Origin of the sequence: Tsuneonella suprasediminis, from assembly GCF_003605755.1 — a bacterium.
Classification (GTDB): domain Bacteria; phylum Pseudomonadota; class Alphaproteobacteria; order Sphingomonadales; family Sphingomonadaceae; genus Tsuneonella; species Tsuneonella suprasediminis.
On sequence record NZ_RAHJ01000003.1, the window covers coordinates 230,687 to 284,767 of the forward strand.

The window sequence follows — 54,081 nt, forward strand, 5'->3', positions numbered from 1 at the left end:
CAGGCCGGGAATGACACCAACGTGCTGCTTCTTATAGTAGACGTAGAGCGGGCGTGCGCCGGGATATTTGAAGCTGGAGATATTGTCGTAAGTGGCGTCGACGCCGTTCATCGGCAGATCCTGCAGCTTGCTCAGATTTTCCTCCAGATACGAATAGCCAAACACGCCGATCGCCTTGCGATTATTTTCGATTTTCTGAACGATGAGATTATCCTGCTCGCCGGAATCGACGTAAGCGCCATCGCTGCGTACTTCGGTGCAGACCTGAGCGAATTTGTCCTTGTCGCTTTCCTTTAACGCCTGCATTTCCGGGTTGCTTTCGCACCCTTTCTCCAGAATCAGTTCTTTTAACGCATCGCGCGTTCCGGAGGTCGAAGGCGGGCCATACATCAGGATCGGTTCGTTCGGCAGCGAAGGATCGACATCTTTCCAGGTCTTCGTCGTTTGCGCCTTGCCATAGGGTTTTGCTGCCAGCGCTTCATAAACGATCTTGGGAGTCAGGTTCATGGTGATGCCTCCCTTGCTCGACGCAAAAGCGATACCATCGAGACCGACCTGCAGTTCGATCACTTCGGTAACGCCGTTCTTCTGGCAATCTTCGAATTCCGCTTTCTTCATCCGGCGGCTGGCGTCTTCGATATCGGGCGTATTGGCGCCAAGGCCAGCGCAAAACAGCTTCATGCCGCCACCTGTTCCGGTGGATTCGATCAGCGGGCTCTTAAATTGCGGATGAGTGGCGGTGAAATCTTCGGCAACTTTCTTCGCGAATGGATAGACTGTCGAAGAGCCGACTGCGCGGATCGAGTCCCGCGTGCCGGTGCTACCGCCCGAACCGCAGGCTGTGAGTGCGAGTGCCGAGATAGCGGCGATTGCGAATGTACTGGTCGATTTCATAGCGTGAAGGCCTTTCGAAAGTCGGTCGCTTGCGCGATTAGGTCTGTAGTGTGACAGGAAAATGACGCGCGGCACGGCGCCTGCGAGTGGGGCGATCAAAAATCGATCTGGGCCCGCGCACCGATTGCATCAACGCTATAATCCCGGCTGGTGCCGGGTATAGCATGCAGGGCATCGGTGTAATCGAGCCGGGCGTAGTTGAGCAGGAACCGCACGTAGTCGATCGGTGCCCAAACCAACGATAGCTGATATCCGTTCTGTGTTCCGCCGACGATCCCCGCATCGGTGAGATCGAGGTAGTCGTAACGCAAGTTGACCTCGACTGATCCAAAGCCGCCGTTGCCAACTGGACTGGACGGTTTTGCCCGATCGAACACGCCTTTCTTGTATCGACGGGAATCACCAGGAGTCAGGAACATGCCGATTTCAGTATAGCCGCCGAAAAACGTCGGATCGCTGAGCGCGCCGGGACGGGTCAGATGCTGCCAATACCCCTCCGATGCGAAGTGGAATGGTCCGTGTATAGCCGCCGCTTCTAGTCCATATCCGATCTCGCTTTCAGCATCGAGCGCGCCGGTGTCGATGAATCTGTCTGAGGTGAAATGAACCAATGGGCGCTGGCGATAGCGAACAGTGCTCAGTTCCTGCAGGGCTGTGTAGTGCAGCGATCCGGCAAGATGCAGCTGGGTGGTGCCGATTTTGGGGAGAATAACGGCGCGACCGTCCAGCCCCCAGTTTTTATTGGACAGATCGTCGTAATTGTCGCTGAAGATTCCGCCCTGGAGCAATATGGAACCAGTTGCATATTGAAGTGCCAGCCCGACGCGCCGTTCGAAATTGAATGCATCGGTAAAGGCTGCGCGTTCCATCATCGAGGTGAAGCGACTGCTGGTGAGTTCTTCCAAACCCTGAAAATTGTTCTGCTGGCCGACTGTGACGCTTAGCCCTTTGTCCTGATAAGAGAGGATGGCATCGGTTACTTCTGTCGCTCCACCTGCAAAGTCGAGTTCCATTTTATAGCCGAACCCGCCAGGAATATCGCCTTCGACACCAAGGCGCGCGCGACGCAATTCACTGCCGAACCCATCTACTCTGCCGCTGGCAGCGGGAACGGAGGTGAAGCCAACATCGTATTGCAATCGCCCGCGCGGCTTGAAGGTCCAGCCATTGTTGTTTTCGACTTCCGGAGCCCCTTTCCATGCAATTGCGTCAGGCGGCTCGGCATTCTCGGGTGTAGATTGCGCAATGTTGCCAACAGCGGTGGTGGTCGCAGCACGCTGCTTTGCCATATCGAGCTGGGTTTCGAGGGAGTCGATACGCGCGGCCATGGCTTTTATTTGAGCCCGCATTTCCGCCAGTTCGGCACGGGTATCCTCTGATTCCTGCGCTTCGACCGGTGTGATCCATCCGATCGTGGCCGCTATAGCGAGCGCTGAAATCCCGTTCCGAATCTGCCTCACATTACAGTTCCATTGCCAGTTAATTACAATAACACGACGCCTTTATGTGCATTTTATGACGGTTACATGACTGTCTATTCGCGCGTTGAGCACCGTGTTTGAGGATCCGCCTTGCCGCCAAATTGTTACAACTGTAACGGGTGGCAACAAAGGAGAATGGTCCATGCGTATCGGCTGCCCCAAAGAGATCAAGGATCATGAGTATCGCGTTGGCTTGACCCCGGAAAGTGCGCGAGAGCTTGTCTCGCACGGACACGAGGTCTGGATCGAAACCGGTGCCGGTGCAGGGATCGGAGCTACCGATACAGAATATGTCGACGCAGGAGCGGTGATCAAAGACGGGCCGACACCTATTTTTGCCGAGTGCGAAATGGTTGTGAAGGTCAAAGAGCCGCAAGCTGTTGAGCGTAGCCAATTACGCAAGGGGCAGGTGTTATATACATATCTCCATCTCGCCCCCGATCCTGCCCAAACGGCTGATCTTCTCAAATCTGGCGTCACTGCAATCGCATATGAAACAGTCACGGGCGCGAACAATTCGCTCCCATTGCTCAAGCCGATGAGCCAGGTTGCGGGAAGAATGAGCATTCAGGCAGGGGCCAGCGCGCTGGAAAAGGCACATGGCGGGCGCGGGGTATTGTTGGGCGGGGTTCCTGGCGTGCTGCCCGGCAAAGTGGTTGTGATTGGTGGTGGTGTCGTGGGCTTCAATGCCGCTCAGATGGCGGTTGGGCTTGGTGCTGACACGACGATTCTGGATCGCGACCCGGAAGTGCTTGAACGTCTTGGAATTCATTTTGAGAGCCGGGCAAAAACGCGTTTTTCCAACACCGCTAATCTGCAGGAGGCCGTGAGCGAAGCCGATCTGGTAATCGGTGCAGTACTGGTGCCCGGAGCGGCGGCGCCGCGCCTGGTCACGCGCGAAATGCTCACTGAGATGAAGCCGGGTGCGGTGCTGGTGGATGTCGCGATTGATCAGGGTGGGTGTTTCGAAACCAGCCACCCCACCACCCATTCCGATCCCACATATATTGTTGATGGGATCGTCCATTACTGTGTTGCCAATATGCCCGGTGCAGTTGCCCGCACCAGCACTTACGCATTGAACAATGTGACCTTGCCACATGCACTGAAAATTGCCGATCTGGGCTGGCGGGAAGCCATGCGCCAGAATCCACATCTAGCTGCCGGACTAAACGTTCAGGCTGGGAACGTGATATATCGTGCCGTCGCTGAAGAACTCGGCTATGACTACGTGCCGGTATCTGAGGTAATCGAAAGTTAACCTCTAGTCTAATGAGCCTTTAAAGAGGATGGCGTTTAGATCATCCGCGTGAAAACGAGGGGGATCATTGTAGCTGTCGCAGCACTTGTGGCGTTTTGCGCTGCGCTCGCTGCTATGCATGTATCTTTTTCAAGCCAGTCTCGGGCTGGCGGATCGCAAGCACCTGATTGTTTTGCGCCCTCTTTGCCGGACGAACCTTTGGCGAAGGTGCTGGCCGATTCTGCCCGCTGGCGTTGCGATTTATCTGCTGCCAGTCTTGCGCCCAACCGCACAGTCATACGTATCCCAGTCGATCCTGACGGGACAGTACCGCGCTTTTTCTCCAGCGTGCCGATTGTCGCGGGCGATATCGTGGTGGCACTTGTCGATAAAGACAGCCGCATATTGACGGAAAAACGCTTTAGTCCCGTAGAAATCCTTGCTGCGCCGCTCGATAATCGTTTCCTGATTCCGTTGCCTGCAACGAAACGGCAAAGCAAGGCGGTGATTGTCGCTTTCGATTATCCGATCAATCCCTCTCTGTTCTTGCGTTCCCGGCTGTTGGACAGCAATCCAATAAACGAGCCCCAATCTGTTCGTCTCTTATTAGTGGTGGCCATTGTGTGTGGGCTGCTTGCGATGCCTATGGCTTACAATATCGCCTTTTATCCCGTGCTGCGGGAACGCTTTGTTGTATGGCATATAATCTTGTCTCTGGCCCTGTTGGCTCAATGCTTGCTATCCTCAGGTATTGCGATGCACTTTATCGATCTGTCGGTAGAACAGTTATTTCGCGGACAGGTGATTTCGTTCGGGATGGCTGTCGCAGCCATGTGCGCGTTTACAGAAGCATTTATCGAGCCGGGAAAATTAAACCCGGTGCTGCGTAAGATAATGCGATGGGTTCCGTTGTGGATGGTCTCAGTTGCAATGGGGCATGCTTTCTTTCCCACGGTTTTGCGCGCGATTCAGGTGAAGCTGTATTATGCCGCCTTTATTCCGGTTTTGGTGCTGTTGGTTATCTCTCTTATCAATGGTTTATATCGAGGGAGCCGTTCTGCTGAGTTGAAGCTCATCGGGCTGACGCCATTCTTTGCGATGGGCGGCATACGGCTCGTGACGATGCTATTCCCTGGCTTTAGCCCCGAAGAAGCAACGCCGATGCTCTACGTAGCAATTGTCGTCGAAGGGGCGGTCGCGACACTCGGCGTGGCGCACCGGCTTATGAATATAAAGCGCCAACGAGATGATGCCTTGGCAGAAACCCGTATCTTCGAAGACCTTGCAGAGCGTGATCCACTGACCGGCTTACTCAACCGGCGCGCTATAGAGCGCAATTTCGAACAATTGCGTGCGGAAGGGTTCAGGGTGTGTGCTCTTATCGATCTCGATTATTTCAAGTCTATCAATGACTCATATGGACATGCGAAGGGTGACGAAGTCCTTCGTTCGGTGGCAGGCGCCCTCAGGGAAGACGAAGATACCTTGGCTATACGCATGGGTGGAGAGGAATTTATGCTGCTTCTGCGAGGTTCCGATGCACGCAATCGAGCGGAAGCGCGCCGTCAGGCAATTACCCGGCATGTAGCAATCGATGTTGTTGGACTGGATCGGCCCGTTACCGCGAGCATGGGGCTGTTGGAAATGGCCGAACGGGGTCCGCAGCACGTAACATTCGAAACGCTCTATACGCGCGTTGATCGGCTACTTTACGATGCCAAGGCAGGTGGACGGAACCGCACATTTGGAGAGAAGATGGTCGTGTTTAGCGCGAGAGGCAAAGATCGCCGGACATTAAGGCGTGCCGCTTGATTATCGCTTCGTCTGACAGTTAGCTGGGTTTCCAGCCAATTTCCGCAATTCTGGCCGATTTGGGAACATCTGTCACCGCTTCGTTGATCGTCATCGTTTCGCCGGGGGCCAGTTTGGACTTGGGCGGGGCGACTTCCCAGCTATAAACGACCCGTTCCCGTGCATCGCGCAGAACGATCAGAATAGACGGGACGCGCATTGTTTCGCGACCGACATTTTTAACCGTTCCGCTGGCGCCGAAATATTCAGTGCCATTCGGCAATGTCCGCCGTTCCTGGCGGTCGGGTGGGAAGCTGAGCACAAGATCGGGCTGTCCGGCGGCGAACGTAGGCTGACTGATCGGAACCCAATCGGGTACGCCCCAATAACTCACCGCAACCACCGCCCCCAGCGCACAAGCCGCGAAAAAGGCGGCCGCGGCCGTCCATAATTTTAGCGTATTGCGTCGCGGCCTGAAGGGCGGCTCATAATCAAACTGCGACACGGCATCATCATCGTAAACTGCAACGGGTGGCGGTGGTGACGATTCGACACCCGTCGGTGCCGGTGCCACATTTTCTGGCGCAGGTGTGTCGTCTGCGTCAGATGCTGGCGGACCTTCTGCAGCAATGTCCCCGGATTTTTCGCGGGGTGAGTCGATATCCTGAGGTGTGGGCTGTTCGGTTTGTTGCGGTGCCGGTGCAGGGCGTGTTTCTGCCTGAGGCGGCGTTGTTGATTGTGATTGCGGTGTGGCCGGAGCACTCTGCGTTTCTGTTGCAATCGCAACGGCTTCCGCAGTCTGTCCTTCCTGAAACCAGCTATGTCTGCATTTCGCGCAGCGCACAGTGCGTCCTTCGACACCTATGGCGGTATCGGGCACGACATATCGCGTGGAACAAGCAGGGCAGGCGATAATCATCCTGCCTAATTCCTAGGCAAGCGTCTCGAATACAACAATAGTGACAACGGCTCAGGAACGTCGTTGATGGCTTTTTTCCACATCGAAGGGCCGCTATAGCCGCCGGGCCGATGTCCTGTGCGCTTAAATCTCCCCCGACCTGCCGGTACACCGGGCAGATACCGCGATGATCGAACGTGCGCGTGACATCGTGACGTTCGACAATGTCGGGCTGCGTTATGGGACCGACCGGGAGGTGCTGAGCGATGTCTCGTTCACGCTGCATCCGGGCAGTTTCTATTTCCTGACTGGGGCAAGTGGCGCAGGAAAAACATCGCTACTGAAATTGCTTTATCTCGCTCAGCGGCCTTCGCGCGGGGTAATCCGTCTGTTCGGTACGGATACGGTCACATTGCCGCGCAAGCGATTGCCTGCTTTCCGGCGCCGTCTGGGGGTTGTGTTTCAGGATTTCCGTCTGGTGCCGCACCTGTCGGCGTACGATAATGTCGCGCTGCCTTTGCGGGTATCCGGCGTGCGGGAGGGAGACATTGCCAAGCCAGTGAACGACATGCTTGAATGGGTGGGGCTGTCGCATCGCAGGGAAGCAAGGCCCGCGACGCTTTCGGGCGGCGAACGACAGAGGGTCGCTATCGCCCGCGCTGTGATTGGCCGCCCCGATATGCTGCTGGCTGACGAACCGACGGGTAACGTCGACCCCGAAATGGCGCTTAAGCTGTTGCGTCTGTTCGAAGCTCTCAATCGGCTTGGCACGACAGTCGTCGTTGCGACCCATGACGTACATCTGCTCCGCAAGGTTTCCGGATCGATGATTATGCGGCTCGATAAAGGGCGGCTTTCCGATCCCACCGGTGCGTTGCGTTATCCACCTCGCCGGGAGAATGCGGGATGAGTGTGGAGAAACCGCCGGTCGTCAAAGGTAGTACAGCGAAAGGGATCGCGCGTTTCGGTGGGAACCGGGCCGCTGCTCTCGTGCCTCAGGCACGTCTGGCTGGGCCGATGCCATGGGTCATGGCGATCATGATCGCGCTGACAGTGATTGCCGCAGCGGGAGGGATGGCACTGACCAACCTGACCCGCGGTGCACAAGGTGAACTCTCAGGCGCAGTGACAGTTCAGATTCTGGCTGCACAACCACAAGAAAAGGCGCGGCAGGCGGATATGGCAGAGAAAGCTCTGGCCGAATTGCCGCAAGTGACGGGACTGCGGATCGTGCCGCAGTCCGAACTCGACGAACTTTTGGAACCGTGGCTTGGTAAGAGCAGCACCGGCGATCTGGCAGTGCCGATTCCGGCACTGATCGATGTGCAACTGCGTGGTTCGGCCAGTGAAGGGCAATTGGCCGAATTGCGCGCTGCGCTTACATCTGTTGCGCCGGATGCGCGGGTCGATGCTCAGTCAGGATGGCTTCAGCCGGTATTCGGCGCGATAGAGGCGTTGCAGTGGCTGGCTCTCGCACTGGTCGCCATGCTTGCGACCATCAGTGCCGCCGCCGTCTGGCTCGCCGCGCGGAGCGCGCTGGGCAGCAATCGGGATACGATTGAAATCGTGCATCTGCTCGGTGGCACAGATGCCCAGATCGCCCGCATTTTCCAGCGTTCGATCGGATTTGATGCAGCGGCAGGGGGGGCAGTAGGGCTGGCGATCGGTATGGTGGCGTTATCTGTGCTCGGCAGCCGGTTCGCGGCGCTTGGTTCGGGCCTGATGGCAAATGGCGGGCTGCGCCCCCTGGACTGGCTGGTGATTGCAGCGATTCCGTTCGTCGGCGTCGCTATCGCAATGCTTACGGCACGCCTAACAGCTCTGGCCGCACTGAGGCGCATGCTGTGATTGTACGCTTCATCGCCTTAATATTGCTCGGCTATATGATCGGCTTCGGCGTGTTTGCGGTTGCTTTGCCGCAACCGGCGGAGGGCGGGCGTACCGATGCCATTGTTGTTCCCACCGGCTCGGCAGGCCGGATCGAACGCGGGCTGGCGGTACTCGAAAGTGGTGGCGCGCCAGCGATGCTGGTAACCGGGGTGGATCGCGAAGTAACCCGCCCGGAATTCGCCGCGCAATACTCGGTGCCTGAAAAGACGATGGAGTGCTGCGTCACCCTTGGTTTTAATGCGGTCGATACGCGCAGCAACGCCGCGGAAACGGCGGCGTGGGTTTCACGGCACGGTTATCGCTCCGTTCGACTGGTGACAGCTGACTGGCATATGCGCCGTGCAGAGGGTGAGTTGAAAGCTGCGCTCCCATCGGGTGTCACGATTATGCGCGATGCTGTGCACACGACTCCTTCGCTCCGCAACCTGTTCCTCGAATATAACAAGCTGATCGCCAGCTATCTGGCGCGGCTGATCGATATCTGAGATGCTGCATATCATGCGTGTCGTGCGTAGCCTGTTGTTCTATGTCGCATTTTATGGTGGCTCGGTGTTTGGCGTGCTGGCTGTGTTTCTGGCGCTGCCATTCGGGGCGAAGGCGTTTCGCAAGGCCATTCGGGGATGGTCCGGCTTTCATCGCAGCTGTGCGCGTATATTGCTGGGCATCGATGTGGCCGTCGAAGGCGACCCGCGGCCGCTGGAGGAGCCGGTGCTCTATGCGATGAAGCACGAAAGCTTTTACGAAGCGATCGACCTGACCATGTCGCTGCATGAACCGGGTGTTTTCGCGAAGGAAGAGTTGTTCCGTATTCCCGGATGGGGTCGTTTGGGGATCATCTATGGGCTTGTCCCCGTGGCACGGGGGCGCGGCGCCAGCACGCTCAGGAAGATGCTCTCTGCAGCCCGGCGGCTAACGGCGGAGGGCCGTCCACTCGTGATCTTTCCCGAAGGCACCCGTGTCCCGCATGGCACCCGCGTGCCGCTGCAATCGGGCTTTGCGGGGCTGTACAAGCTTGTCGGGCTGCCGGTCGTGCCGGTGGCGGTGAACAGTGGGCCATTGTATCATCGCCGGTGGAAACGCAGCGGAACGCTGACCTACCGTTTTGGCGAGCCTATCCCGCCGGGCTTGCCTCGCGAAGAGGTGGAGCAGCGGGTGTTGGATGCGATCAACGTGCTGAATCAGTGATCGCCGCGCCCGAAGTCAGGGCGGGCATCATCCTGACCCTGTTCGATAATCGACCGGCGGATTGCGCGGGTGCGGGTGAACAGGTCGAATAATGCCTGACCGTCTTCACGCCGGATCGCACGCTGTAATGCAGTCAGATCCTCCGTGAAACGGCCCAGCATTTCCAGCACGGCTTCACGATTGGTCAGGAAAACGTCGCGCCACATCGTTGGATCGCTTGCTGCAATACGGGTGAAGTCGCGGAAGCCGCCAGCGGAATATTTGATGACTTCGCTACGGGTTACGTCTTCCAGATCGGAGGCTGTGCCCACAATGGTATAAGCGATCAGGTGCGGAATATGGCTGGTGACCGCCAGGACCAGATCGTGATGCGCGGCATCCATCAGTTCGACCTTGGCGCCGAGCGCTTCCCAGAATGCCGAAACCTCCGCAATCGCATCGGGATCGGTGCCTTCTGGTGGAGTCAGAATACACCAGCGCTGGCGAAACAATGCCGGGAAGCCCGCATCCGGCCCGCTGCGTTCGGTGCCTGCAACCGGGTGAGCGGGGACGACCGCATTGTTGGGCAGTGCTTCAGCCAATGCTTGCGAAACAGCAGCCTTCGACGATCCGACATCGCTGATGATTGCCTTAGCCGGAATGGCCGCTGCCATCTCGCGCGCAACATCGGCAATCGCGCCGACGGGCACGCAGAAAATCACCAGATCGGCATCGGCAACTGCATCGGCGGCATTATCATGCACTGTGCCAACCAGCCCGCGTTCCGCCGCGCGCTGGCGCGTTTCGGGCGATGCGTCGTAACCGGTGGTCGCGACTTGTGGCAGGTATTCCGCGATCGCCAGCCCGACAGATCCGCCAAGCAGCCCCAACCCGATGATGGCAACACGTTCTATGGTCATCACGCTGCCTCCGCCGCTTGCCGGATTGCGGTTGCCACTGCATCCATATCTTCGCGCTGACCGATGGTAATCCGCAAGGCGTGGGACAGACCCTGGCCGGGCAAGTGGCGCACGGCATAGCCCGCTTCGGCGATGGCCGACAGCGCACCTTCAGCGGTCAACACTCCTTCGAACAGGACCAGCACGAAGTTCGCCTCGCTCGGCAGCGGGCGAATGCCGTGATTGCCCAGCGCTTCCATCGCTTCGACGAAACGGGCGCGCTCGACCGCGTTTTCCTTGCGGCAACGGGCAATCCACGCGTCGTCGCCCAGCGCCGCGAGCGCGGCAACCTGCCCGTGATTGCTGACGTTGAATGCACCGCGAATGCGGTTGATCATATCGATCAGAGGTGGGGCGCCGGTTGCCCAGCCAACCCGTTCACCGGCAATGCCATATGCCTTGGAGAAAGTCCGCATTACCAGCACGTTGTTGTGTCGAATGGCCAGTTCGAATGCGCCATCGTCCACGTCCTCTGCCAGATATTCGGCGTAGGCCTGATCGACGATCAGCAATACGTCTGCCGCCAGCCCAGCATGTAGTCGGGCAATTTCGTCCGCTGGCAACCAGCATCCGATGGGGTTGTTGGGGTTGTCGACGATGATCACTCTGGTCCGTTCGGTAACAGCGGCCAGCAGATTATCGACCGACGCGGCATAATCTGCATCGTCCGCCATTACCGGCGTCGCGCCGACCTTCTGAGCCAGCAACGGATAGAGTGAAAACGAGTAGCGGGAGAACAGCACTTCGTCTCCCCGACCCGCGAAAGCCTGAACAGCGCAGTTGAGCAGTTCGCCCGATCCGGTTCCGCAAACGATACGGCCAGTGTCGATGCCATGTTTTGCGCTCAGCGCCTTGCGGAGTTCGCGCGAGTCGCCATCGGGATATCGGTTGGGATGCACGGCATTGCCCATCGCGGCATGAACCGCCGGGCTGGTTCCCAGCGGATTTTCGTTTGCCGACAGCTTGATAAGCGGCTTCCCGTCCGCGCTGGCGGACTTGCCGGGGATATAGGCGTGAATGTCCTCTATCCAGGGTTTCGGCGTGGGGCTGAGATTGGTGCTGTCTGCCATCGTGAGGCGGCGCATAGCGCGTGTGGCGGGCAAAACGAACAAATTCTGCCTTTGCCTCCCCCGTGGCTGAGTTGTTGACTTGGGCGCGGCTTCATCCCAAGCGGCGCGCACGATGGCCACTTTGTCCGCATCCAAAGCGCTTACACTTGCCGCCCCTCTGTCGCTCGACAGCGGACAGGTGCTGGAAGATGTGCAGATTGCATACGAGACCTACGGCGAACTGGCGGCAGACAAATCCAATGCCATCCTTGTTACCCATGCCCTGACCGGCGATCAGTATCTGGCGAGCAAACATCCCATTACCGGCAAACCCGGCTGGTGGGAACGGAGGGTCGGGTCGGGCAAGCCGATCGATACCAGCCGTTATTTTGTCATTTGCGCCAATGTGATAGGCAGTTGCCTCGGCTCGACCGGGCCAGCCAGCATTGCACCGGACGGGCAGCCATATGCCATGCGTTTTCCGGTGATTACAATCCGCGATATGGTGCGCGGCCTGGTTGGCCTGCTGGACGGAATGGGCATCGAGCGGCTCCACGCCATCGTGGGCGGATCGATGGGGGGAATGCAGGCGCTTAGCCTCGCCGCCAATTGGCCGGAGCGTGCCGAACGGGTGCTGGTGATCGCATCGACCAGCCGCCATTCGGCGCAAAACATCGCGTTTCACGAACTGGGGCGGCAGGCGATCATGGCCGATCCCAACTGGCAAGATGGCGATTATTACGCCAGCGGTGCCTCCCCCGATGCCGGGCTGGCGGTGGCGCGGATGGCGGCGCATATCACCTATTTGTCGGAAGACGGGCTGACCGACAAATTTGGCCGGAATTTACAGGATCGTGACACTAAATCGTTCGGCTTCGACGCTGATTTTCAAGTAGAAAGTTACCTGCGTTATCAGGGTAGCGGCTTTACCCGCCGTTTTGATGCTAACAGCTACCTATATATTACTCGTGCGATGGACTATTTTGACCTTGCAGAGGAACATGGTGGAAGGCTGGCAAATGCCTTCGCCGGATCGCAGGCGCGGTTCTGTCTGGTCAGCTTCGATAGCGATTGGCTCTATCCTACAGCGGAAAGCCGCCATGTCGTCCATGCGCTCAACGCAGCGGGTGCGGCTGTCAGTTTCGTGGAATTGAGCGCGCCGTATGGGCACGACAGTTTCCTGCTCGACGTGCCAGCGCTCGACCGGGTGGTTAAGGGGTTTCTCGAATGACGGTGCTGCGCCCCGATCTGGCGGTCATCGCGAATAAGATCGCCACCGGCTCGCGCGTGCTTGATATCGGCTGCGGTGAAGGCGAGCTGATGGAGGTTTTACGGACGCAGAAGGGGTGCGATGCGCGCGGGATGGAAATCGACCCGGTGCTGGTCGAACGCTGCGTCGCGCGCGGGTTGAGCGTGGTGCAGGGCGATGCCGACCGCGATCTGGTGGAGTATCCCGACAAGGCGTTCGATTACGCGATCCTGTCGCAAACGCTGCAAACCGCCGCCCGGCCCGACCGGATGCTGGACGAATTGCTGCGGGTGGGACGTCAGGCATTCGTCAGTTTCCCCAACTTCGCCCATTGGCGGATGCGCGCTGCGCTGGCATTTCGCGGGAGGATGCCGGTGACCCGGTATTTGCCCGTCAGCTGGTATGAAACCCAGAACATCCACAATGTCACTATCGACGATTTCCGCGAACTGATCGCGAAGCTGGGCGTCACGTGTGAGAATGCGTGGTTCTTTTCCGGGCAGCGCCAGATTGGCCCGCTGTGGGCGAACTTGCGCGCCGAATATGCCGTTTTTGAGTTGAGCCGATGACTGTTACGACCCGTTTCGCCCCTTCGCCCACCGGCACACTGCATGTGGGCAATATCCGTACCGCGCTGCATAACTGGTTGCTGGCGCGCAAGAATGGCGGGCGTTTCCTGCTGCGGATCGATGATACCGATGCCGAACGCAGCCGCGAAGAATATGTCGATGCGATCCGCGCCGATCTCGCCTGGCTGGGGCTGGATTACGATGGCGAGGAGCGCCAGTCGGCGCGGCTGGCGCAGTACGAGGCGGCATTTGCCGCGCTGAAGGATGCGGGCCGGGTCTATCCGGCATACGAAACCGCGCAGGAGCTGGAGCTGAAGCGCAAGATCGCGCTGGGCCGCGGCCTGCCGCCGATTTACGACCGCGCCGCGCTCGACCTGACCGATGCCGAACGTGCCGCGAAGGAAGCGGAAGGGATCGCCCCGCACTGGCGGTTCAAACTCGACCATGCAGAGTCGATTGTGTGGACCGACGGCATTCGTGGCGAACAGAAATTCGACGCCGCGCAGCTATCCGATCCGGTGATCCGCCGGGCAGACGGGTCGTGGCTCTACATGCTCCCCAGCGCCATCGACGATATCGAAATGGGTGTCACCGATGTCCTGCGCGGGGAAGACCATGTGAGCAACACCGCGGTGCAGATCCAGATGTTCACTGCGCTGCGCGGTGCGATGGGATCGGATGCGCCGATGCCCCGCTTCGCGCACGAGGCGTTGCTGGTCGGCAGCGAAGGCAAATTGTCCAAGCGGCTTGGCTCGCTCGGCTGTGCCGCATTCCGCGAACGGGGGATCGAACCGCAGGCGATCGTGGCTCTGCTCGCCCGCCTGGGCACCAGCCAGCCGGTCGAACCGATTGCCGATCGCCAGACGCTGATCGATACGTTCGACCTCTCTACGTTTGGCCGCGCCCCGGCCCGGTTCGACGATGGTGAGCTGGAGCGGATCAATACCGCGCTGATCCACCAGATGCCGTTCGCTCAGGTGGCAGAGCGTTTGCCCGCCGGGATCGACGAGGCAGGGTGGCACGCGATCCGGCCCAACCTGACGACAATGGCTGACGTGGCCGAATGGTGGAATCTGGTGACCGGGCCGATCACGGCACCGGACTTTTCCGAAGAAGACCGCGCCTATCTGGTGCAGGCTGCCGCAGCGCTGGATTTTTCCGGCGATGACCCCTGGCAGGCGCTGACCGGCACGCTGAAAGAGGCGACCGGCCGCAAGGGCAAGGCGCTGTTCCTGCCGCTCAGGCAAGCGCTGACAGGTATGGATCACGGCCCGGATATGAAAGAGCTGCTCCCGCTGATTGGCGAAACCGAAGCGCGGCGGCGGCTGGAGCAATCCGGCGCGGCTGGAAGCAAGTCCGCTTCATAGTTTGCTGCCCGGAGTTTTGGGTTGGCGCGATGCGGACGTGCTCCCCCGATACCCGCTCCCCGCCTGCAAAATAGCACCCCGTCGCCCCGGACCCGATCCGGGGCCCGGCTTAACCTTTCCGCGCCGTGCCCGAGGAAGCTGGACCCCGGCTCAAGGCCGGGGCGACGGTTTCGAAGAGGGTGCTTTGTGTGGTTGTGACAAAGACATGGCCCTCTCCCTCGTCATTGCGAGGAGCCGCAGGCGACGTGGCAATCCATGGGTCGCCCTTGCCTCTGCCACGACTGCCGCGATGGGTGGAGGCGTTGGGGGGCGTGTCACACGAAGACGCGAAGGCACGGAGTGGGTTTGGTTCGGAGGTAAGGTCGCACTGCCAATGGCTGGCAATACTATCGCGGGTATCCCCACCTTCGTCATTGCGAGGAGCCGCAGGCGACGTGGCAATCCATGGGGCGCCCTTGCCTCTGCCACGACTGCCGCGATGGACGGAGGCGTTGGGGGGCGTGTCACACGAAGACGCGAAGGCACGGAGTGGGTTTGGTTCGTGAGGTAAGGTCGCACTGCCAATGGCTGGTCAATACTATCGCGGGTATCTCCACCCTCGTCATTGCGAGGAGCCGCAGGCGACGTGGCAATCCATGGGGCGCCCTTACCTCTGCCACGACTGCCGCGATGGGCGGAGGCGTTGGGGGGGCGTGTCACACGAAGACGCGAAGGCACGGAGTGGATTTGGTTCGGAGGTAAGGTCGCACTGCCAATGGCTGGCAATACTATCGCGGGTATCCCCACCTTCGTCATTGCGAGGAGCCGCAGGCGACGTGGCAATCCATGGGGCGCCCTTGCCTCTGCCACGACTGCCGCGATGGACGGAGGCGTTGGGGGGCGTGTCACACGAAGACGCGAAGGCACGGAGTGGGTTTGGTTCGTGAGGTAAGGTCGCACTGCCAATGGCTGGTCAATACTATCGCGGGTATCTCCACCCTCGTCATTGCGAGGAGCCGTAAGGCGACGTGGCAATCCATGGGCCATACCTCGCCTTCATCACGACCATCGCGATTGGCGGCACCGTCAGTTCATGGATTGCTTCGCTCTGTTCGCAATGACGAACGGAGAAGTTGGCACTAGCGGGGAGGGGGCACCGGGAGGGGAGGCGATCTAAGCCTTATTTACCCCCGTATCGATCCGAGCTTAGTCCTCACGATGCTTCTTCAACTCATCCCCCGTCAGGGTGACGACGTGGAGCAGGTTGGTGCTGCCCGGTGTGCCGAAGGGGACACCGGCCAGCGCGATCAGCTTGCTGCCTGCTTCGCCAAAGCCGTGGCGCAGGGCCATGCGTTTGCCTTTGGCGATCATTTCTTCGAAGCTGCCGATGTCCTTGGTCGAAACCGCGTGAGCGCCCCACAGCAGGCATAGCCGCCGTGCGGTTCTGGCCGAGGGGGTCAGCACCAGCATCGGCACGCTGGGCCGTTCGCGGGCCACGCGGCGGGCGGTGCTGCCCGATCCGGTGAACACAGTGATTGCGCGGATCGGCACGGTATCCGCGATGGTCATGCAGGCGTGGCTCAGCGCGTCGGCCGTGGTGCGGTCAGGCGGGGTGTCGAGGAAGCGGACGCGGGCGATATAGGCATCGTCGCGTTCCACCTGTGTGGCGATCCGGTCCATGATGCCGACCGCTTCTTCCGGCCAGTCGCCCGCTGCCGTTTCGGCGCTGAGCATGACCGCATCGGCCCCGTCGTACACCGCATTGGCCACGTCCGACACTTCGGCGCGGGTCGGGGTCGGGCTTTCGATCATCGATTCGAGCATTTGTGTCGCCACGATCACCGGCTTGCCCGCCATGCGCGACAGGTTGACGATCTGTTTTTGCAGCGGTGGCACTTCTTCCGGGTCGAGTTCGACACCCAGATCGCCGCGGGCGACCATGATCCCGTCGCTCAGTTCGAGAATTTCGTTGAGCCGGTGCACTGCCATCGGCTTTTCGATCTTGGCGCAAAGGGCCGGGTGCTCCGGCCCGGTGCCACCAATCAGCTTGCGGGTTTCGGCCAGATCTTCGGGCCGCTGCACGAATGACAGGCCGATCCAGTCCACCCCTTGCGCGACAGCGAAGGCGAGATCGCGGCGATCCTTTTCGGTCAGCGCGGGGATCGGCACTTCGGCATCGGGCACGTTCACGCCCTTGCGATCGGAAATCACTCCGCCGACTTCTGCCGAGCAGAGGATTTTGTCCGCCTCCGCTTCGATCACTTTCAGGCGGATTTTCCCATCGTTGATCAGCAGGCGTTGCCCCTTGGTCAGCACACCGAACAGTTCGGGGTGGGGCAATTCAACGCGGGTTTCGTCGCCGGGTTCGGGATTGCGGTCGAGCGTAAAATGGCCCGAATGGCGGATCACCGCCTGCCCATCCTTAAACGTGCCGACGCGCAGTTTCGGCCCCTGCAAGTCAGCCAGAATTGCGATAGGGCGATGGAGCGCCTTTTCCAGTTCGCGGATCGCCCTGATCGTTGCCTCGTGCGTGGCGTGATCGCCGTGGCTCATATTCACGCGGAAGGCATCTGCCCCGGCGCGAACGAGTTTTTCCAGCATGGCCGGTTCACGGCTGGCGGGGCCGACGGTGGCGAGGATCTTGACCTTGCGCTTGCGCGGATCGAGTTTTTGCATGGAATTTGCCTATGGCAGGGCGATGCGACAATACAAGGACGTATGGTAACTATGGATACGAATTCGAATGCTGCGGTCGATTCGCTGGATCAGATCGACGATGCCGTGGCCGCTGCCGCTTTTCGCAGGCTGGTGCGCCACTTGCGCCATCGTAGCGATGCCCAGAACATCGACCTGATGGGGTTGTCGGGGTTTTGCCGCAACTGTCTGGCTGACTGGATACGCGATGCCGGTTATGCTGGCAGCAAGGACGAGGCGCGCGCGGCGATCCACGGTATGCCAATGGATGAATGGAAGGCAAAGCATCAGCGCCCCGCCACCGAAGAACAGCTCGCCCGAATGGAAGCGAGCATCGCAAAAAATCGCGCCGAATAACCGATCCGGCGGGTTTCGCACTGCCGCTGCCGCCGCTATCGAGCGGGCAATCTGATTCTTACTATTCCTGACGGAGCATTATAATGGCCGAAGCCACCGACGACCGCCTGCGCCTGCTGATCGAGCGTATCGAACGCCTCGAAGAAGAAAAGAAAGGCGTCGCCGACGATATCCGCGATGTCTATGCAGAGGCCAAGGCAGTCGGCTATGATCCCAAGATCATGCGGCAAGTCGTGCGCCTGCGGAAGATGAAGCCCGACGACCGTAACGAAATGGAAATGGTGCTCGATACTTATAAGGCGGCGCTCGGCCTCGGCTGATCGCTCTAACCGGACGGAGACATACGATGGCCAGTCCCTGGAACAATGAAACCGACGGGGGCGGCATGATCGTCTCCACTACCACACTGATCGAAGGGCGACCTGTGCGCTCCTACCGCGGGATCGTGACCGGTGAAGTGATCGTGGGCGCGAATATCGTGCGCGATCTGTTTGCCTCGATCACCGATCTGGTCGGCGGGCGTTCGGGCAAGTACGAAGAAGTGCTCGCCCGCGCCCGGAAAGAGGCGATTGCGGAAATGAAGGCCGAAGCGCTGGCGCTGGGCGCGAATGCCGTGATCGGCGTGGATATCGATTACGAAGTGCTGGGCAAGACCGGTTCGATGCTGATGGTGTCCGTCAGCGGGACTGCGGTTTCGGTATAATCGCTGTTCGGCCAGGGTGACCAGGTGCCTGCAATATCAGGCGCCCACCCCTCCGCCGAACAGGACCAGCGAAATGAACAGCGCGTTATGCAGGGCATGCATCAGCACCGATGCCCAAAGCCCGCGATTGGCCCGCAGATAGCCGAGCAGCAGGCCGAGCGTGAGCTGCGGCAGAACCAGCGGCATCAGATAGAGCGTGTCGGCGCCGACGAAGTTCATCAGATGTATCGAGGCAAACGCCAGCGCGCTGAAGTAGTAGAACCAGCGAAAGTGGCGCTGGAACCAGCGCAGAGCCGGGCGGCCTCGCATCCGCCACAGCACGGCAATCGTCACCGCAATGGTCAGCAACGGTATGCCGAGCGTCACGGGCAACGCCGCGCTGCCCATTCCCTTGGGCGCGAGGACCGCTGTCAGTATCGCGCCCGCTGCCAGCACCAGCAGCGCCAGCCAGTGCCCCGCACGGCCTGACAGCCACGAACGGAAAATCGTTTCTTCCCCGATCGGCGCCAGTATGACGATAAAGCCCAGCAAAGCCGGGCCAAGCGTCATCTCGCTCAGCAGATGTTCGGGCATTTTTACGCCCGCGGCCTTGGCCGCAGCCATCCCTCCGATCAACACCGCCATCAACAGCATATCGAGCAGATAGAGCGGCAGAAGCGAGCGTATCGCGGCGCTTGGGCGGATCGTTGCGCGGTCGGGCAGAGCGGGCGAAAGCAGGAACCTGCCGAACCGGCGCCACTCGCTGAAAATCGCAGAACCGATTCCGGCCCTTGTCGGCTGCCCTTCCATGCGGCTAATGCCCCCGTCCATCTATCAGGAAATCAACACGGTCAGAACGAACCCATGGCAGGTCATTCCAAATTCAAAAACATCATGCATCGCAAGGGCGCGCAGGACAAGAAGCGTTCGGCGATGTTCTCCAAGCTGTCCCGCGAAATCACTGTCGCGGCAAAAATGGGGGCGCCCGACCCGGATATGAACCCGCGTCTGCGGCTGGCGATCAACAACGCCAAGGCGCAATCGATGCCGAAGGACAATATCCAGCGCGCCATCGACAAGGCGACTGCGAACGAAGGCGATGATTACGAAGAAATCCGTTACGAAGGCTATGGCCCCGGCGGTGTGGCGCTGATCGTCGAAGCGCTGACCGACAACCGCAATCGCACCGCGACCAACGTTCGCACCGCGTTCAGCAAGAACGGCGGCAATCTGGGTGCCAGCGGCGCGGTGAGCCACGGGTTCGAACGCAAAGGCATGATCGAATACCCGGTGAGCGTGGGTGACGAGGAAAAGGTGCTGGAAGCGGCGATCGAATCCGGGGCCGACGATGTCGAAAGCGGTGACGACGGTCACACGATCTGGACCGAAATGGAATCGCTCCACGAAGTCGCCGGTGCGCTGGAAAAGGTGCTGGGCGAAGCGGAAAACGTCAAACTGGCGTGGAAACCCAACCTGACGGTCGATGTGGACGAAGGCAGCGCGCAAACGCTGTTCAACCTGATCGACGCGCTCGACGATGACGACGATGTGCAGACGGTGTGGGGCAATTATGAAGTGTCCGACGAAGTGATGGAAAAACTCTCCTGATGTGGTCATTGCTCGCGAAGGCAATCCTCGCGGGCGCAATGATCGCGGCGATTTCGGAAATCGGGCGGCGCTTGCCGGCGACAGCGGCCATTGTCGCGTCGCTGCCGCTCGTTTCCGTTCTGGGGATGATTTTCCTCTGGCATGTCCGGCCCGACGCAGAAAACATGGCGATCCATTCGCAGGCGACGTTCTGGTACGTTCTTCCCAGCTTGCCGATGTTCCTCCTGATCCCCGCTCTGCTGCGTAACGGACTGCATTTCTGGCTGGCGCTGCTGGCCGGGTGCGTGCTGACCGTGGTGCTGTATCTGGCGATGATGCACGTCGGGTCGCGTTTTGGGCTGCGGCTGTGATCGTTCTCGGCCTCGACCCATCGCTCAGCTGTACCGGTTGGGGCGTGATCCGGGCGGAGGGCAGCCGGATTTCGCATATCGCCAACGGTCAGGTGCCGACCGATGCGAAGGCGCCGATGGCCGAACGGCTGCACCACCTGCACGATGCCATCGCCGCTGTGATTGCAACGTATCAGCCGGACCGGGTGGCGGTGGAAGAAGTGTTCAGCAACAAGAACCCGCAATCCACCCTGAAACTGGCGCAGGCGCGTGGGGCGGTGCTGGCGGCGTGTGGCCAAGCAGGCGTTGCGGTCCGCGAACATGCCGCGCGCGCGGTGAAGAAAGCGGTGGTCGGCACAGGCGGCGCCGAAAAGGCGCAAGTGCAGGCCATGCTCAAAATTCTCCTGCCCGGCGCGAAGGTCAGCGGGGCCGATGCGGCCGATGCGCTGGCAGTGGCGATTGCCGACGCCCATCTGAAAAGCGGATGAATTTTGCAAGTGATAGAAGATTTGTTGTTGCGTCGCTCCAGCCAACCTCACTAACGCCAAAATCGCCAATCGAAAAAGGCGCTTAGTGCCGGATGACGATTGCGGTGAGAGAGGCGTTGAAGCGCGATGTTCCTGGTCGTTTTTCGAAATCGAAAACGTGTCGATATCGACAGCGCGGCCTATGCTGCCGATGCCGCGGCGATGGAAACGATGGCCGCGCAACAACCCGGTTTCCGATCATTCAAGTCCTATACAGCCGAGGATGGCGAAGTGGTCGCGATAAGCGAATGGGACAGCGCGGATAATGCCCGCGCATGGGGACAGGTGAGCGATCATCGGGCGATGCAGGGCAAAGGGCGCGATCGGTACTACGCCAGTTATACCCTGTTTGCGTGCGATAATCCGCATATCCACGAATTCAGCCAAAGGGGCAGGCAATGACAATCGCGTTTTACGGTATTCCCAACTGCGACACAGTGAAGAAGGCGCGCAAGTGGCTGGACGATGCAGGCATCGCCTACACTTTCCATGATTACAAGAAAGAGGGGGCCGATCCTGCCTTGCTGCGTGCGTGGATCGCGGATGCCGGGTGGGAAGCGCTGCTGAACCGTCGCGGGACCACCTTTCGCAAACTCGAACCCGAACAGAAGGAAGGGATCGACGCGGAAAAGGCCGTCCGCCTGATGGAAGCGCAGCCTTCGATGATAAAGCGGCCGGTCGTGGTCTATCCGGGTGGTATCCTGATCGGTTTCGATGCCGATCGCTGGGCAGAGGTGCTCGGCTGAGGGGGCCTGAGTATGAGTCCCCTCGAACTGATCGGCACGGTCTTCGGGTTCATCAATATTTATCTGCTGGTTCGCCGCTCGGTGTGGAATTTCCCCGCTGCGCTGGCGATGGTGAGCTGTGTCGGCTTCGTTCTGTTCGAAGCGAGGCTCTATGCCGAAGCGGGGCTGCAGGTGTTTTTCTTCATAGTGAACCTGTGGGGCTGGTGGCTGTGGAGCCGGGTGAAAGACGCGGGCGATCAGGTGCCGGTCGGCTGGATGGGCTGGCCCGCGCGCTTCGCCTGGCTGGGGGTGACCGCAATCGCCAGCATCGCACTGGGGCTGGCGCTGCACCGCTGGACCGATGCCGCGTTGCCGATGGCCGATAGTGCTGTCGCGGGGATGAGCGTGACGGCGCAGTTGCTGCTGTCTTTCCGGCGCATCGAAAACTGGTTCCTGTGGATCGCGATCGATCTGGTGTCGATCGGGCTCTACGTGATGCGCGACCTGCCGTTGCTGGCGGTGCTCTATGTCGCGTTTCTGGCGATGTCGGTTCTGGGGCAAAGCGAGTGGACACGGGCCTATCGGCGGGAACGCAGTATGCGGCGTGAAGAGGTGGCAGTATGATCCGGGTCTGTTTTCACGGGGCCGAAAGTACGGGAAAGTCGGTGCTGGCGCGGAAACTGTCGGGCGAATTCGTTTGTCCGCTGGTGCCCGAATTTGGCCGTATCTATGCGGAAAACGTAACCACCGATTTCACGATGCCGGATCTGCTGGAGATTGCCAGCGAACAGGACCGGTTGATGCGGATTTCGTGCGAAGGGAATCCGCGGCTGGTCCTGCTCGATACCGATCCGCTGATGACGGCGGCATGGGCGCAGATGATGTTCGGTGAAATCCCCGGCGAACTGCTCGAATATGACAAGGCGGAACTGTATCTGCTTTTCTCGCCCGACGTTCCGTGGGTGGCCGATGGTACGCGATTTTTCGGCACACCTGAACTGCGGGCGCAATTCGCCGCGACGGCGGAGGCTGTGCTCCGGCAGGTGGGGGTGGTTTACGAAACCGTGTCGGGCGACTTCGCGGATCGTGAACGGCAGGCCCGCGCAGCCATTGCGCGGATGTTCGGTTGACCTGCGGGCTGGCAATGCCACAACCGCGGCTATGCGATTCTTTCCCCTCTTTGCAGCCGCTTTGATGACCGCCGCGCTTATCCCTGCGGAACCAGCGACCGCACAACTGGTTATCGGCCATCGCGGTGCCAGCGGCGAACGGCCCGAACACACGCTGGGCGCTTATGAAAAGGCGATTGACGACGGGGCCGATTATATCGAGGCCGATCTGGTCGTCACCAAAGATGGGGTGCTGGTCGCCCGACACGAAAACGATCTGACAGAGACGACCGACGTTGCCGATCATTCCGATTTCGCCAGCCGGCGCCGTGCGAAGGAAATCGACGGGCATCTGGTGAATGGCTGGTTCGCGGAAGATTTCACGCTGGCTGAACTGCGTACTTTGCGGGCGAAGGAACGGTTGCCCGGTGTCCGCCCGGCCAACACCCGTTTCGACGGGCTATGGCAAGTGCCCACTCTGGCCGAAATGGTGAAACTGGTTCGGGCGAAGCAGGCCGAGACCGGGCGCAAGATCGGGATATATCTTGAACTGAAACATCCCACCTTTCTGTTGCAGGAACAGGGCATCGATACAGTCGATTTGCTGTTGCACGAAATGCGGCAACTGGGCCTGAGCGGTAGCGATCCGGTGTTTATCGAATGCTTCGAAGTCGGCGCGTTGCAGCGGCTGAAGCAACGCAGCGAGTTCAAACTGGTGCAACTTGTCGCTCGGGAAAGCGGCCCTGCGGACGAAGCGGGAATGACCTATGCCGCGATGACCACGCCCAGCGGGCTGAAGGAAATCGCGCAATATGCCGATGCCATCGGCCCCGATCTGACAATGCTGATCGGCCCCGACGGCAAGGCCACCGCGCTGGTCGCGGATGCCCATGCGGCGGGGCTGAAAATTCACGGGTGGACCTTACGCAAGGAAAACGCCTTTCTGCCCAAGGCGCTGCAGAACGGCAGCGATCCCGCCGCCGCTGGCAACTATGCCGCTGCCTTTGCCGCGATTGCGGCAGCGGGCGTGGATGGCGTGTTCACCGATAATCCGGGCGATGCCGTGAAACTGCGCGATGGCAAATGATCGCGTCCGATGGCCCGCCCGATAGCTCGCGCGAAATGACGGACGCCGGGTGGATGCGGCAGGCGATCGCGCTCGCCGTGGCGGAAAAGGGGCGCGATCCCGCCAATACCCCGATTGCCGCGCTGGTGGTGCGCGATGGCGAAATCGTGGGGCAGGGGGTCAATCGCACCGCCGAATGCTGCGATGCCACCGCTCACGCCGAAATCGAGGCATTGCGCCATGCCGGGGCAGCGGCGGGCGAAATGCGGATCGAAGGTGCGACGCTGTATTCCACTTTGCAGCCGTGCGGCATGTGTACTTTCGCCAGCATATGGGCCGGGATCGGTCGCATCGTGTTCGGCGCCCGTCGGGAAGATGTGCACGAGATGTATTTCGAAGACCGGCATCTTTCGACGCTCGATTTCATCGCCGATGCGTACAAAGACGATATTGCGTTGCATGGCGGGGTGCTGGCGCAGGAATGCGCGCAGCTATATTTCCGCCCCGGCGATGATGTGCCGGAGAAGATGCAGGCCAACGATTGAAGTGCCTCTGCCTTATCTACGCACCGCGCTGACGATGTAGTTCAGCGACAGGTCGCCCGACAGGTGCAGGCCCTTCGCTGGCGAGAAAGCAATGCCTTGCGGCTCCCCCATCGTCAGGCCGGCATCGGCCAGCAAATCGCGCATTTCATCGGGGGTGATGAAATCGTCCCAGTGGTGTGTGCCGCGGGGGATCATCCCCGTCGCCTCTGCCGCGCCGACTAGCAACAGGCGACTGGCAGGCGTGCGGTTGGGGGTGGACAGGATCATCAGCCCGCCACCCCGATCGTTGTCGGGGGCAAGGCGTGCCGCCAGCGCAGCGACGAAGGCGGGCTTGTCCGCAACGTGTTCGATCACTTCCATCGCAGTGACGAGATCGAATGTGCCGATATTCAGCGCACCCACTTCGCCCGCGATATAGCGGATGGGCAGACCCATCCCATCGGCATGGGCGGCAGCGGCGGCGATGTTTTCCGGCGCGGCATCGACCCCGGTCACATCCGCGCCCAGCCGGGAAAGCGGTTCGCACAGTAAGCCCGCACCGCATCCGACATCGAGCGCGGCCTTGCCCGCCAGCGGCTTCGCACTGCTGCCTTGCGCGGGCCAGTGACGGTCGATCGCGGCGCGGACGAATTCCAGCCGCACCGGGTTGAGCCGGTGAAGCATGGCCGAAGACCCCTTGGGATCCCACCATTCAGAGGCGAGTCGCCCAAAATGCGCGGCCTCATCCGGTCGGATCGTTTGGCCGTCATTAGAATTCGTATCAGACAGGCTTATTGCATCGCTCATTCCACACCCCTAACAGCGCGCCGGAGCCTCTTCCAGCGGGAGATAGTTACTTGGCACGCATCGTGATGAAATTCGGCGGCACTTCAATGGCCGGGACCGAGCGAATCCGGCGTGTGGCCAATATTGTCCGCAAACAGGCGGCCAATGGCGATCAGGTCGCGGTGGTCGTTTCCGCGATGGCGGGCGAAACCGATCGTCTGGTCAATTTCTGCCGCGAGGCGAATCCGCTGTACGATCCGGCGGAATACGATGTGGTGGTCGCCAGCGGCGAACAGGTGACCAGTGGCCTGCTGGCGCTGACCCTGCAGGCGCTGGGCTGCAAGGCGCGTAGCTGGCTGGGCTGGCAATTGCCTGTTCACACCGTGGAAGCCCATGCCAAGGCGCGGATCGAAGATATCGATTCGGATGCCTTGCTGGCCAGTATGGCGGCAGGCGAAATTGCCGTGATTCCCGGCTTTCAGGGAATCGGTGGCGATGGCCGGGTGACGACTCTGGGCCGGGGCGGTTCGGATACGTCCGCTGTCGCCGTCGCGGCGGCAATCGGAGCGGACCGGTGCGATATCTATACCGACGTTGACGGTGTCTATACGACAGACCCGCGTATCGTCGCCAAGGCGCGCAAGCAGAAGGCGGTGACTTACGAGGAAATGCTGGAACTCGCCTCTGTCGGGGCGAAAGTTCTGCAAACCCGTTCGGTCGGCCTGGCGATGAAAGAAGGGGTGCGGGTGCAGGTCCTCTCCAGCTTCACTGGCGACGATGCTGTACCGGCAGACGAACTTCCCGGCACCATGATCGTGTCGGAAGAGGAAATGGAACAAATCCTGGAGGATGGCCACATGGAACGCCAGCACGTTACCGGCATCGCGCATGACAAGAACGAGGCGAAGATCATCCTTACCCGCGTGCCTGACAAGCCGGGTGCGGTGGCCAATATCTTCAGCCCGCTGGCCGATGCCAGCATCAACGTGGATATGATCATCCAGAACGTTGGCCGCGATAAGGGCGAAACCGACGTGACCTTCACTGTGCCGCAGACCGATCTGCCGCGCGCGCAGGCCCTGCTGGAAGATCGCCGCGAGGACATCGGTTTCAACCGCATCATCACTGACAGCCATGTGGCGAAGGTGAGTGTGGTTGGCGTCGGGATGAAGAGCCACGCGGGTGTTGCTTCGACAATGTTCAAGAGTCTGGCCGACCGTGGAATCAACATTCAGGCGATCTCCACCAGCGAGATCAAAGTGAGCGTGATGATCGACGAAGACGAAACCGAACTGGCCGTGCGTGTATTGCATACCGCTTATGGCCTTGATGCTGACTGATTAGAGCTACACCCAGACAATCGCTGGCGCGGATGCGATAGCGCAGCGGTCGGCCGCCTCTGGGAATATCGGGTCAACGACCGCCCTTGCCGCAGATGTCGGTAAGGGCGGTTGTCGTTTAAGCTCGCCCTCCGGCTGTCGTGGCGCTCACCACATGAAATGCAATGCCGCGCAGGTCGCAAGACCGACAGCGACGTTCATGGGCAGGCCAATTTTCAGGAAATCGGTAAAGCGATAATTGGCGGCACCATATACCAGCGTGTTGGTCTGGTATCCGATCGGCGTGGCGAAACTGGCACTGGCACCGAACATCACCGCGATCACCAGAGGACGCGGATCGTCCCCGGTTACGCTGGCCAGCCCGATGGCGATAGGCGTCATGATGACGGCGACTGCATTGTTGGTGACTACTTCGGTCAGGATCGATGTAACGGCATAGAGCATCAGCAGCAGCACGAATGGCGATGCAGAGGAAAACAACGGGCCGAGATTATCGACGATCATCTGCACCGTGCCGGCATTTTCCAGCCCTTTGCCGAATGCCAGCATCGCGAAGATCAAAACCAGCGTGTTGCCATCGATAGAGCTCCACGCTTCTTCGGGTTCGATGCAGCGGGTAAGCAAGACCATCGCCACGCCGCCAATGGCAAGCGCCTGTATCGGCATGCCGAACAGCGCGGCCAGCAGAACAACTGCCGCCAGCACAGCGATGGCCACTGGCGCTTTGGTCCGGCGGAAGGCGCGGGCGGGCGCTTCGCTGACGTCGCTCAGTCCGACATTGCTTTGCAACATCTGCGCCCCGTCGCTGCCGACAGCCAGCAACAGGCGATCGCCCGCACGACAGCGGACTTCGGCCAGTTCCGGCCCGGCCACATGGCGCGGGCGAGACAGGCCGAGAACGCGCGCCTGGATCTGCGAAAGAAGGGGGATTTCCGCCAGTCGTCGCCCGATAATCGGGTGAGAAGGGCCGATCACCGCCTCCACCAGCTTGAGATCGGCGGGCCGTTCCGGGCCGGCAGTGGCGATCCCGCCGCCGATTCCGGTCAGCCCGGTGCGGAAATCGAACTGTTCCGCCAGAGATGCCAGCTCTGCCGGACTGGCGGCGACAACCAACTGGTCGCCTTCGCTGAGAATGTGGTGTTCAAGATCGCGCCGATCGATCTGTTTGCCATGCTTGATTCCAATGACCCGCACACCGGGGCGTCGCGCAACAGCGGTCGCTCCGATTGGCGAACCGATCAGGTTGCTGCCCGGCTGCAATATCAGGTGCGACAGATAGCTGTCGCTTTCGGCGTCCTCATCCATGCTGCGGGCAGGGCGCGATGGCAGCAGGCGCGGTGCCAGCACCAGCATGAGAAGGATACCGGCCAGGCACGAGACGATGCCGACGGCTGTAATTTCGAAAATGCCGAACGGGGCCAGCCCTTTGTCGCGGGCCACGCCGTCCACCAGCAGGTTGGTCGATGTACCGATCAGAGTAAGCGTGCCGCCCAGGATCGACAGGTAGGACAACGGGATCAGCAGTCGTGTTGGGGCGATGTTCAAAACGCGGGCAAGTCGCCTGACAATCGGGATCATCACGATCACCACCGGGGTATTGTTCATGAACGCCGACGCCAGCACAGTGCCGCCGCCGATCTCGCCCAGCGCCAGTCGCGGGCGTCGCATCGTTCGGCGGATAACCCAGCCCGAAATCCCCTCCAGCGCGCCGGTGCGGAGCAGTGCCCCGGACAGTACGAACATCGCCGCTATGGTGATCGGGGCCGTATTGGAGAAGACGCCCAGCAGTTCTTTCGAATCGAGATATCCCAGAACCGTCATCGCCAGTGCGCCAACCGTTGCAATGACGACCGGGGGCCTGCGTTCGAGCAGGAAAGCGATGAACAGGGCAATCAGCAGCGCAAGCCCGATCCCGGCGGAATGCGTCTGGAGGAACGAAATCATATGCCTCGCCTACTGCAACCGTCGCCCTCCGTATATCTGCAATTTCGCGGAAGCGCGCTGGATTGACGGGCCGTCGATGCAAAGTCGCTTGCCGCGTGCCGCGCTTGGCCTTAACCGCCCGTGCGATGAGCAACTATAGCAAAACGCACGCGCTGATGCAGCGTGGCCGCGAGTTTTTGGGCACTGAACACGCGATCCTGTGCGGCGCGATGAGCTGGGTGTCCGAACGCAATCTGGTGTCCGCGATTTCCAACGCAGGCGGTTTCGGGGTGATTGCCTGTGGAGCGATGACGCCCGAATTGCTCGATACCGAGATTGCCGAAACGAAAGCACGGACGGACAAACCGTTTGGCGTCAACCTCATCACAATGCACCCGCAGCTGTTCGATCTGATCGCTGTGTGTGGGAAACATGGGGTGGGCCATGTCGTGCTGGCGGGCGGCATTCCGCCTAAGGGCAGCGTCGAAGCGATCAAGGAATTCGGCGCCAAAGTGATCGTTTTCGCGCCTACTCTGGCGCTCGCGAAAAAGCTGCTGAGGAGCGGTGGCGATGCGCTGGTGATCGAAGGGATGGAGGCAGGGGGCCATATCGGCCCGGTTTCCACCAGCGTTCTGGCGCAGGAATTCCTCCCTGTTTTGAGCGAAGACCACCTCGTATTCGTCGCGGGCGGTATCGGTCGGGGCGAAGCGATCGCGGGATATCTGGAAATGGGCGCGGTCGGCGTGCAACTCGGCACCCGGTTTGCCTGTGCCACCGAATCCATCGCGCATCCCGATTTCAAGAAGGCGTTTTTCCGTGCTGGTGCCCGCGATGCGGTGGCCAGCGTGCAGGTCGATCCGCGACTGCCGGTGATTCCGGTACGCGCGCTGAAGAACAAGGGCACCGAAGAATTTACCGCCAAGCAGCGCGAAGTCGCCGGATTGCTCGACAGTGGCGCAGTCGAAATGGCCGAAGCGCAATTGCAGATCGAACATTACTGGGCGGGTGCGCTTCGCCGGGCGGTGATCGATGGCGATATCGAAAACGGTTCGCTGATGGCGGGCCAGTCGGTCGGCATGGTCAAGGAAGAACAGCCGGTTGCGGACATTATGACGCAACTGATGGACGAATCCGAAGCGGCTTTGTCGCGGCGATAGGGTAATCGCGCTGGCGGGTGATGTGCGGGTGCGGGGGTAATTACCCGCGTTTGTTCTGGTACGTGATCCGTATCCGTACCCAGTCGCCCACTTGCGATACGCCGCCCACGCGCGGGGGACGCACTCTGAACTGCCATGCGGCCGCCAGAACTGCGCGGCCGATACCTGATCCGTTGGGCCATTCGTCTTCCAGCACGCAGTTTTCGACCCGATAATCGCGCACCGTCTGGCAGTTGATCAGCGCCCAGCCGGGGCCATTGGCGGTGGAGAGATATCCGCTCAGTTCGTCGGGATATGGCTCACGATACCATGCTGCCGCGTAGAGCGGCTGACCACCGGCGGTCGTGCCGACGCGCGGGGTATCGCCTGACGATCCCGTGTTGGGTGGGCCCATCGATCGATCGGGCGGGCCAGTCGGCAGCTTTGGCTTGATATTCGAGATATTCGACCCTGCCATCTGGTCGCGGGTGAGCGGGATCAGCGCAGCGGGCGGCGTGGTTGGCGCCGGGTTTGGAATGGGGACCGCCTGCGGTTGTGGCGGCGTCGGCTGTGGTGTGACAGGTGTGTTGGTGGCGACGCGTGGCGCGCTCTTCGCTGCCTTTTCCGGTTGCGGCGGTTCAGGGGTGTCCTTCGCCTTGTCCGGGCCGAATACGACGCTGACGAGTGTTTCGCTCATATCCGCCTGCCGATGGCTGGCGACACCCAGCGTCAGCAGCAAGGCGATAATCCCGCCTTCGATGGCAAGCGCAAGGCCAAGCCCGGTAGCGCGCCGCCGCAGGCCGGGCCAGCGGTCGTCGATCCGCTCACCTAATCGGGCAGTCAGCGCGCGCAGGGATCGGAGCATCGAATCTCAAATACGGGTGGGAGTGGGGTCGCGTCGCAACACTATAGCGCCGCAACGCGACCGATACCACGGCGGACTGCGATCAAAGCAGTTCGGACAGCATCCACAAGCCGACAGCGACGAACAACCCGGCGGCAATCCAGCGCACGACCTTCAGCGATACCCGTTCGACCAGTGCATTGCCCAGCAATACCGCCGGAACATTGGCGATCATCATGCCCAGCGTAGTGCCCGCGGCAACCGCCAGTACCGACTGGAACTGCGCGCCGAGTGCGACAGTGGCGAGCTGCGTCTTGTCGCCCATTTCGACGATGAAGAACGCAACCAATGTCGTGAGGAATGCGCCGTGGCGCGTGACCGGGCTGTCATCTTCGTCGAACTTGTCGGGGATCAGCGTCCACAGGCCCATGACGATGAAGCTGACGGCGACGGCGATGCGGAACCAGTGTGCGTCGAAGAAACCGGCGGCCAGCTCGCCCACCCATGCGGCCAGCGCGTGATTGACGATGGTCGCGAAGAATATGCCTGCAATGATTGGCAGAGGTCGGCGGAATCGCGTGGCCAGAACGATAGCCAGCAGCATCGTCTTGTCGCCAATCTCCGCCAGCGCAACGAGTGCGGTGGAGGTAGTGAAGGCTTCGAACATCGAAAAGTCTCCAGGCCGGGCGGGTCGCAAGCGCAACAGCATCGCACCCACCCGCCCGGCCTGGCGGGGGCGCAATGCCATTGGTCTCGCCCGGTGCCCACGGTGCCTGTTACGGCCCGCGTTGCTCCCCTGCCGCCATGGCCTCTCGGCCAAGTATGTTGACGGTCAGGTCCGATCCGGCATGGATCGGCGGCTACTCCCCAAAGGACAGAACGTGCGTTAGTGTAGCCCGCTCCACCTGTCCAGCCTTGTGCCTGTCTCGCTTTTCCGATCCTATATCGGCATTTCGTCCGAGGTGGACTGTGAGCAGTGCGCTGCTATCGTCGAATGGTAACAGGCTTATCTGAAAGGACCTGCCGATGTGCGATGAAACCGATCTTGCCCGATTTGCCGGACGCATCCGATCAAACGGGCTCAGTCGGCGCGGCTTCGGTGCGGCTGGAATGGCCGCCGGACTGGCGGCCTGCACACAGACAGCCACCAATGGCGCGACCGGTTCCAGCGGTTCGGCGGTGACCAACGGCGGTCTGACGGAAACAATGGTGAGCATCCCGACCGCGGATGGCGCGATGGATGCGTTCTTCGTCCATCCGGCGAAACCCGCAGCCGCGGTGATCGTGTGGCCCGATATTGCGGGCCTTCGGGATGCGTTCAAGGCGATGGCGCGGCGTCTGGCGGGGGAAGGCTATGCCGTGCTTGTCGCTAACCCGTATTACAGGGACGTGGCCGCGCCGCAATTTGCCGACTTTGCCACCTTTTTGGCCGCTGACGGGTTCCAGAAAGTGAGCGCGTGGCGGGCGAAGATGGATGCCGATGCGGTCACGCGCGACACCGAGTCTGTGGTGGCATGGCTCGATAGTCAGGGGGCCGTGGATACCGGCAAAGGTATCGGCACACAGGGCTATTGCATGGGTGGACCTTATACCGTGTGGAGCGCGGCGGCGGTTCCCGGCCGGGTCAAAGCTGCGGCCAGCTTTCACGGCGGAGGGCTGGTGCGAGAGGGTGGCCAGAGCCCGCATGCGATGTTGCCGGATACGCAGGCAGGTTTCCTGTTCGCCATCGCCCAGAACGACGATGCCAAACAGCCTGAGGCCAAGACTATCCTGCGCCAGTCGGCCGCTGCCGCAAAGCGCTCTGCCGAAATCGAAGTCTATCCTGCCGATCATGGCTGGACGGTGCCGGATTCGCCTGCATACAATCGTGAACAGGCCGAACGGGCATGGGGCAGGTTGCTCGCGCTTTATCGCACGGCTCTTGGTTGATCGAAGAAGCGGGTTACTCGTTTCGGGTGGCGATCCAACTGCCGCAAATCACCAGAACAGCGATGGAAATGAAATACCACGGTTCGCCAAGGGTGAAGTAGGTGACCACAGCGCCTGTCGCCATCGCGCCGATGGCCATCGTCTTGGCGCGGCGGCTGATTGCGCGCCGTTCGGTCCAGTCGCGCACTTGCGGCCCCCAAGAGGGGTGATCGAGAATTTTCTTTTCCCATGCCGGGTTGGAACGGGCGAAGAAATAGACCGCCAGCAACAGGAAAGGAACGGTCGGCATCAGCGGCAGAGCCGCGCCAATCGCCCCCAGCGCAACTGCGATCAGGCCAAGCGCGAGGTACAGGTGCCGCATATCATCCCGCTGCAATCCGCGCGGCGTGTTCTTTCACCAGCGCGATCATATTGGGCACCCCTTGCGTGCGATTGGAACTGAGCTGATTTTTCAGGTCGAACGGTTCGAGGGCGGCCGTCACATCCATCGCCGCGACTTCGCTTGCGGGCCGGTCCTGCACGGCGGAGATGACCAGCGCGACGATACCCTTGGTGATCGCGGCGTTGCTGTCGGCCATAAAATGGAGTTTCTCAGCATCGCCCGTGGGATAGACCCAGACCTGAGCCGAGCAACCGCGTACCAATGTGGCATCGGTCTTCAGTGCATCGGGCATTGTTTCCAGTTCACGCCCCAGTTCGATCAGCAGACGATAGCGCTCGTCCGCATCGAGGAAATCATACTCTTCGGCAATATCGCTGATTGAACGCATGAGGGGTGAGGTAGGGGTGGGCAGGCCGGAAGGAAAGAGCCTTGTGTGGTGTCCCACATTCCGAGCCTAAACGACGAGAGCGATCAATGAGGCGGTCGCACTGTAAGCGTCCGTTCCTTGTCAGCCGCCCAGCCCGCCAGGCCGGGTGAAGGCGTAATAAATTACGTAAAACCAGCTCAGAACCCCGTGGATCACCGCCCAGATAATCGATTTGTGCAGGCTCCACGAAATCGCGACTGCGAGTGCGCTGCCAAGGCCGATGCCAGCCTCTGTCGCACGGGTGGTCGGTTTGCTCACAGATCTACTCCACTGGCAATCGCTTCGAGTTTACGGATGCGTTCTTTCAGATCGGACAGTTCGATGCGGGCTGCGCCCATTGCGCTGCCTTGATCGGCTTCGGTCGGTGCGCGGACACTTGCGATGCCTCGCTCTAGCTCCCGTTCTTTCAGCGAAAGCCAGCCCTGCCATCCCTTCAGTCCGACGAAGGCGATAATCGCTACGGAAATCAGCAGGGCAGTGGAAACGATGATCTGTTCGGTCATTGTCGAAAAGCTCCCGGTGCGGGCGATCAGCGGTCGCGTAGCGCTTCGATCTCGTCGGCGACCCGACGGGAATCGAGGGCATTGCTGGAATTGGCGTCGGTCGCGATGCGTTCGAGGACACGGACCCGCTCGCGCAAATTTTCAACTTCGTGGCGCAGGGCGGCCTTTTCGGCATCGTTTGGCGGTACGGCACTGTCCCGGTGGCCGCGGTGTTCGGTGTTGTAGCGCACGATCCGCATCACTGTGAATGCGATGATTGCCACGATAGCTACAGCGGCGGAGAAGAAGCTCACTGAACCTTCTCCTTGCCATCGCGCAGTCGTTCGATCTCGTGGGTCAGGTGATAGCCGCTGTCGGTCACGATCTTTTCGACATTGGCGAGCCGGTCTTTGACGGAGCCGATTTCGGCCCGCAATTGCGCATTTTCCTGCGTCAGCAATTTCACCCGCTCTACCGCTTCGCCATCCGTCTTCGGATAGACGGCCTGACCCCATGCTCCATCGAGCGGGTAACCGTTCTTGATCCGCATCCAGGTGGTGGCGACCCAGCCGACAACTCCGGCGACTCCGACGATCATAACAAGCGGTGTGATGGTTTCAATGAGTTCGAGATTCATCACACGTTCTCCTTGCTGTGCAGTTCGTTGCGTTGCACAACGCTGGCGTCATCCACGTTCCGCTGATCGCGCAGCGCTTCGATCTGCGTGGCGACATCGTATCCCTTTTCGGTCACGATGCGTTCGAGCACTCGCACTCTGTCTTCCAGCGCCTGCACTTTGCTGGCGTACTGGGCTGCCTTTTCGGCAGTGGCGTCGGCTGTCGTGTTGACCCGTAATTCTGCCATTCTGCTCTGGTGTTTGGTCCAGATCGCGATAATGGGAATCGATAACGCGATGATCGGAATGAATACGCCGATTGTTCCTGCGTCCATGACTCATAAACTCCTTGTCTCGGACCGTTCAGCGCAGGCGCTCGATTTCAGCCGACAGGCGCGGATTGCTCGTCACGTAATATGTTTCCACATCGGCCAGACGGCGATCGATATCGCGGAAGCGGGCGCGGATTTCGCGGGCGGTTCGCTTCGGGCTCTGCCGCACGCGCTGCCAGTATTTGGTTTCTTCCTGATCGACATAGAGATGCGGCGGCTTCGTGCTCAGCAGCATCCCGGCGACGAAATAGGCAGGCAGCAGGATCGGCGCGACCGTGAACAGAAGCGCGAGGAAACCCAGCCGGACCCACAGCGCATTGACGCCTGTGTAATCGGCAATCCCGGCGCAGACACCCATCAGTTTGGCATTCTGCTTGTCGCGGTAAAGCGTGGTACGCGGGCTGGTGCTCACAGTTTGGCTCCCTTCTTTTCGGCCATCATCCGTTCGAGTTCGTTGAGCGGCTGGTTGTCAACCGCACGGTCGTGCATCAGCCGGGTGGGGTGGAAATCGGGGTTGTCGCTGGCGACCAGCCGTTCGACAGTGTCCATCCGTTCGTCCAACCGCTTGGCCAGGCTGTAGAGTTCTTCCAGTAGCACTTCGTCGTCGGTGGTAATGGTAGCGGCGGTTTTCCACTTGGTGATGTAGTGCAGTACGATCCATGGCAGGCCGATGAAAATGGCCACGATTGCCATGACAGGTTCCAGATCCATCGTTTATTCCCCCTTGATATCGGTGCTGTCGTCGCTGCTGCTCATGCCCAGCGCGCGCTTCATTTCTTCCAGTTCGGCGTCGATCTTGTCGCCGCCCGCCAATGCATTGATTTCATCCGCCAGCGTTGGCTTGCCATTGCTATCGGCGATGCTCAGGGCTTCGGCGCGGCCTTCGGCATAATCGACCCGCCGTTCGAGCTGGTCGAAGCGAGCGAGCGCTTCATCCGCGCGTTCGTTGGTCATCAGGCTGCGCAGCTTGACGCGGTTTTCTGCGCTTTCCAGCCGCGCGGCTATGGCGGTCTGGCGGCTGCGGGCTTCGCGCAGGCGGACCTGCAGCTTGTCGATATCCTGCTCGTAAGCGCGCAGGGCATCGTCGAGCACGGCGATTTCCGCCTTCAACTGCTCGCCCATGTCGGCGGCTTTCTTCTTTTCGACCAGCGCGGCCCGGGCGAGGTCTTCGCGATCCTTGCTCAGCGCGAGTTGTGCCTTCTCCGCCCAGTCGGCCTGCAACTTGTCGAGTTTGACCGTGTGGCGGTGCATTTCCTTCTGATCCGCGATCGTGCGCGCGGCGCTGGCGCGGACTTCGACCAGGGTTTCCTCCATTTCGAGGATAATCATGCGGATCATTTTGGCCGGGTCATCGGCCTTGTCGAGCATGTCGTTGAAGTTGGCCGCGATAATATCTCGTGTGCGGCTGAAGATACCCATGAAGGCGACTCCGTAGTTGGCGATGTCCCGCTGCGCGCGGGATGACTGGGTGGGAGTTGGGCTCTGGCGCAGGCGTTCGACTTCCTGTTCGATCCGGCTCAGGAAAGGGCGAGCCGGAGCGCCATCGACACGGGCGGATTCGCTCTCGGTCGAAGAGGGGGACGTGCGCTCCGGCCCAAGGGGATCGTAAGAAGTGGGGCCATTCATGCGAGGATCACCGTGTTGACCGGCGCATCTGCGGCGAAAGCGGGTGTCGCCTGAATCTGGCTGCTCAGCGCCACGAACGCGGCCATCGTCGCCACGCTGGCGAGAGCGGCCTGGCCAAGCTTGGTGCGAAGGAAACGACGGTCGAACATCTCAGCAAACTCCCTGTTGGTTACATTCCCCTAACAGCAAGGGGTGTGCCAAACGTTATAAATGGCGTAATTACAGTAACTTGATGATTTTCGACGAACGACATGTTGGTTTCAATTGCCAACAATCGGGAAATTCCACTATCTCTTGGCAAATGGAGCGGGAAAGTCAGTTTATCGGCCAGTCTGGCGCCTTCCTCGATGCGGTCGAGCGGGCCAGCCGTGCCGCGCCTATGCAGCGCCCTGTGCTGGTGATCGGGGAGCGCGGCACGGGTAAGGAACTGATTGCCGAACGTCTGCATCGTCTCTCCAACCGCTGGGACGAACCGCTTGTCACTATGAACTGCGCGGCTCTGCCGGAAACACTGATCGAAGCCGAGCTGTTCGGCCACGAGGCGGGGGCTTTCACCGGCGCTACCAAAGCGCGCGCGGGTCGGTTCGAGGAAGCCGACAAGGGTACATTATTTCTCGACGAACTGGGTACTTTGAGCATGGGCGCGCAGGAGCGCCTGCTGCGCGCGGTCGAATATGGCGAAGTCACCCGCATCGGATCGAGTCGCCCGCTGCGGGTCGATGTGCGGATCGTGGCGGCAACCAATGAGGATTTACCCGCGCTGGCGGCGCAGGGGAAATTCCGTGCCGACCTTCTCGATCGGCTCAGTTTCGAAGTTATCACTCTGCCGCCATTGCGCGTGCGGGAAGGGGACATTGGCGTACTGGCGGAGTTTTTCGGGCGGCGTATGGCGTCTGAATTGCGGTGGGCCAACTGGCCCGGTTTCGCCGGGCATGTCTGGGATCAGATGGAGCAATATCCCTGGCCCGGTAACGTGCGTGAACTGCGTAACGTGGTCGAGCGGGCAGTCTATCGTTGGGACGATCCTGAAAGCCCTGTTGGCCATGTTGTGTTTGACCCGTTCGAAAGCCCGTGGAAACCGCTGGGTGAACGCGCTGCGTCACAGCCGGAAAGTGGCGATGGCGGGGTGCAATCAGTGCCCCGCGCGCCCGATCTCGATGCTGTCGACGATCTGCGCGCTGCGGTCGAGGCGCACGAACGTCAGATCGTGGAACACGCGCTGGGCCGCAATCGCTGGAACCAGCGCCAGACGGCAAAGGCGCTGGGACTCACCTATGACCAGTTACGCCACTGCATCAAGAAACACGGGCTGAGCGACGGAGGCTGAGAGTTCTCCCCTGTGGCAGCGTGATAACCGCTTGCCTTTTTGCGGACTCGGGCCTATCTCGCCATCCATCCCGACATTGTCGTGACACTGGAGGGGCTGGCGCCGACAGGGGCCGGTCGCAAACGCCGTTGGCCATTCAGATGTCGCAATTGTCGCGTAAACGGAGATACGATGGCGGATATCGCGCGCCTTGCAGAACTGATCGAACCGGAAGCGCAGGCTCTCGGTTTTGAACTCGTGCGCGTAAAGATGATGCCTTCCGAGGCGGGCGATGGTGGCATGGCTCTGCAAATCATGGCGGAAGACCCGGCGACCGGACAACTGGTGATCGAACAATGCGCTGCGCTCAGCCGTCGGGTTTCCGATCTGCTCGATGCACGGGAAGAAGCCGGGGAAGTGCTGGTAGAAGGCGCCTATCATCTTGAAGTGTCCAGCCCCGGAATCGATCGTCCGCTGACTCGTCCGAAAGATTATGTCCAATGGGCCGGGCATGAAGCGAAGGTCAGCATGGACAAGGCGTGGGAAGGGCAGCGCAATTTGCGCGGCATTCTGAAGGGTATCGATAGCGAAACGGTCGTGATCGACGATCGTAAATCCGGTGAAACCAGCCTTCCTTTGCCGATGATCCATTCGGCCAAGCTTGTCCTGACCGATGAACTGATTGCCGCCACCCGCCCGCTGGATACAGCGGGTGCGGACGAAGAAATTATCGAAACTGTCGAAGAAGAGTGAGATCTCGCTGATGTCCAGTTCCATTTCCGCCAATAAGGCCGAACTGCTCGCAATCGCGAATTCCGTTGCCTCGGAAAAGATGATCGACAAGGCCATCGTTATCGAAGCGATGGAAGAAGCGATCCAGAAGAGCGCGCGCAACCGTTATGGTGCGGAAAACGACATTCGCGCCAAGCTCGATCCGATGACCGGCGATCTGCGCCTGTGGCGTGTGGTGGAAGTGGTTGAGGAGGTCGAAGACTACTTCAAGCAGGTTAATCTGGAGCAGGCGCAGAAACTGGAGCCGGGCTCGCAACTGGGCGACTTCATTGTCGATCCACTGCCGCCGGTCGATCTGGGCCGCATCGATGCGCAAAGCGCGAAGCAGGTTATCTTCCAGAAGGTCCGTGATGCTGAGCGTGAACGTCAGTATAACGAATTCAAGGACCGCGCTGGCGAAGTCATCACCGGCGTGATCAACTCGGTCGAATTCGGGCACGTGATTGTCAACCTTGGCCGTGCCGAAGGTGTTATCCGCCGCGATCAGCAGATCCCCCGCGAGGCTGCTCGTGTTGGCGAACGAGTGCGTGCGCTGATCACTAAGGTGGAGCGCAACAACCGCGGCCCCCAGATTTTCCTCAGCCGCGCGCATCCCGATTTTATGAAGAAGCTGTTCGCGCAGGAAGTGCCCGAAATTTACGATGGCATCATCGAAATCAAGGCGGCCGCGCGCGATCCGGGCAGCCGGGCCAAGATCGGCGTTATCAGCCACGACAGCAGCATCGACCCGGTCGGTGCCTGCGTGGGTATGAAGGGCAGCCGTGTGCAGGCTGTTGTGCAGGAACTGCAGGGCGAAAAGATCGACATCATTCCGTGGAGCGAAGACACCGCGACGTTCGTCGTCAACGGCCTTCAGCCCGCCACCGTCAGCCGCGTCGTTCTTGACGAAGAAGACGGGCGGATCGAAGTTGTTGTGCCCGATGACCAGCTTTCACTGGCTATTGGTCGCCGTGGGCAGAACGTCCGCCTCGCCAGCCAGCTCACCGGTCACCAGATCGATATCATGACCGAAGAAGAAGCCTCGGAAAAACGCAGCAAGGAATTTGCCGAACGTTCCAAGATGTTCGAGGAAGAACTCGACGTCGACGAAACGCTTAGCCAGTTGCTGGTCGCTGAAGGGTTCTCCGAACTGGAAGAAGTCGCTTACGTTCAGCTTGATGAACTGGCGACGATCGAAGGTTTCGACGAAGAACTGGCCGAAGAGCTGCAGAGTCGTGCGATCGAAGCGTTGGAACGACACGAAGCCACCGCACGTACCGAACGGCAGGAACTGGGTGTTGAAGATGCTCTGGCTGAAATCCCCCATCTCACCGAAACCATGCTGGTTACTCTCGGCAAGGCCGGGATCAAGACGCTCGACGATCTGGCCGATCTCGCAACCGATGAGCTGATTGCCAAGAAGCGCGAAGCGCCGCGTCGTCGTCAGTCAAACGATGGCCCGCCGATGCGTCGCGACCGTGGTCGCGGCGATGACAAGGGCGGTGTGCTGGGCGAATATGGCCTGAGCGAAGAACAGGGCAACGAAATCATCATGGCTGCCCGCGCCCACTGGTTCGAGGACGAGGAAGAAGCTCCCGCTGCTTCCGCCAACGAACCCGACACTCAGGAGGCCGCCGATGCGGACTCCACCCAATGAGCGCCTGACGTCCGACATCGCTGATGCCGTAGAAGGGCGGGGTGACAAACCCTTGCCCGAGCGGCGCTGCATCCTCTCCGGGGAGCATGGGCCGCGCGCACGGCTGATCCGGTTGGCGATTTCGCCGGATGGGTTTGTGCTGCCCGATCCGCATGCGAAGGCGCCAGGCCGTGGTGCATGGATCGGGGTGTCCCGCACCGAGTTGGAAGCTGCGATGGTGCCCGGTAAGGGCGGTGGCCGCTTGAAAGGGGCGCTGGCGCGCGCGTTCAAGGGCGCGCCGCTGACAGTGCCAGACGATCTGCCACAGATGATTGCCGATGCGCTGACCCGCAGCCTGCTTGACAGGCTGGGCCTCGAAATGCGCGCCGGGCACCTTATCTTGGGTTCTGACCGGATTGCCGAAGGGTGCCGTGCGGGTGCAGTGGAGTTACTGCTCCACGCCAGCGATGCCAGCATCGACGGCAGCCGCAAGCTGGATCAGGCATGGCGCGTCGGGCAAGAGCGTGAAGGCTCTGGGGAAACCGGGTTGACCTTGCCACTGGACCGAATGGCGTTGTCTGTGGCATTGGGCCGCGACAATGTCGTTCACATGGCGATTGCCGAACCTGCTGCTGCGGCACGGGTATCATTGGCGATAGAACGCCTGATGCATTTCCTGGGCGGTGAAGAAACCGCGCCGAATGGCGGAGCGCCGGACTTCCGGCAATCCGTAGCGACCGATTGATTTTGAAGGACGAAACGAGTTTTATGAGCGATAGCAACGACACCCCGCGCACCCGCAAACCGCTTGGCCTCAAGCGGTCTGTGGACGCTGGCGAGGTCAAGCAGACCTTCAGCCACGGCCGCACGAACAAGGTCGCCGTGGAAGTGAAGCGCCGCCGCAAGCTCGTAAAACCGGGCGAAGAATCGGCTGTTCCGCCGCCACCTCCTCCCCCGCCACCACCCCCTCCGCCGCCCGCGGCTGCACAGCCCGCGCCCAAGCCGGTGGCGAAGAAGCCTGCTCCGCCTAAGGAAACACCGCAGGAACGCGTCGCGCGTCTTCAGCGCGAAGCCGAGGAAGAGCGGCTGCGTCTGGCCGAAGAAGCCCGCAAACGCGACGAAGAAGAAGCCCGCAAGCGCGAGGAAGAAGAACGTCGCCGGGCTGAGGCCAATCGCGAAGCCGAAGAAGAGGCGGAGCGCAAGGCAGCTGAAGAAGCGAAGAAGGCTGCCGAAACTCCTGTCGAGCCGGAAGCCAAGCCGGAAGATGCGGCTGAAGAACCTGTATCGAAATCAACGGAATCTCCGGCTGCTGCTGCCCCTGCGCCACGCCGCTTTACGCCGGTCGCCCGGCCTGAGCCGAAGCGTCCTGAAAAGGAGGCCAAGAAGAAAGACGACAAGCGTAATGCCCGCGGTGGCACCAGCAACGATCATGACGATCGTGGCGGTGACAAACGTCGTTCGGGCAAGCTGACTGTCACTAAAGCGCTGAACGAGGATGAAGGCCGTCGCGCCCGCAGCCTCGCCGCGCTCAAGCGCGCTCGCGAACGCGAACGCCGCGCACAAGGCGGGCCGTCGAAACCGCGCGAAAAGCAGGTACGCGACGTGATCGTGCCAGAAGCGATCACGGTGCAGGAACTCGCCAATCGCATGGCCGAAAAGGGCGCCGATCTGGTGAAGGCCCTGTTCAACATGGGCATGATGGTCACCGTCAATCAGACGATCGATCAGGATACCGCCGAACTGCTGGTCGAAGAATTCGGCCACAACATCGAGCGCGTTTCCGAAAGCGATGTCGATATCGACCGGACCGAAGATCAGGATCCGGAAGAAACGCTGCGTCCGCGTCCGCCGGTTGTCACGATCATGGGGCATGTCGACCACGGCAAGACTTCGCTGCTCGATGCGCTCCGAGGCACCGATGTGGTGAAGGGCGAAGCCGGCGGCATCACTCAGCATATCGGCGCGTATCAGATCACCACCAAGGGCGGCGAGAAGATCACCTTCCTCGATACGCCGGGCCACGCGGCATTTACCGAAATGCGTGCACGCGGTGCGAATGTGACCGATATCGTTATTCTGGTGGTTGCCGGTGACGATGGGATCATGCCGCAGACGATTGAAGCCATCAATCATACCAAAGCGGCAGGCGTTCCGATGATCGTGGCGATCACCAAGAGCGATGCGGGTGAGTACAACGCGCAGAAAATCCGCGAACGCCTGCTCGAACATGAAGTGATCGTCGAAGCTATGAGTGGCGACGTGCAGGATGTGGAGGTTTCCTCCAAAACCGGCGCGGGTCTGGACGAACTGATCGAGAAGATCGCGTTGCAGGCCGAATTGCTCGAACTCAAGGCGCGGCCCGATCGCGATGCCGATGCCACCGTTATCGAAGCGAAGCTCGACAAGGGGCGTGGCCCCGTGGCGACCGTGCTGGTCACTCGCGGGACGCTCAAGCGCGGGGATACTTTCGTGGTTGGTACCGAAAGCGGTCGTGTACGCGCGCTGATCGATGACAAGGGCAAGCAGATCAAGGAAGCTGGTCCGTCTATGCCGGTCGAGGTGCTTGGCCTTGGCGGTGTGCCGCAGGCTGGCGACCAGCTCACCGTGGTCGAAAACGAACAGCGCGCCCGTGAAGTGGCCTCTTACCGTCAGGAAAAGGCCACTGAAAAGCGTACTGCTCTGGCACCGACCAGCTTTGACACGATGTTCAATACGTTGAAATCGAACGTCATCGAATTCCCGTTGGTGGTGAAGGCCGACGTGCAGGGTTCGGTCGAAGCGATCGTCAACGCACTCCACAATATCTCGAACGACGAGATCAAGGTTCGCGTGCTGCACGCTGGCGTTGGTGCGATTACCGAAAGCGACGTGACACTGGCCGCGGCGAGCAAGGCGCCGATCATCGGCTTCAACGTCCGTCCCAATCCGAAGGCTCGTCAACTGGTCGAGCGCGATAAGGTGCGGATGATGTATTACGATGTCATCTATCACCTGACCGAAGAGATCGCGAAGGAAATGGCGGGCGAGCTCGGTCCCGAACGGATCGAACACGTTGTCGGTCGTGCCCAGGTCAAGCAGGTGTTCCCTGCTGGCAAGAAGGACAAGGCCGCCGGCCTGCTGGTGGAAGAAGGCGTCATCCGCAAGGGGCTCCACGCCCGCCTTACGCGTGCCGACGTTATCGTGTCCGCTACGACCATCGCTTCGCTGCGGCGCTTCAAGGACGATGTGGACGAAGTCCGCGCTGGCCTCGAATGCGGCGTTGTTCTGGAAGATACCAACGACATCAAGGCTGGCGATCAGCTCGAAGTGTTCGAGGTGGAGGAACGCGAGCGGGTTCTTTAATCGCGGCTGCCCGTTCAGGGCGGCTGCGTTGCCAATCCCCTCCCCACGCGGGAGGGGGGAGTTGATTTATGAGTCGCCATTCGTCCACCCCCGAACAGCAATCGGTCCGTGACCTCAAGGTTGGGGAGCGGGTGCGCCATATTCTGAGCGAACTGCTCGCGCGGGGCGAAGCGCATGACGATGTGCTGACGGCGCACTCGGTCAGCGTGACCGAAGTGCGGATGACGCCGGATCTGCGGAATGCCAGTGCTTACGTGAAGCCGCTGCTGGGTAAGGATGAGGCCGAAGTGCTGAAGGCCTTGCGGACCAATACTGCGTTCTTCCAACGCGAAGTGGCCAAGCGGCTCGGTCTGAAATTTGCTCCGAAATTGCAGTTCAAGCCGGACGAGAGCTTCGATGAGGCGGATCGGATCGACAGATTGCTGCGCGATCCCAAGGTTATGCGCGATCTGGACGAGGATTGATCGCGCCCGCCTGACAAATGGCCGATGCGACCGCGAACTGTGCGGTGAGGCTGGCTGTTGAAATCCCCAACCTTGTTTGCCTCCGGCTTGTCCACGCGCCGCGTTTGGCCTTAGCTCGTCGCGCAAATGGCCAAACTCTATTTCTACTATGCCAGCATGAATGCCGGAAAGAGCAGCAACTTGTTGCAGGCCGCGTTCAATTATGGCGAACGCGATATGCGTGTCAGTCTCTGGACCGCCGCGATTGACGATCGCCCGGGGTTCGGCGCGATCAGCAGCCGGATCGGCCTGGCCAGCGATGCCCACCGGTTTGACGGAACCACCGATATTGCCGGGCGGGTGGAGGAAGATCACGCGAATGAACCGCTGCACTGTGTGCTGGTGGATGAGGCGCAGTTCCTGACCAAGGCGCAGGTGTGGCAGCTCGCGCATCTGGCGGACACAGTGGGCATTCCGGTGCTGTGTTATGGTTTGCGAACCGATTTTCAGGGCGAACTATTCGATGGCTCCGCCGCACTGCTGGGCATTGCGGATTCGCTCGTCGAACTGAAGGCGGTTTGCCATTGCGGGCGCAAGGCGACGATGAACTTGCGCGTCGATGCATCCGGCAAAGCGGTGAAACAGGGCGCGCAGACCGAAATTGGCGGCAACGACCGCTATCTTGCACTGTGTCGCAAACATTTCAGTGAGGCGCTGGGATGAGTGGCAGCGGGGAAGTGAATAGCGACGGGCTCTATGTCCCGCTCGATGATGGCGACATCCGGCTCGATCTATTGATGGATCATCACAAAGAGGCACTCCGCATGGCATGTGCGGAAGATGCCGGGATCTGGGATGTTTATCCTTTCAACTATCTTGGCGATGCCTTCGATGAACAATTTGCCCGGATGCGCGATGGTGGAATGGCGCGGCGGATTTATGCCATCGTTGCCAACGGAGAAGTAGTGGGGATGACCGGGTGGATCGCCAGTGGCGAGGCGGGCTGGTCTATTGAGATCGGTAACAGTTACATCGTTCCACGTTTACGCGGCACCGGAATTAACCACCGGATCAAGAAGCTCATGCTCGACCATGCGTTTGCAGCGGGTTTGCAACGGGTCGGTTTTAAGGTCGACGCGGTGAACCGCCGATCGTGCGCGGCTGTGCTCAAACTTGGCTGTAAAGAGGAAGGGCTTTTGCGCCGCGAGCGCCGAACCTGGACCGGGCGCGTGCGCGATACGGCGATCTTTTCGATTCTGGCCGACGAATGGACTGGTTGAGTGGCCTAAGTCACCCTATCTTCTCATCATCATGACCGAAACGCTCCAGCTTGCGCTGCTCCTGATCCCCTGCCTCATCGTCGCGATTGTGTTTCACGAAGTCGCGCACGGATACGTGGCGATGTTGCTCGGCGACCCGACGGCGAAGGAGCAGCGGCGGCTGTCGCTCAATCCCATCCGCCATGTCGACCCGGTGGGCACTCTGCTGGTGCCCGGTGCACTTGCTCTGTTCGGCGGACCGGTGTTCGGGTGGGCAAAGCCGGTGCCGGTCAATTTTCGCCGTCTGAACAATCCACGCATTGGTATGATGCTGGTCGCTGCGGCCGGGCCCGCAACCAACTTTGTGCTTGCTGCGATCGGGGCAGTTGCTCTGGGTCTTTATGCCGGATCGTTGACTGCTGCACCCGCAGGGGCGGGCGAATGGTTTGCGTCGATGATGCAGTTGTTCATTATGATCAACGTGTTCCTGGGGCTGTTCAACCTGTTGCCGATCCCCCCGTTTGACGGCTCTCATATTGTCGAGGGGTTGCTGCCACGTTCGCTTGCGCGACAATATGGGCAATTGCGCCAGTTTGGGATGCTGCTGTTCGTGGTCCTGATCGCGGCGACGTGGGCTTTCCCACAGTGGGGCCTGATCGAGAAGATTATAGGTCCGCCGGTCAATTGGATGATGGCCCACTATCTCGCGCTGGCGCAGGCGGTTGCCGGTTACTGACTTTGCAAGCTGGCGCTCAGTGCAATATGGCATGCATTGAAAGCAACGCTGTGCCCGGACCTCGCAAATAGATGGCGTGTTGATGGATCACGGGATTGCTACGAGACGGAACCCAATCGGCCAAGGAGGCCAGAGTTATGCTTTGCCGAACACTTCTTCTCCCTTTCGCTGCCTTTTTTGCTGTGGGGCTGGCTGGCGTTCCTGCGATTGCCCAAACCGAAGCAGCCAAGCCTGATGCAGAGGCCCGTGCTGTTGCGGAGCAGGAGGCAAAGATCCCGTTCGCCAACACCACGGGTATCCGTGACTGGCGTGCGGAAGGCGATTCAACGATCTATTTTCAGGACAGGCGCCGTCAGTGGTACAAGGCCACATTGTTCAGCCCGGCGCCCGATCTGCCGTTCGCCACTGCCGTGGGGATCGATACCGGTCCAATGGGTACGCTCGACAGATTCAGCAAAATCCGGATTCGGGGTGAAAGCTATGCGTTGCAGAGCTTCGTAAAGGTTGACGGCCCTCCTCCGAAGAAAGCCGATAAGAAGGAAAAGAAGAGCGACTGACCCCGCTGACAGCGCGCATTGTGCAGGCTAGGGGCGGGGGATGGACAGAACATTGCCCGCTCCGAATGGTTGGCTGATACTCGATAAACCGCGCGGGCTTGGTTCGACCCAAGCCGTGGGTGCCGTGAAACGCAACTTGCGCACGGGCGGCTATGCCAAGACCAAGGTTGGCCATGGCGGTACGCTTGATCCTCTGGCTGAAGGTGTTCTGCCGATCGCATTGGGGGAGGCGACCAAGCTGGCCGGGCGGATGCTGGACGCCAGCAAGACGTATGAATTCACTATCCAGTTTGGCGAAGAAACCGACACGCTCGATACTGAAGGGGAGGTGATTGGCCGATCCGACCATCGCCCTCCCTTGGCGGCCGTGGCGGCGGTGCTGACGCATTTTACCGGAGATATAGAGCAGGTTCCTCCCACTTATTCTGCGCTCAAAATCGATGGACAGCGGGCTTACGACCGGGCGAGGGCGGGGGAAGAAGTGACGATGAAATCCCGGGCAGTCACTATCCATTCTCTCACTATCGCGGGCGGTGGGGAGCGCGAGGCGCCGGAATCGACCTTCGCAACAAGTGCGGGCCGCCCCGATCCTTACGATCCCGGAATGCCCCTCGAACTGGCGGACAGCGTGACGCTGGTGGCGAATGTTTCGAAGGGCACGTACATCCGCAGTCTGGCACGGGACATCGCGCACGCCCTTGGAACGGTAGGTCATGTTACCTATTTAAGGCGCGTCAAGGCCGGGCCTTTTCACGAGAGCACAGCGATTTCGCTGGACTTGCTCAACGAAATCGGTAAGGGCGCGGCGCTTGAAGATCACCTCCTTCCGTTGGAGGCAGGGCTGGACGGTATCCCGGCCCATGATCTCGATCTGGAAAGTGCACAGGCGGTCCGACAGGGCCGGGTCCTTTTCGGAATGCCCTATCCTGACGGGCCGATATTTGTGCGACATGGCGGTATGCCGGTTGCGCTGATGGAGGTTTCGCAGGGGGCGGCGAAAGTCGTCAGGGGGTTCAATTTCCCGGATGCCGCGGAGTAAGAAGAATGTCGGTTACTGCCGAAAAGAAACAGGAAGTCATCAAGGACAACGCTCGTGATGCGAAAGACACGGGCAGCCCGGAAGTGCAGGTCGCGATCCTGACGGAGCGTATTCGTAACCTGACTGAACACTTCAAGGATCACCACAAGGATAACCATTCCCGCCGTGGTCTGCTGATGATGGTCAACAAGCGCCGTAGCCTGCTCGCCTATCTCAAGAAGAAAGATGTCGAGCGGTATAATGCGCTGATCGCGAAGCTGGGCCTTCGCAAATAAGAGTTTCGGAGGCGGCCCCATTGCGGGCCGCTTCTTGTATGTGGGCTGTCGTACAAGAAGTGCGGTCCACGCAAATGGGCAAAGGCTGCAATTCGGCGGCCAGGGCCTTGGGGCCAGATCAGTGCCCCACACCGGACCGGGACGGCTTACCCGGAACTAGAGGCCCCGCGAGGCAATGTGGCACGCGGGTTCAGAAGGAAAATCAATGTTCGACACGAAAACCGTATCGGTGGAGTGGGGCGGAAAGACCCTCACTCTGGAAACCGGCCGTATTGCCCGTCAGGCTGACGGTGCCGTTCTGGCCACTTATGGCGAAACCGTGGTGCTTTGCGCCGTGACCGCCGCCAAGAATGTGAAGGAAGGGCAGGACTTCTTCCCGCTGACCGTTCACTATCAGGAAAAATTCTCATCCGCCGGGCGCATCCCGGGTGGCTTCTTCAAGCGTGAACGTGGCGCGACGGAGAAGGAAACACTGACCAGCCGCCTGATCGACCGCCCCGTGCGGCCGTTGTTCCCTGAAGGCTTCTATAACGAAATCAACGTTATTGCCCAGGTCTTCAGCTACGATGGCGAATGCGAACCCGATGTGCTGGCGATGATCGCTGCATCGGCTGCGCTGACCATTTCTGGCGTACCGTTCATGGGTCCGATCGGCGCTTGCCGTGTTGGCTATGTCGATGGCGAATACGTTCTCAACCCCAAACAGAACACTGCACTGGCTGAAGATGGCCGCCTCGATCTTATCGTAGCTGCAACCCAAGACGCGGTGATGATGGTGGAATCCGAGGCGAAGGAACTGACCGAAGAAGAAATGCTCGGCGCGGTGATGTTCGCTCACGACAACATCAAGCCTGTAATCGGTGCGATCATCGATCTTGCTGAGCAGGCTGCCAATGATCCGTGGGAAATCGACGCATCGGACGATACCTCCGCGATCAAGGAAAAGCTGCGCGGCATCGTTGGTGACGATATCGCCGCTGCTTACAAGCTGACCGACAAGTCGGCCCGTTCGGATGCGCTCAACGCCGCCCGTGCCAAAGCGAAAGACGCGTTCGCAGACGAAGAACCGCAGACGCAGATGGTCGCCAACAAGGCGGTCAAGAAGCTGGAAGCGGAAATCGTCCGCGGTGCGATCATCAAGGATGGCACCCGCATCGATGGTCGCAAGCTCGATCAGGTCCGTCCGATCGAAGCGATGGTTGGCGTGTTGCCGCGCGCTCACGGTTCGTCGCTGTTCACGCGTGGTGAAACGCAGGCACTGTGTTCGACCACGCTAGGCACCAAGGATGCTGAACAGATGATCGACGGGCTCGAAGGCCTGTCTTACGAACGCTTCATGCTGCACTACAACTTCCCGCCGTATTCGGTTGGTGAAGTGGGCAGGTTCGGTGCGCCTTCGCGGCGTGATGTGGGCCACGGCAAGCTGGCATGGCGCGCGCTGCACAACGTGCTGCCCAGCCACGACGATTTCCCGTACACGATCCGCGTTCTGTCGGACATCACCGAATCCAACGGTTCCAGCTCGATGGCGACCGTATGCGGTGGCTGCCTGAGCATGATGGACGCAGGCGTTCCGATCGAACGTCCCGTGTCGGGCATCGCGATGGGCCTGATCCTCGAAGGTTCGGACTTTGCCGTTCTGTCCGATATTCTGGGTGACGAAGATCACCTGGGCGACATGGATTTCAAGGTTGCCGGAACCGAAGCGGGCATCACAAGCCTGCAGATGGATATCAAGATCGCCGGTATCACCAAGGAAATCATGGAGAAGGCGCTGGAGCAGGCGAAGGCCGGGCGCGCGCACATCCTGGGTGAAATGACCAAGGCGCTGGGCACTGCCCGCACCGACGTGTCCAAGCACGCCCCGCGTATCGAAACGATCCAGATCGACAAGTCGAAGATCCGCGACGTGATCGGCACCGGCGGCAAGGTGATCCGCGAAATCGTGGCCGAAACCGGTGCGAAGGTGGACATCGACGATGAAGGCGTGATCAAGATCTCGTCTTCCGACCTCGACCAGATCGAAGCCGCGAAGAAGTGGATTCAGGGCATCGTGGAAGAGGCCGAAGTCGGCAAGATCTACACCGGCAAGGTCGTCAATATCGTCGATTTCGGTGCGTTCGTAAATTTCATGGGTGGCAAGGACGGTCTCGTCCACGTGTCCGAAATGAAGAACGAGCGTGTCGAGAAACCGACCGACGTCGTGTCCGAAGGGCAGGAAGTGAAGGTAAAGGTGCTCGAAATCGACAACCGCGGTAAAGTCCGTCTGTCGATGCGCGTTGTCGATCAGGAAACCGGCGAAGAGCTGGAAGACACCCGCCCGCCGCGCGAACCGCGCAGCGATCGCGGTGGTGATCGTGGTGGCCGTGGCGGTGATCGCCGTGGTGGTCGCGGCCCGCGCGGTGATCGTGGCCCACGTCGCGATGGTGGTGGCGAAGGCCACGTGCCGGATTTCCTCAAGGACTAATCCGGTCGCGCTCCCCCGGATTTCAGGGGGCAAAGAAATCAAAGGGCCGTGCGGAGCAATCCGTGCGGCCCTTTCTTTTTGACCTGATTGCGATTGCCGTTCACAGCATCGCGCCATGATACCCCGCGAACATATTGCCACGGCGCAAATCCCTGGCGGCGACACGCTCGAACTCGTCCGACATGGGCGCGATTTCATCGTTATGCTCGGGCGGAACGAGCTGATGGGTACGCGGATGCAGTTCAGCGAGGAGCAACTGGCCGAACTGACGCTGGAGCGCCTCCAAACCCCTAAACCGCGCCTCTTGGTAGGGGGCTATGGGCTCGGTTTCACTTTGCGCGCGGCACTGCGTCTGATGGGGCCGCAAGGGAGCGTGACGGTGGCCGAAATCGTGCCCGATATTCTTGACTGGGCGCGGGGACCGATGGCCGAACTGACAGGCAACAGCCTGCGCGATCCACGTGCGAAGATCGAGCTATGCGATGTCGCGGCTCTGATCGACGATGCCATGGATGGGACCAGCCCACCGTATGACGCGATTCTTCTCGATGTCGATAACGGCCCGGACGGGATCGTACGGGATGGCAACGAACGGCTCTATACGCGCACAGGCATTGGCCGCGCACGTGATGCGCTGGCACCCGGTGGTTTGTTGGCGGTGTGGTCAGCCGCGCCCGATCACAAATTTGCCCGGAGGTTGAAGGACGCAGGGCTTGATGTCGAAGAGCGTACCGTTCGCGCAAGGCCCAACAACAAGGGCCCGAGACATACAATCTGGTTCGCCCGCAAGGGGCCGTAGCTTTCCCGATTTTCTGACGAGAACGCCGGCCCCTTTCCTATCCTGCCCCCATTTTATCCTGCCAGGCGCATCCGGCCCAGATAATCCTGTTTGCCAATCTGGGCGCCTTTCATCCGCAGAATGCCGTATGCGGTTGATGCGTGGAAATAGAAGTTCGGCTGACTGAAGCTGAGCAGGAAATTGTCCGCCGTAAAATCGAGGCGGAATTTGTCCTTGATTGTGAAGACCATCGGTTTGCCGATGAAGCTTTCGAATTCTTCCTCGCCCGCCGCTTCCAGCGTTTCGGTCGCAGTATCGAGCTTCGCGCGCATCGCATCGAATTCGATCGGCGGAGGGCTCATATCCGGGCTGAACTGGCCTGCACGTACCCCTTCCAGAGCCAGCGCAGTGTGGGTCGCAACGCTTTTGACCTGATAGGCAAATGGCAACATATCCTCACGCAAACATGCGCCGACCAAATCGGCAGGTGCCGTGCCGCTTTCGGCACACCATTCTTCCGCCTTGTCCACGATATGACGGGTCGCGCCAAGCATTTGCAGGGCACTGGGCACATAGGCGGCGTGAAGCGATAACGGCATGGAATTGTCCTCTCTGGCGCATATATAAAAAGGCCCGACAGCATTATGCCGCCGGGCCTGCGAATTGGTGTGTTAGCCCACGGTTTCTTACCGCACGCGTGGGCCGCCGAAAGGCAGCGGGGGCGGGGGGCGGCGTGCGCCACGCGGCAACTGTGCCTGATAGGCCCGCCCGCAGTGTTCGACGCAGTATGGGAAGCCGGGGTTCACCGCTTCACCGCAGAAATGGAAATCGGGTTCGCCGGGGTGGCCCATCGGCCAGCGGCAGACACGGTCGCTCAGGTCGAGCAAGCTGGTCTTGTCCGCGATTTCGGGGCTGGGCTTGGCCGGGACCAGGCGGCGCGGCGGAGCCGGTGGGATCGGTGCCTGCTGATCGCCAGGCCCCTGACGCAGGAACCCACCCGGACCAACCGAGACGATTTTGGACAAATCTGACGAAGGGTTGGGCATCGGCTGCGATGGTGTCGAACTGGCCGCCTTGGGCGCCGGGGTCGGGGCTGGCGTCGGTGCAGGCGGCGTGGCTGGCTGGCGCGGCGCGGCGGCGGGTGCCGCAGGCTTTGCCGCAGCAGGAGCCGTTTTCTTTGGTGCGGGCTTGGCGGTAGCAGATGGGGATTTCTTCGCTGCTTTCCCGTCACTGGCTTTCACAGGGGAAGGTCGCGATTTGAGACCAAGACGGTGCGCCTTGCCGATAACGGCATTGCGACTGACGCCGCCTAGCTGGTCAGCGATCTGGCTAGCGGTCGATCCGCTCTCCCACATCTTTTTCAATGTCGCGATACGTTCGTCGGTCCAGCTCATCGAATGCCATCAATTCCTGTTCGTGGGCCAGCGCAAGCTTGCCAGCCGAAGTGCTTGGCCCTACTCGCCGTACCCATGCCCGATCAAGTCCATAGTATCGAATCCGACGCTTCCGCTCTGGTCGAAAACGACCCCTCTGAAGGAGGGCATTTTTCACCGCGCGGGAAGCCGGTCATCCTCGGCATTAACGGGATCGGGCTGTGGAGTCTCTATATTAAGGAGGTTCGCCGGTTTCTCAAGGTCCAGACACAAACTGTATGGGCTCCGGCTGTCACGACCCTGCTGTTTCTGGTGATTTTTACTGTCGCAATGGGCCGCTCGGACCGGATGATCCTTGGCGTCAATTTCGCCACTTTCGTCGCACCCGGTCTGATCGTGATGGGGATGATGCAAAATTCATTCGCGAACTCCAGCTTCAGCCTGCTGGCAGGTAAAATTCAGGGTACTATCATCGATTTGCTCATGCCGCCTCTATCCTACGGGGAGCTGATGGGCGGAATTGTCGCTGCCGCTGTTACCCGTGCGGTTATGGTCGGATTGGCAGTGGGGCTGGCGATGGCATTCTATCCCGGTGTCAGTCTCGCGATGGCGCATCCGTGGGCAGTGATCTGGTTCGGCCTGATGGGGGCGGTAATGCTGGCTCTGCTGGGTCTTGTTACCTCAATCTGGGCGGAAAAGTTCGACCACGCTGCGGCGGTAACCAATTTCGTTATCGCACCGCTTAGCCTGCTGTCCGGCACGTTTTACGTGATCAGCAATCTGGCCCCGCATTTTCAGATGATCAGCCGCGCCAATCCATTCTTTTATGTGATTTCCGGCTTCCGATTTGGCTTTCTGGGCGAGAGCGATATCGGCAACACCAACACAGCGGTATTCCATTCCGCCATCGGTTTAGGCATCTTCAATGTAGTGCTTACGCTAGTCGTTTATGCGATACTGAGATCAGGCTGGAAACTGAAAAGCTGACAGAATCAATTGGCAACGATTAGTGCGTTAGCCCTCGTCGCATACGATATCGTCCGTCTGCGTAGTCTTCGAACAGCTCGCTCACCTGAGGATGATCGACAGGTCCTCCATCGACGTCAGCCAGCAGGTTTTGCTGGCTGACATAGGCCAGATATGACGATTCGTCGTTCTCTGCGAGCAAGTGATAGTATGGTTGTTCCCTAAGCGGGCGGACCGCCTCAGGGATCGATTGATACCATTCTTCCGAATTAGCGAATACCGGATCGATATCGAACACCACCCCGCGGATATCGAACATTCGATGCCGCACGACCTGGCCAATGGCAAACCGCGAATGGGAATGGCGGGGCATTTCTATCGTTCGCCCTGCCTGAAGAGAGAAGAACTGCGTTCGCTCCATATAGTCAGGATATAGGCAAGGTATAATCGCACGCAAGCGGCGTTATTCTGCGATCCCCCGCAAAGGTGTTCAAGGGGACTTGGCAACTGCCCTCTGCTCCGCTAGTCGGCGCCTTCGCTTCGGCCGGGCAATAGCCCAACCACCGGCATCTTACGCGGAGAGGTGGCAGAGTGGTCGAATGCGCCGCACTCGAAATGCGGTATACGGGCAACCGTATCGAGGGTTCGAATCCCTCCCTCTCCGCCACTTCCTCGGCATTAGGTAGCAAACGCACAAAGCCAAAACGGCCCTTGTTTCCTACCTAATTCCCATGGGAACAACCAACGTAAAAGCAGGGCTTGAGGATCGCATTGCGGTCTTCAAGGGCGAACTCGAAGAGGTCGAGGCCGAGATCAAGCGGATCGAGGACGGCATTGAAGTCCTCCACAAACTGAAAAGCCGACGTATCAAGCTGCGGTCACTCATCGAGGGAGCCGAAGACATCATATATGAGAGTGATCCCGAGTGGCGGAACAAGATCAAACCTCGCAAGAAGCGCAAATGGCATAGCCCATTCAAGTCGGGCGAACTCGGTCGCCGGGCGCTTGAGGTGCTTCGGGAGAAAGGCAGGTGGATGCGTCCGCGTGACATTGCCATCATCATGCTGGCGAACAAGGGATACCATTCAGACGATCGCGTCAGCATCGACAAGGTGACGAACTCGGTTGGAAACTACTTCATCAAGCACAGGAATGATCT

Annotated in this window: 65 protein-coding genes, 1 tRNA gene and 1 pseudogene (2 of these 67 only partly in view); 41 read left to right on the forward strand and 26 right to left on the reverse strand. The window is 60.2% G+C overall.

Annotated elements, in window-relative coordinates:
- Both D6858_RS01215 and D6858_RS01220 read right to left on the reverse strand, forming a co-directional pair.
- Window positions 1-894: the 5' portion of a substrate-binding domain-containing protein gene (locus tag D6858_RS01215; protein WP_120106350.1), read on the reverse strand. The gene continues 150 nt to the left of window position 1, outside the view; 894 of the gene's 1,044 nt are visible here — the first part of the coding sequence; it begins with the start codon at window positions 892-894; its stop codon lies off the left edge, out of view.
- 95 nt (window positions 895-989) lie between these two features.
- Window positions 990-2,354: a porin gene (locus tag D6858_RS01220; protein ID WP_240623631.1), complete on the reverse strand. Its 1,365-nt coding sequence runs from the start codon at window positions 2,352-2,354 to the stop codon at window positions 990-992.
- 163 nt (window positions 2,355-2,517) lie between these two features.
- Here D6858_RS01220 and ald point away from each other — a divergent pair, with 163 nt between their 5' ends.
- Together ald and D6858_RS16180 are read left to right on the forward strand one after the other, a co-directional pair.
- On the forward strand, window positions 2,518-3,636 hold the full coding sequence (gene ald / locus D6858_RS01225; RefSeq protein WP_120106354.1) for an alanine dehydrogenase: 1,119 nt from the start codon (window positions 2,518-2,520) through the stop codon (window positions 3,634-3,636).
- Window positions 3,637-3,750: 114 nt separating this feature from the next.
- Window positions 3,751-5,427: a sensor domain-containing diguanylate cyclase gene (locus tag D6858_RS16180; protein WP_120106357.1), complete on the forward strand. Its 1,677-nt coding sequence runs from the start codon at window positions 3,751-3,753 to the stop codon at window positions 5,425-5,427.
- Window positions 5,428-5,446: 19 nt separating this feature from the next.
- On the opposite strand, the gene D6858_RS16290 is transcribed toward D6858_RS16180, so the two are convergent.
- Both D6858_RS16290 and D6858_RS16295 read right to left on the reverse strand, forming a co-directional pair.
- Window positions 5,447-5,800: an FxLYD domain-containing protein gene (locus D6858_RS16290; RefSeq protein ID WP_420823814.1), complete on the reverse strand. Its 354-nt coding sequence runs from the start codon at window positions 5,798-5,800 to the stop codon at window positions 5,447-5,449.
- Window positions 5,801-6,229: 429 nt separating this feature from the next.
- Window positions 6,230-6,325: pseudogene (locus D6858_RS16295) on the reverse strand (zinc-ribbon domain-containing protein); the annotation flags it as partial.
- 166 nt (window positions 6,326-6,491) lie between these two features.
- On the opposite strand from D6858_RS16295, the gene ftsE reads away from it, so the two are divergent.
- From ftsE to D6858_RS01255, 4 genes are read left to right on the forward strand one after another with little or no spacing between them, the layout of a single operon-like run.
- Entirely contained in the window at window positions 6,492-7,214 is a 723-nt protein-coding gene (gene ftsE / locus D6858_RS01240; protein ID WP_120106362.1) for a cell division ATP-binding protein FtsE, read from the forward strand.
- Entirely contained in the window at window positions 7,211-8,152 is a 942-nt protein-coding gene (locus D6858_RS01245; RefSeq protein WP_120106365.1) for a cell division protein FtsX, read from the forward strand. Before ftsE ends, D6858_RS01245 begins: the two co-directional genes overlap by 4 nt.
- The gene (locus D6858_RS01250; protein WP_120106368.1) at window positions 8,149-8,679 is read left to right on the forward strand and encodes a YdcF family protein; all 531 of its coding nucleotides are present in this window, start codon (window positions 8,149-8,151) and stop codon (window positions 8,677-8,679) included. Before D6858_RS01245 ends, D6858_RS01250 begins: the two co-directional genes overlap by 4 nt.
- 13 nt (window positions 8,680-8,692) lie before the next feature.
- Window positions 8,693-9,379 carry a lysophospholipid acyltransferase family protein gene (locus D6858_RS01255; RefSeq protein WP_120106519.1) on the forward strand — a complete coding sequence of 229 codons (687 nt, stop codon included), beginning with the start codon at window positions 8,693-8,695 and terminating at the stop codon, window positions 9,377-9,379.
- Here D6858_RS01255 and D6858_RS01260 read toward each other — a convergent pair.
- Window positions 9,373-10,278, reverse strand: a complete 906-nt coding sequence (locus D6858_RS01260; RefSeq protein ID WP_120106371.1) for a prephenate/arogenate dehydrogenase family protein — start codon at window positions 10,276-10,278, stop codon at window positions 9,373-9,375. The genes D6858_RS01255 and D6858_RS01260 overlap by 7 nt on opposite strands.
- Window positions 10,278-11,387 (reverse strand): pyridoxal phosphate-dependent aminotransferase, encoded by a 1,110-nt coding sequence (locus D6858_RS01265; protein ID WP_120106520.1) that lies wholly within the window; start codon window positions 11,385-11,387, stop codon window positions 10,278-10,280. Before D6858_RS01265 ends, D6858_RS01260 begins: the two co-directional genes overlap by 1 nt.
- Window positions 11,388-11,499: 112 nt before the next feature.
- Here D6858_RS01265 and metX point away from each other — a divergent pair, with 112 nt between their 5' ends.
- From metX to gltX, 3 genes are read left to right on the forward strand one after another with little or no spacing between them, the layout of a single operon-like run.
- Complete coding sequence (gene metX, locus D6858_RS01270; protein WP_120106521.1) at window positions 11,500-12,597, forward strand: homoserine O-acetyltransferase MetX; 1,098 nt, start codon at window positions 11,500-11,502, stop codon at window positions 12,595-12,597.
- Complete coding sequence (gene metW, locus D6858_RS01275) at window positions 12,594-13,184, forward strand: methionine biosynthesis protein MetW (RefSeq protein WP_120106374.1); 591 nt, start codon at window positions 12,594-12,596, stop codon at window positions 13,182-13,184. Before metX ends, metW begins: the two co-directional genes overlap by 4 nt.
- The gene (gene gltX, locus D6858_RS01280; RefSeq protein ID WP_120106376.1) at window positions 13,181-14,551 is read left to right on the forward strand and encodes a glutamate--tRNA ligase; all 1,371 of its coding nucleotides are present in this window, start codon (window positions 13,181-13,183) and stop codon (window positions 14,549-14,551) included. The genes metW and gltX overlap by 4 nt, the downstream gene beginning before the upstream one ends.
- A 1,185-nt stretch (window positions 14,552-15,736) precedes the next feature.
- On the opposite strand, the gene pyk is transcribed toward gltX, so the two are convergent.
- The gene (gene pyk / locus D6858_RS01285) at window positions 15,737-17,206 is read right to left on the reverse strand and encodes a pyruvate kinase (RefSeq protein WP_120106378.1); all 1,470 of its coding nucleotides are present in this window, start codon (window positions 17,204-17,206) and stop codon (window positions 15,737-15,739) included.
- Window positions 17,207-17,257: 51 nt separating this feature from the next.
- Here pyk and D6858_RS01290 point away from each other — a divergent pair, with 51 nt between their 5' ends.
- From D6858_RS01290 to D6858_RS01300, 3 genes are all read left to right on the forward strand, one after another.
- Complete coding sequence (locus D6858_RS01290; protein WP_120106380.1) at window positions 17,258-17,581, forward strand: DUF1244 domain-containing protein; 324 nt, start codon at window positions 17,258-17,260, stop codon at window positions 17,579-17,581.
- Window positions 17,582-17,664: 83 nt separating this feature from the next.
- A complete protein-coding gene (locus D6858_RS01295) occupies window positions 17,665-17,901 on the forward strand; it encodes a DUF2312 domain-containing protein (protein WP_102155602.1) in 237 nt (78 codons plus the stop codon).
- Window positions 17,902-17,966: 65 nt separating this feature from the next.
- A complete protein-coding gene (locus D6858_RS01300; protein ID WP_120106522.1) occupies window positions 17,967-18,284 on the forward strand; it encodes a heavy metal-binding domain-containing protein in 318 nt (105 codons plus the stop codon).
- Window positions 18,285-18,320: 36 nt separating this feature from the next.
- Here D6858_RS01300 and D6858_RS01305 read toward each other — a convergent pair whose 3' ends face one another.
- Window positions 18,321-19,094 carry a CPBP family glutamic-type intramembrane protease gene (locus D6858_RS01305; RefSeq protein WP_120106383.1) on the reverse strand — a complete coding sequence of 258 codons (774 nt, stop codon included), beginning with the start codon at window positions 19,092-19,094 and terminating at the stop codon, window positions 18,321-18,323.
- Between the two features lie 33 nt (window positions 19,095-19,127).
- Here D6858_RS01305 and D6858_RS01310 point away from each other — a divergent pair, with 33 nt between their 5' ends.
- The 9 genes from D6858_RS01310 to D6858_RS01350 all read left to right on the forward strand — a co-directional run bounded on the left by D6858_RS01310 (window position 19,128) and on the right by D6858_RS01350 (window position 24,172).
- A complete protein-coding gene (locus tag D6858_RS01310) occupies window positions 19,128-19,871 on the forward strand; it encodes a YebC/PmpR family DNA-binding transcriptional regulator (RefSeq protein WP_120106385.1) in 744 nt (247 codons plus the stop codon).
- Window positions 19,871-20,221, forward strand: a complete 351-nt coding sequence (locus D6858_RS01315; RefSeq protein ID WP_120106387.1) for a DUF3147 family protein — start codon at window positions 19,871-19,873, stop codon at window positions 20,219-20,221. The genes D6858_RS01310 and D6858_RS01315 overlap by 1 nt, the downstream gene beginning before the upstream one ends.
- Window positions 20,218-20,688 carry a crossover junction endodeoxyribonuclease RuvC gene (gene ruvC / locus D6858_RS01320; RefSeq protein WP_120106389.1) on the forward strand — a complete coding sequence of 157 codons (471 nt, stop codon included), beginning with the start codon at window positions 20,218-20,220 and terminating at the stop codon, window positions 20,686-20,688. Before D6858_RS01315 ends, ruvC begins: the two co-directional genes overlap by 4 nt.
- A 126-nt stretch (window positions 20,689-20,814) precedes the next feature.
- Window positions 20,815-21,129: an antibiotic biosynthesis monooxygenase family protein gene (locus D6858_RS01325; RefSeq protein WP_120106391.1), complete on the forward strand. Its 315-nt coding sequence runs from the start codon at window positions 20,815-20,817 to the stop codon at window positions 21,127-21,129.
- The gene (locus tag D6858_RS01330; protein ID WP_120106393.1) at window positions 21,126-21,473 is read left to right on the forward strand and encodes an ArsC family reductase; all 348 of its coding nucleotides are present in this window, start codon (window positions 21,126-21,128) and stop codon (window positions 21,471-21,473) included. The genes D6858_RS01325 and D6858_RS01330 overlap by 4 nt, the downstream gene beginning before the upstream one ends.
- Window positions 21,474-21,485: 12 nt before the next feature.
- Window positions 21,486-22,076, forward strand: a complete 591-nt coding sequence (gene pnuC, locus D6858_RS01335) for a nicotinamide riboside transporter PnuC (protein ID WP_120106395.1) — start codon at window positions 21,486-21,488, stop codon at window positions 22,074-22,076.
- Window positions 22,073-22,582, forward strand: coding sequence for an AAA family ATPase (locus D6858_RS01340; RefSeq protein WP_120106397.1), 510 nt, complete (start codon window positions 22,073-22,075; stop codon window positions 22,580-22,582). Before pnuC ends, D6858_RS01340 begins: the two co-directional genes overlap by 4 nt.
- Before the next feature lie 31 nt (window positions 22,583-22,613).
- Window positions 22,614-23,648: a glycerophosphodiester phosphodiesterase family protein gene (locus tag D6858_RS01345; protein ID WP_120106399.1), complete on the forward strand. Its 1,035-nt coding sequence runs from the start codon at window positions 22,614-22,616 to the stop codon at window positions 23,646-23,648.
- Window positions 23,645-24,172 (forward strand): nucleoside deaminase, encoded by a 528-nt coding sequence (locus D6858_RS01350; RefSeq protein ID WP_240623632.1) that lies wholly within the window; start codon window positions 23,645-23,647, stop codon window positions 24,170-24,172. Before D6858_RS01345 ends, D6858_RS01350 begins: the two co-directional genes overlap by 4 nt.
- A gap of 12 nt (window positions 24,173-24,184) precedes the next feature.
- On the opposite strand, the gene ubiG is transcribed toward D6858_RS01350, so the two are convergent.
- The gene (gene ubiG / locus D6858_RS01355; protein ID WP_120106401.1) at window positions 24,185-24,958 is read right to left on the reverse strand and encodes a bifunctional 2-polyprenyl-6-hydroxyphenol methylase/3-demethylubiquinol 3-O-methyltransferase UbiG; all 774 of its coding nucleotides are present in this window, start codon (window positions 24,956-24,958) and stop codon (window positions 24,185-24,187) included.
- Between the two features lie 50 nt (window positions 24,959-25,008).
- Between ubiG and D6858_RS01360 the strand changes: the two genes are divergently transcribed.
- A complete protein-coding gene (locus D6858_RS01360) occupies window positions 25,009-26,277 on the forward strand; it encodes an aspartate kinase (RefSeq protein WP_102155579.1) in 1,269 nt (422 codons plus the stop codon).
- A gap of 147 nt (window positions 26,278-26,424) precedes the next feature.
- On the opposite strand, the gene D6858_RS01365 is transcribed toward D6858_RS01360, so the two are convergent.
- Window positions 26,425-28,221 (reverse strand): SLC13 family permease, encoded by a 1,797-nt coding sequence (locus D6858_RS01365; protein WP_120106403.1) that lies wholly within the window; start codon window positions 28,219-28,221, stop codon window positions 26,425-26,427.
- A gap of 125 nt (window positions 28,222-28,346) precedes the next feature.
- Between D6858_RS01365 and D6858_RS01370 the strand changes: the two genes are divergently transcribed.
- Window positions 28,347-29,357, forward strand: coding sequence for an NAD(P)H-dependent flavin oxidoreductase (locus D6858_RS01370; RefSeq protein ID WP_120106405.1), 1,011 nt, complete (start codon window positions 28,347-28,349; stop codon window positions 29,355-29,357).
- Window positions 29,358-29,397: 40 nt separating this feature from the next.
- Here D6858_RS01370 and D6858_RS01375 read toward each other — a convergent pair whose 3' ends face one another.
- Window positions 29,398-30,201 carry a hypothetical protein gene (locus D6858_RS01375; RefSeq protein ID WP_120106408.1) on the reverse strand — a complete coding sequence of 268 codons (804 nt, stop codon included), beginning with the start codon at window positions 30,199-30,201 and terminating at the stop codon, window positions 29,398-29,400.
- An 82-nt stretch (window positions 30,202-30,283) separates the two neighbouring features.
- Window positions 30,284-30,847: a TMEM165/GDT1 family protein gene (locus tag D6858_RS01380; protein ID WP_120106525.1), complete on the reverse strand. Its 564-nt coding sequence runs from the start codon at window positions 30,845-30,847 to the stop codon at window positions 30,284-30,286.
- Between the two features lie 359 nt (window positions 30,848-31,206).
- Between D6858_RS01380 and D6858_RS01385 the strand changes: the two genes are divergently transcribed.
- Window positions 31,207-32,109, forward strand: coding sequence for a dienelactone hydrolase family protein (locus tag D6858_RS01385; RefSeq protein ID WP_120106411.1), 903 nt, complete (start codon window positions 31,207-31,209; stop codon window positions 32,107-32,109).
- Between the two features lie 13 nt (window positions 32,110-32,122).
- Here the strand turns inward: D6858_RS01385 and D6858_RS01390 are convergent, their stop codons facing one another.
- The 11 genes from D6858_RS01390 to D6858_RS15710 all read right to left on the reverse strand — a co-directional run bounded on the left by D6858_RS01390 (window position 32,123) and on the right by D6858_RS15710 (window position 36,123).
- A complete protein-coding gene (locus D6858_RS01390) occupies window positions 32,123-32,470 on the reverse strand; it encodes a YbaN family protein (RefSeq protein ID WP_102155572.1) in 348 nt (115 codons plus the stop codon).
- Window position 32,471: 1 nt separating this feature from the next.
- On the reverse strand, window positions 32,472-32,879 hold the full coding sequence (locus D6858_RS01395; RefSeq protein ID WP_120106413.1) for a SufE family protein: 408 nt from the start codon (window positions 32,877-32,879) through the stop codon (window positions 32,472-32,474).
- Window positions 32,880-32,999: 120 nt separating this feature from the next.
- The gene (locus D6858_RS15705) at window positions 33,000-33,176 is read right to left on the reverse strand and encodes a hypothetical protein (RefSeq protein WP_165859589.1); all 177 of its coding nucleotides are present in this window, start codon (window positions 33,174-33,176) and stop codon (window positions 33,000-33,002) included.
- Window positions 33,173-33,421 (reverse strand): hypothetical protein, encoded by a 249-nt coding sequence (locus D6858_RS01400; RefSeq protein ID WP_120106415.1) that lies wholly within the window; start codon window positions 33,419-33,421, stop codon window positions 33,173-33,175. The genes D6858_RS15705 and D6858_RS01400 overlap by 4 nt, the downstream gene beginning before the upstream one ends.
- Before the next feature lie 26 nt (window positions 33,422-33,447).
- On the reverse strand, window positions 33,448-33,714 hold the full coding sequence (locus D6858_RS01405) for a hypothetical protein (protein WP_120106417.1): 267 nt from the start codon (window positions 33,712-33,714) through the stop codon (window positions 33,448-33,450).
- Window positions 33,711-34,037, reverse strand: coding sequence for a hypothetical protein (locus tag D6858_RS01410; RefSeq protein ID WP_205664839.1), 327 nt, complete (start codon window positions 34,035-34,037; stop codon window positions 33,711-33,713). Before D6858_RS01410 ends, D6858_RS01405 begins: the two co-directional genes overlap by 4 nt.
- Window positions 34,037-34,351, reverse strand: coding sequence for a hypothetical protein (locus tag D6858_RS01415; RefSeq protein WP_120106419.1), 315 nt, complete (start codon window positions 34,349-34,351; stop codon window positions 34,037-34,039). The genes D6858_RS01410 and D6858_RS01415 overlap by 1 nt, the downstream gene beginning before the upstream one ends.
- Window positions 34,352-34,379: 28 nt before the next feature.
- Entirely contained in the window at window positions 34,380-34,760 is a 381-nt protein-coding gene (pspC, locus tag D6858_RS01420) for an envelope stress response membrane protein PspC (protein ID WP_120106421.1), read from the reverse strand.
- The gene (gene pspB, locus D6858_RS01425; RefSeq protein WP_120106423.1) at window positions 34,757-35,059 is read right to left on the reverse strand and encodes an envelope stress response membrane protein PspB; all 303 of its coding nucleotides are present in this window, start codon (window positions 35,057-35,059) and stop codon (window positions 34,757-34,759) included. The genes pspC and pspB overlap by 4 nt, the downstream gene beginning before the upstream one ends.
- Window positions 35,060-35,062: 3 nt before the next feature.
- The gene (pspA, locus tag D6858_RS01430; protein ID WP_120106426.1) at window positions 35,063-35,974 is read right to left on the reverse strand and encodes a phage shock protein PspA; all 912 of its coding nucleotides are present in this window, start codon (window positions 35,972-35,974) and stop codon (window positions 35,063-35,065) included.
- Window positions 35,971-36,123: a hypothetical protein gene (locus D6858_RS15710; RefSeq protein WP_165859590.1), complete on the reverse strand. Its 153-nt coding sequence runs from the start codon at window positions 36,121-36,123 to the stop codon at window positions 35,971-35,973. The genes pspA and D6858_RS15710 overlap by 4 nt, the downstream gene beginning before the upstream one ends.
- Before the next feature lie 152 nt (window positions 36,124-36,275).
- Here D6858_RS15710 and pspF point away from each other — a divergent pair, with 152 nt between their 5' ends.
- From pspF to D6858_RS01500, 14 genes are all read left to right on the forward strand, one after another.
- Window positions 36,276-37,301, forward strand: a complete 1,026-nt coding sequence (gene pspF, locus D6858_RS01435) for a phage shock protein operon transcriptional activator (protein WP_120106428.1) — start codon at window positions 36,276-36,278, stop codon at window positions 37,299-37,301.
- Between the two features lie 171 nt (window positions 37,302-37,472).
- The gene (rimP, locus tag D6858_RS01440) at window positions 37,473-38,033 is read left to right on the forward strand and encodes a ribosome maturation protein RimP (protein WP_120106430.1); all 561 of its coding nucleotides are present in this window, start codon (window positions 37,473-37,475) and stop codon (window positions 38,031-38,033) included.
- Window positions 38,034-38,043: 10 nt separating this feature from the next.
- The gene (gene nusA / locus D6858_RS01445; protein WP_120106432.1) at window positions 38,044-39,708 is read left to right on the forward strand and encodes a transcription termination factor NusA; all 1,665 of its coding nucleotides are present in this window, start codon (window positions 38,044-38,046) and stop codon (window positions 39,706-39,708) included.
- Window positions 39,689-40,432: a DUF448 domain-containing protein gene (locus D6858_RS01450; RefSeq protein ID WP_120106434.1), complete on the forward strand. Its 744-nt coding sequence runs from the start codon at window positions 39,689-39,691 to the stop codon at window positions 40,430-40,432. The genes nusA and D6858_RS01450 overlap by 20 nt, the downstream gene beginning before the upstream one ends.
- Before the next feature lie 23 nt (window positions 40,433-40,455).
- Complete coding sequence (gene infB, locus D6858_RS01455) at window positions 40,456-43,029, forward strand: translation initiation factor IF-2 (RefSeq protein ID WP_120106530.1); 2,574 nt, start codon at window positions 40,456-40,458, stop codon at window positions 43,027-43,029.
- 68 nt (window positions 43,030-43,097) lie between these two features.
- Complete coding sequence (gene rbfA, locus D6858_RS01460) at window positions 43,098-43,493, forward strand: 30S ribosome-binding factor RbfA (protein ID WP_120106436.1); 396 nt, start codon at window positions 43,098-43,100, stop codon at window positions 43,491-43,493.
- A 126-nt stretch (window positions 43,494-43,619) separates the two neighbouring features.
- On the forward strand, window positions 43,620-44,195 hold the full coding sequence (locus D6858_RS01465; RefSeq protein WP_120106438.1) for a thymidine kinase: 576 nt from the start codon (window positions 43,620-43,622) through the stop codon (window positions 44,193-44,195).
- Complete coding sequence (locus tag D6858_RS01470) at window positions 44,192-44,752, forward strand: GNAT family N-acetyltransferase (RefSeq protein WP_240623633.1); 561 nt, start codon at window positions 44,192-44,194, stop codon at window positions 44,750-44,752. The genes D6858_RS01465 and D6858_RS01470 overlap by 4 nt, the downstream gene beginning before the upstream one ends.
- A gap of 31 nt (window positions 44,753-44,783) precedes the next feature.
- Entirely contained in the window at window positions 44,784-45,467 is a 684-nt protein-coding gene (locus D6858_RS01475; protein ID WP_120106440.1) for a site-2 protease family protein, read from the forward strand.
- 137 nt (window positions 45,468-45,604) lie between these two features.
- Complete coding sequence (locus D6858_RS01480; protein ID WP_225082814.1) at window positions 45,605-46,024, forward strand: DUF6491 family protein; 420 nt, start codon at window positions 45,605-45,607, stop codon at window positions 46,022-46,024.
- Window positions 46,025-46,064: 40 nt separating this feature from the next.
- The gene (gene truB / locus D6858_RS01485; protein ID WP_120106442.1) at window positions 46,065-47,063 is read left to right on the forward strand and encodes a tRNA pseudouridine(55) synthase TruB; all 999 of its coding nucleotides are present in this window, start codon (window positions 46,065-46,067) and stop codon (window positions 47,061-47,063) included.
- A gap of 5 nt (window positions 47,064-47,068) precedes the next feature.
- Window positions 47,069-47,338, forward strand: coding sequence for a 30S ribosomal protein S15 (rpsO, locus tag D6858_RS01490; RefSeq protein WP_102155540.1), 270 nt, complete (start codon window positions 47,069-47,071; stop codon window positions 47,336-47,338).
- A gap of 205 nt (window positions 47,339-47,543) precedes the next feature.
- Window positions 47,544-49,805, forward strand: coding sequence for a polyribonucleotide nucleotidyltransferase (gene pnp, locus D6858_RS01495; RefSeq protein ID WP_120106443.1), 2,262 nt, complete (start codon window positions 47,544-47,546; stop codon window positions 49,803-49,805).
- 115 nt (window positions 49,806-49,920) lie between these two features.
- On the forward strand, window positions 49,921-50,604 hold the full coding sequence (locus D6858_RS01500; protein ID WP_120106445.1) for a spermidine synthase family protein: 684 nt from the start codon (window positions 49,921-49,923) through the stop codon (window positions 50,602-50,604).
- 53 nt (window positions 50,605-50,657) lie between these two features.
- Here D6858_RS01500 and D6858_RS01505 read toward each other — a convergent pair whose 3' ends face one another.
- Both D6858_RS01505 and D6858_RS01510 read right to left on the reverse strand, forming a co-directional pair.
- The gene (locus D6858_RS01505; RefSeq protein WP_120106447.1) at window positions 50,658-51,182 is read right to left on the reverse strand and encodes a DUF1993 domain-containing protein; all 525 of its coding nucleotides are present in this window, start codon (window positions 51,180-51,182) and stop codon (window positions 50,658-50,660) included.
- An 87-nt stretch (window positions 51,183-51,269) separates the two neighbouring features.
- Complete coding sequence (locus D6858_RS01510) at window positions 51,270-51,977, reverse strand: GcrA family cell cycle regulator (RefSeq protein ID WP_120106449.1); 708 nt, start codon at window positions 51,975-51,977, stop codon at window positions 51,270-51,272.
- 75 nt (window positions 51,978-52,052) lie between these two features.
- On the opposite strand from D6858_RS01510, the gene D6858_RS01515 reads away from it, so the two are divergent.
- Window positions 52,053-52,943 carry an ABC transporter permease gene (locus D6858_RS01515; RefSeq protein ID WP_120106451.1) on the forward strand — a complete coding sequence of 297 codons (891 nt, stop codon included), beginning with the start codon at window positions 52,053-52,055 and terminating at the stop codon, window positions 52,941-52,943.
- A gap of 19 nt (window positions 52,944-52,962) precedes the next feature.
- Here the strand turns inward: D6858_RS01515 and hspQ are convergent, their stop codons facing one another.
- Window positions 52,963-53,343, reverse strand: coding sequence for a heat shock protein HspQ (gene hspQ / locus D6858_RS01520; protein ID WP_120106453.1), 381 nt, complete (start codon window positions 53,341-53,343; stop codon window positions 52,963-52,965).
- A gap of 156 nt (window positions 53,344-53,499) precedes the next feature.
- Between hspQ and D6858_RS01525 the strand changes: the two genes are divergently transcribed.
- Both D6858_RS01525 and D6858_RS01530 read left to right on the forward strand, forming a co-directional pair.
- Window positions 53,500-53,589, forward strand: a tRNA-Ser gene (locus tag D6858_RS01525).
- Between the two features lie 64 nt (window positions 53,590-53,653).
- Window positions 53,654-54,081, forward strand: partial view of a hypothetical protein gene (locus D6858_RS01530; RefSeq protein WP_120106455.1) — the 5' portion only. It continues 73 nt past the right edge of the window; the window shows 428 of its 501 coding nt (coding positions 1-428); its start codon is at window positions 53,654-53,656; the stop codon falls past the right edge of the window.

Coding starts and splice junctions, on each gene's coding strand:
- D6858_RS01505 (WP_120106447.1), bottom strand. CDS start 51,182: ATGCCGTTATCGCTTCACGCCGCCTATGTGCCCAGTGCCCTGCAAATG.
- D6858_RS01365 (WP_120106403.1), bottom strand. CDS start 28,221: ATGATTTCGTTCCTCCAGACGCATTCCGCCGGGATCGGGCTTGCGCTG.
- D6858_RS01290 (WP_120106380.1), top strand. CDS start 17,258: ATGGATACGAATTCGAATGCTGCGGTCGATTCGCTGGATCAGATCGAC.
- D6858_RS01255 (WP_120106519.1), top strand. CDS start 8,693: ATGCGTGTCGTGCGTAGCCTGTTGTTCTATGTCGCATTTTATGGTGGC.
- D6858_RS01475 (WP_120106440.1), top strand. CDS start 44,784: ATGACCGAAACGCTCCAGCTTGCGCTGCTCCTGATCCCCTGCCTCATC.
- D6858_RS01295 (WP_102155602.1), top strand. CDS start 17,665: ATGGCCGAAGCCACCGACGACCGCCTGCGCCTGCTGATCGAGCGTATC.
- D6858_RS15710 (WP_165859590.1), bottom strand. CDS start 36,123: ATGTTCGACCGTCGTTTCCTTCGCACCAAGCTTGGCCAGGCCGCTCTC.
- D6858_RS16180 (WP_120106357.1), top strand. CDS start 3,751: ATGCATGTATCTTTTTCAAGCCAGTCTCGGGCTGGCGGATCGCAAGCA.
- nusA (WP_120106432.1), top strand. CDS start 38,044: ATGTCCAGTTCCATTTCCGCCAATAAGGCCGAACTGCTCGCAATCGCG.
- D6858_RS01410 (WP_205664839.1), bottom strand. CDS start 34,037: ATGAATCTCGAACTCATTGAAACCATCACACCGCTTGTTATGATCGTC.
- pspA (WP_120106426.1), bottom strand. CDS start 35,974: ATGAATGGCCCCACTTCTTACGATCCCCTTGGGCCGGAGCGCACGTCC.
- rbfA (WP_120106436.1), top strand. CDS start 43,098: ATGAGTCGCCATTCGTCCACCCCCGAACAGCAATCGGTCCGTGACCTC.
- D6858_RS01480 (WP_225082814.1), top strand. CDS start 45,605: ATGCTTTGCCGAACACTTCTTCTCCCTTTCGCTGCCTTTTTTGCTGTG.
- ald (WP_120106354.1), top strand. CDS start 2,518: ATGCGTATCGGCTGCCCCAAAGAGATCAAGGATCATGAGTATCGCGTT.
- D6858_RS01390 (WP_102155572.1), bottom strand. CDS start 32,470: ATGCGGCACCTGTACCTCGCGCTTGGCCTGATCGCAGTTGCGCTGGGG.
- D6858_RS01310 (WP_120106385.1), top strand. CDS start 19,128: ATGGCAGGTCATTCCAAATTCAAAAACATCATGCATCGCAAGGGCGCG.
- D6858_RS01375 (WP_120106408.1), bottom strand. CDS start 30,201: ATGCTCCGATCCCTGCGCGCGCTGACTGCCCGATTAGGTGAGCGGATC.
- gltX (WP_120106376.1), top strand. CDS start 13,181: ATGACTGTTACGACCCGTTTCGCCCCTTCGCCCACCGGCACACTGCAT.
- D6858_RS01510 (WP_120106449.1), bottom strand. CDS start 51,977: ATGAGCTGGACCGACGAACGTATCGCGACATTGAAAAAGATGTGGGAG.
- truB (WP_120106442.1), top strand. CDS start 46,065: ATGGACAGAACATTGCCCGCTCCGAATGGTTGGCTGATACTCGATAAA.
- metX (WP_120106521.1), top strand. CDS start 11,500: ATGGCCACTTTGTCCGCATCCAAAGCGCTTACACTTGCCGCCCCTCTG.
- D6858_RS01340 (WP_120106397.1), top strand. CDS start 22,073: ATGATCCGGGTCTGTTTTCACGGGGCCGAAAGTACGGGAAAGTCGGTG.
- D6858_RS01385 (WP_120106411.1), top strand. CDS start 31,207: ATGTGCGATGAAACCGATCTTGCCCGATTTGCCGGACGCATCCGATCA.
- D6858_RS01470 (WP_240623633.1), top strand. CDS start 44,192: ATGAGTGGCAGCGGGGAAGTGAATAGCGACGGGCTCTATGTCCCGCTC.
- rpsO (WP_102155540.1), top strand. CDS start 47,069: ATGTCGGTTACTGCCGAAAAGAAACAGGAAGTCATCAAGGACAACGCT.
- D6858_RS01265 (WP_120106520.1), bottom strand. CDS start 11,387: ATGGCAGACAGCACCAATCTCAGCCCCACGCCGAAACCCTGGATAGAG.
- pnuC (WP_120106395.1), top strand. CDS start 21,486: ATGAGTCCCCTCGAACTGATCGGCACGGTCTTCGGGTTCATCAATATT.
- D6858_RS01400 (WP_120106415.1), bottom strand. CDS start 33,421: ATGACCGAACAGATCATCGTTTCCACTGCCCTGCTGATTTCCGTAGCG.
- D6858_RS01500 (WP_120106445.1), top strand. CDS start 49,921: ATGATACCCCGCGAACATATTGCCACGGCGCAAATCCCTGGCGGCGAC.
- D6858_RS01305 (WP_120106383.1), bottom strand. CDS start 19,094: ATGGACGGGGGCATTAGCCGCATGGAAGGGCAGCCGACAAGGGCCGGA.
- D6858_RS01465 (WP_120106438.1), top strand. CDS start 43,620: ATGGCCAAACTCTATTTCTACTATGCCAGCATGAATGCCGGAAAGAGC.
- D6858_RS01350 (WP_240623632.1), top strand. CDS start 23,645: ATGATCGCGTCCGATGGCCCGCCCGATAGCTCGCGCGAAATGACGGAC.
- pyk (WP_120106378.1), bottom strand. CDS start 17,206: ATGCAAAAACTCGATCCGCGCAAGCGCAAGGTCAAGATCCTCGCCACC.
- D6858_RS01415 (WP_120106419.1), bottom strand. CDS start 34,351: ATGGACGCAGGAACAATCGGCGTATTCATTCCGATCATCGCGTTATCG.
- hspQ (WP_120106453.1), bottom strand. CDS start 53,343: ATGGAGCGAACGCAGTTCTTCTCTCTTCAGGCAGGGCGAACGATAGAA.
- rimP (WP_120106430.1), top strand. CDS start 37,473: ATGGCGGATATCGCGCGCCTTGCAGAACTGATCGAACCGGAAGCGCAG.
- pspF (WP_120106428.1), top strand. CDS start 36,276: ATGGAGCGGGAAAGTCAGTTTATCGGCCAGTCTGGCGCCTTCCTCGAT.
- metW (WP_120106374.1), top strand. CDS start 12,594: ATGACGGTGCTGCGCCCCGATCTGGCGGTCATCGCGAATAAGATCGCC.
- D6858_RS01395 (WP_120106413.1), bottom strand. CDS start 32,879: ATGCGTTCAATCAGCGATATTGCCGAAGAGTATGATTTCCTCGATGCG.
- D6858_RS01370 (WP_120106405.1), top strand. CDS start 28,347: ATGAGCAACTATAGCAAAACGCACGCGCTGATGCAGCGTGGCCGCGAG.
- D6858_RS01380 (WP_120106525.1), bottom strand. CDS start 30,847: ATGTTCGAAGCCTTCACTACCTCCACCGCACTCGTTGCGCTGGCGGAG.
- D6858_RS01345 (WP_120106399.1), top strand. CDS start 22,614: ATGCGATTCTTTCCCCTCTTTGCAGCCGCTTTGATGACCGCCGCGCTT.
- ubiG (WP_120106401.1), bottom strand. CDS start 24,958: ATGAGCGATGCAATAAGCCTGTCTGATACGAATTCTAATGACGGCCAA.
- D6858_RS01260 (WP_120106371.1), bottom strand. CDS start 10,278: ATGACCATAGAACGTGTTGCCATCATCGGGTTGGGGCTGCTTGGCGGA.
- pnp (WP_120106443.1), top strand. CDS start 47,544: ATGTTCGACACGAAAACCGTATCGGTGGAGTGGGGCGGAAAGACCCTC.
- D6858_RS01245 (WP_120106365.1), top strand. CDS start 7,211: ATGAGTGTGGAGAAACCGCCGGTCGTCAAAGGTAGTACAGCGAAAGGG.
- D6858_RS01450 (WP_120106434.1), top strand. CDS start 39,689: ATGCGGACTCCACCCAATGAGCGCCTGACGTCCGACATCGCTGATGCC.
- infB (WP_120106530.1), top strand. CDS start 40,456: ATGAGCGATAGCAACGACACCCCGCGCACCCGCAAACCGCTTGGCCTC.
- D6858_RS01300 (WP_120106522.1), top strand. CDS start 17,967: ATGATCGTCTCCACTACCACACTGATCGAAGGGCGACCTGTGCGCTCC.
- D6858_RS01330 (WP_120106393.1), top strand. CDS start 21,126: ATGACAATCGCGTTTTACGGTATTCCCAACTGCGACACAGTGAAGAAG.
- D6858_RS01325 (WP_120106391.1), top strand. CDS start 20,815: ATGTTCCTGGTCGTTTTTCGAAATCGAAAACGTGTCGATATCGACAGC.
- ftsE (WP_120106362.1), top strand. CDS start 6,492: ATGATCGAACGTGCGCGTGACATCGTGACGTTCGACAATGTCGGGCTG.
- pspB (WP_120106423.1), bottom strand. CDS start 35,059: ATGGATCTGGAACCTGTCATGGCAATCGTGGCCATTTTCATCGGCCTG.
- D6858_RS01515 (WP_120106451.1), top strand. CDS start 52,053: ATGCCCGATCAAGTCCATAGTATCGAATCCGACGCTTCCGCTCTGGTC.
- D6858_RS01315 (WP_120106387.1), top strand. CDS start 19,871: ATGTGGTCATTGCTCGCGAAGGCAATCCTCGCGGGCGCAATGATCGCG.